The 54,986-nt window shown below is 69.4% G+C and carries 56 protein-coding genes (1 of these 56 only partly in view); 36 read left to right on the top strand and 20 right to left on the bottom strand.

Annotated features, from left to right (window positions below):
• Positions 1-1,469, top strand: partial view of a response regulator gene (locus tag WG903_RS01645; RefSeq protein ID WP_340072449.1) — the 3' portion only. 259 nt of this gene lie to the left of the window's left edge; 1,469 of the gene's 1,728 nt are visible here — the last part of the coding sequence; its start codon lies off the left edge, out of view; the stop codon is at positions 1,467-1,469.
• Here WG903_RS01645 and WG903_RS01640 read toward each other — a convergent pair.
• The 3 genes from WG903_RS01640 to WG903_RS01630 all read right to left on the bottom strand — a co-directional run bounded on the left by WG903_RS01640 (position 1,466) and on the right by WG903_RS01630 (position 4,307).
• Positions 1,466-2,287 (bottom strand): class I SAM-dependent methyltransferase, encoded by an 822-nt coding sequence (locus WG903_RS01640; RefSeq protein WP_340072448.1) that lies wholly within the window; start codon positions 2,285-2,287, stop codon positions 1,466-1,468. The genes WG903_RS01645 and WG903_RS01640 overlap by 4 nt on opposite strands.
• A gap of 43 nt (positions 2,288-2,330) precedes the next feature.
• Positions 2,331-3,215, bottom strand: coding sequence for a hypothetical protein (locus WG903_RS01635; protein WP_340072447.1), 885 nt, complete (start codon positions 3,213-3,215; stop codon positions 2,331-2,333).
• Between the two features lie 75 nt (positions 3,216-3,290).
• On the bottom strand, positions 3,291-4,307 hold the full coding sequence (locus tag WG903_RS01630; RefSeq protein WP_340072446.1) for a hypothetical protein: 1,017 nt from the start codon (positions 4,305-4,307) through the stop codon (positions 3,291-3,293).
• A gap of 348 nt (positions 4,308-4,655) precedes the next feature.
• Between WG903_RS01630 and WG903_RS01625 the strand changes: the two genes are divergently transcribed.
• On the top strand, positions 4,656-4,892 hold the full coding sequence (locus WG903_RS01625) for a hypothetical protein (RefSeq protein ID WP_340072445.1): 237 nt from the start codon (positions 4,656-4,658) through the stop codon (positions 4,890-4,892).
• Here the strand turns inward: WG903_RS01625 and WG903_RS01620 are convergent.
• The 5 genes from WG903_RS01620 to WG903_RS01600 all read right to left on the bottom strand — a co-directional run bounded on the left by WG903_RS01620 (position 4,881) and on the right by WG903_RS01600 (position 7,480).
• Positions 4,881-5,150 (bottom strand): hypothetical protein, encoded by a 270-nt coding sequence (locus tag WG903_RS01620; RefSeq protein WP_340072444.1) that lies wholly within the window; start codon positions 5,148-5,150, stop codon positions 4,881-4,883. The genes WG903_RS01625 and WG903_RS01620 overlap by 12 nt on opposite strands.
• A 59-nt stretch (positions 5,151-5,209) precedes the next feature.
• On the bottom strand, positions 5,210-5,443 hold the full coding sequence (locus WG903_RS01615; RefSeq protein ID WP_340072443.1) for a hypothetical protein: 234 nt from the start codon (positions 5,441-5,443) through the stop codon (positions 5,210-5,212).
• A 63-nt stretch (positions 5,444-5,506) separates the two neighbouring features.
• Positions 5,507-5,839, bottom strand: a complete 333-nt coding sequence (locus WG903_RS01610; RefSeq protein WP_340072442.1) for a hypothetical protein — start codon at positions 5,837-5,839, stop codon at positions 5,507-5,509.
• Complete coding sequence (locus WG903_RS01605) at positions 5,836-6,639, bottom strand: hypothetical protein (protein ID WP_340072441.1); 804 nt, start codon at positions 6,637-6,639, stop codon at positions 5,836-5,838. Before WG903_RS01605 ends, WG903_RS01610 begins: the two co-directional genes overlap by 4 nt.
• Positions 6,640-6,715: 76 nt before the next feature.
• Positions 6,716-7,480, bottom strand: a complete 765-nt coding sequence (locus tag WG903_RS01600; protein WP_340072440.1) for a nuclear transport factor 2 family protein — start codon at positions 7,478-7,480, stop codon at positions 6,716-6,718.
• 104 nt (positions 7,481-7,584) lie between these two features.
• Between WG903_RS01600 and WG903_RS01595 the strand changes: the two genes are divergently transcribed.
• From WG903_RS01595 to WG903_RS01575, 5 genes are all read left to right on the top strand, one after another.
• Complete coding sequence (locus WG903_RS01595) at positions 7,585-8,421, top strand: helix-turn-helix transcriptional regulator (protein ID WP_340072439.1); 837 nt, start codon at positions 7,585-7,587, stop codon at positions 8,419-8,421.
• A gap of 127 nt (positions 8,422-8,548) precedes the next feature.
• Positions 8,549-9,040, top strand: a complete 492-nt coding sequence (locus tag WG903_RS01590) for an Lrp/AsnC family transcriptional regulator (RefSeq protein ID WP_340072438.1) — start codon at positions 8,549-8,551, stop codon at positions 9,038-9,040.
• 113 nt (positions 9,041-9,153) lie between these two features.
• Complete coding sequence (locus tag WG903_RS01585) at positions 9,154-11,859, top strand: TonB-dependent receptor (protein WP_340072437.1); 2,706 nt, start codon at positions 9,154-9,156, stop codon at positions 11,857-11,859.
• A gap of 82 nt (positions 11,860-11,941) precedes the next feature.
• Entirely contained in the window at positions 11,942-12,421 is a 480-nt protein-coding gene (locus tag WG903_RS01580; protein WP_340072436.1) for a VOC family protein, read from the top strand.
• Positions 12,422-12,692: 271 nt separating this feature from the next.
• Positions 12,693-13,142: a response regulator transcription factor gene (locus WG903_RS01575; protein WP_340072435.1), complete on the top strand. Its 450-nt coding sequence runs from the start codon at positions 12,693-12,695 to the stop codon at positions 13,140-13,142.
• Here the strand turns inward: WG903_RS01575 and WG903_RS01570 are convergent.
• Positions 13,119-13,559, bottom strand: a complete 441-nt coding sequence (locus tag WG903_RS01570; RefSeq protein WP_340072434.1) for a DUF7673 family protein — start codon at positions 13,557-13,559, stop codon at positions 13,119-13,121. The genes WG903_RS01575 and WG903_RS01570 overlap by 24 nt on opposite strands.
• A 91-nt stretch (positions 13,560-13,650) precedes the next feature.
• Between WG903_RS01570 and WG903_RS01565 the strand changes: the two genes are divergently transcribed.
• Together WG903_RS01565 and WG903_RS01560 are read left to right on the top strand one after the other, a co-directional pair.
• Positions 13,651-14,145 carry a hypothetical protein gene (locus WG903_RS01565; protein ID WP_340072432.1) on the top strand — a complete coding sequence of 165 codons (495 nt, stop codon included), beginning with the start codon at positions 13,651-13,653 and terminating at the stop codon, positions 14,143-14,145.
• Positions 14,142-15,458, top strand: coding sequence for a GAF domain-containing protein (locus WG903_RS01560; protein ID WP_340072431.1), 1,317 nt, complete (start codon positions 14,142-14,144; stop codon positions 15,456-15,458). Before WG903_RS01565 ends, WG903_RS01560 begins: the two co-directional genes overlap by 4 nt.
• Here the strand turns inward: WG903_RS01560 and WG903_RS01555 are convergent.
• Positions 15,455-16,162, bottom strand: a complete 708-nt coding sequence (locus tag WG903_RS01555; protein ID WP_340072430.1) for a hemerythrin domain-containing protein — start codon at positions 16,160-16,162, stop codon at positions 15,455-15,457. The genes WG903_RS01560 and WG903_RS01555 overlap by 4 nt on opposite strands.
• A gap of 168 nt (positions 16,163-16,330) precedes the next feature.
• Here WG903_RS01555 and WG903_RS01550 point away from each other — a divergent pair, with 168 nt between their 5' ends.
• From WG903_RS01550 to WG903_RS01535, 4 genes are read left to right on the top strand one after another with little or no spacing between them, the layout of a single operon-like run.
• A complete protein-coding gene (locus tag WG903_RS01550; protein WP_340072429.1) occupies positions 16,331-17,134 on the top strand; it encodes a hypothetical protein in 804 nt (267 codons plus the stop codon).
• A 49-nt stretch (positions 17,135-17,183) separates the two neighbouring features.
• Positions 17,184-18,524: a TldD/PmbA family protein gene (locus WG903_RS01545; protein WP_340072428.1), complete on the top strand. Its 1,341-nt coding sequence runs from the start codon at positions 17,184-17,186 to the stop codon at positions 18,522-18,524.
• Complete coding sequence (locus WG903_RS01540; RefSeq protein WP_340072427.1) at positions 18,524-19,813, top strand: metallopeptidase TldD-related protein; 1,290 nt, start codon at positions 18,524-18,526, stop codon at positions 19,811-19,813. The genes WG903_RS01545 and WG903_RS01540 overlap by 1 nt, the downstream gene beginning before the upstream one ends.
• A 3-nt stretch (positions 19,814-19,816) precedes the next feature.
• Complete coding sequence (locus WG903_RS01535) at positions 19,817-20,617, top strand: crotonase/enoyl-CoA hydratase family protein (protein WP_340072426.1); 801 nt, start codon at positions 19,817-19,819, stop codon at positions 20,615-20,617.
• A gap of 9 nt (positions 20,618-20,626) precedes the next feature.
• On the opposite strand, the gene WG903_RS01530 is transcribed toward WG903_RS01535, so the two are convergent.
• The 3 genes from WG903_RS01530 to WG903_RS01520 are packed head-to-tail and all read right to left on the bottom strand — an operon-like array spanning position 20,627 to position 23,497.
• A complete protein-coding gene (locus WG903_RS01530; protein ID WP_340072425.1) occupies positions 20,627-21,379 on the bottom strand; it encodes a spherulation-specific family 4 protein in 753 nt (250 codons plus the stop codon).
• A 49-nt stretch (positions 21,380-21,428) separates the two neighbouring features.
• Positions 21,429-22,412 carry a dihydroxyacetone kinase subunit DhaK gene (gene dhaK, locus WG903_RS01525; RefSeq protein ID WP_340072424.1) on the bottom strand — a complete coding sequence of 328 codons (984 nt, stop codon included), beginning with the start codon at positions 22,410-22,412 and terminating at the stop codon, positions 21,429-21,431.
• Positions 22,413-22,468: 56 nt separating this feature from the next.
• Entirely contained in the window at positions 22,469-23,497 is a 1,029-nt protein-coding gene (locus WG903_RS01520; RefSeq protein WP_340072423.1) for a LacI family DNA-binding transcriptional regulator, read from the bottom strand.
• A 231-nt stretch (positions 23,498-23,728) separates the two neighbouring features.
• Here WG903_RS01520 and WG903_RS01515 point away from each other — a divergent pair, with 231 nt between their 5' ends.
• The 15 genes from WG903_RS01515 (at position 23,729) to ppc (ending at position 40,976) form a co-directional block, all read left to right on the top strand.
• Entirely contained in the window at positions 23,729-24,685 is a 957-nt protein-coding gene (locus WG903_RS01515) for a porin (RefSeq protein WP_340072422.1), read from the top strand.
• Positions 24,686-24,695: 10 nt separating this feature from the next.
• The gene (locus WG903_RS01510; protein WP_340072421.1) at positions 24,696-26,324 is read left to right on the top strand and encodes an NADP-dependent glyceraldehyde-3-phosphate dehydrogenase; all 1,629 of its coding nucleotides are present in this window, start codon (positions 24,696-24,698) and stop codon (positions 26,322-26,324) included.
• Complete coding sequence (gene pyk, locus WG903_RS01505; protein WP_340072420.1) at positions 26,321-27,736, top strand: pyruvate kinase; 1,416 nt, start codon at positions 26,321-26,323, stop codon at positions 27,734-27,736. The genes WG903_RS01510 and pyk overlap by 4 nt, the downstream gene beginning before the upstream one ends.
• A 10-nt stretch (positions 27,737-27,746) precedes the next feature.
• Positions 27,747-29,042: a phosphopyruvate hydratase gene (gene eno, locus WG903_RS01500; protein ID WP_340072419.1), complete on the top strand. Its 1,296-nt coding sequence runs from the start codon at positions 27,747-27,749 to the stop codon at positions 29,040-29,042.
• 295 nt (positions 29,043-29,337) lie between these two features.
• Entirely contained in the window at positions 29,338-30,669 is a 1,332-nt protein-coding gene (locus WG903_RS01495) for an ABC transporter substrate-binding protein (RefSeq protein ID WP_340072418.1), read from the top strand.
• A 22-nt stretch (positions 30,670-30,691) separates the two neighbouring features.
• The gene (locus WG903_RS01490; protein WP_340072417.1) at positions 30,692-31,696 is read left to right on the top strand and encodes a carbohydrate ABC transporter permease; all 1,005 of its coding nucleotides are present in this window, start codon (positions 30,692-30,694) and stop codon (positions 31,694-31,696) included.
• Positions 31,693-32,640 (top strand): carbohydrate ABC transporter permease, encoded by a 948-nt coding sequence (locus WG903_RS01485; protein ID WP_340072416.1) that lies wholly within the window; start codon positions 31,693-31,695, stop codon positions 32,638-32,640. Before WG903_RS01490 ends, WG903_RS01485 begins: the two co-directional genes overlap by 4 nt.
• The gene (locus tag WG903_RS01480) at positions 32,637-32,819 is read left to right on the top strand and encodes a hypothetical protein (RefSeq protein WP_340072415.1); all 183 of its coding nucleotides are present in this window, start codon (positions 32,637-32,639) and stop codon (positions 32,817-32,819) included. The genes WG903_RS01485 and WG903_RS01480 overlap by 4 nt, the downstream gene beginning before the upstream one ends.
• Position 32,820: 1 nt before the next feature.
• Entirely contained in the window at positions 32,821-33,930 is a 1,110-nt protein-coding gene (locus WG903_RS01475; RefSeq protein WP_340072414.1) for an ABC transporter ATP-binding protein, read from the top strand.
• Positions 33,923-34,933 carry an ABC transporter ATP-binding protein gene (locus WG903_RS01470; protein WP_340072412.1) on the top strand — a complete coding sequence of 337 codons (1,011 nt, stop codon included), beginning with the start codon at positions 33,923-33,925 and terminating at the stop codon, positions 34,931-34,933. Before WG903_RS01475 ends, WG903_RS01470 begins: the two co-directional genes overlap by 8 nt.
• A gap of 22 nt (positions 34,934-34,955) precedes the next feature.
• The gene (dhaL, locus tag WG903_RS01465) at positions 34,956-35,594 is read left to right on the top strand and encodes a dihydroxyacetone kinase subunit DhaL (protein WP_340072411.1); all 639 of its coding nucleotides are present in this window, start codon (positions 34,956-34,958) and stop codon (positions 35,592-35,594) included.
• On the top strand, positions 35,591-36,574 hold the full coding sequence (gene dhaK / locus WG903_RS01460) for a dihydroxyacetone kinase subunit DhaK (RefSeq protein WP_340072409.1): 984 nt from the start codon (positions 35,591-35,593) through the stop codon (positions 36,572-36,574). The genes dhaL and dhaK (WG903_RS01460) overlap by 4 nt, the downstream gene beginning before the upstream one ends.
• Before the next feature lie 49 nt (positions 36,575-36,623).
• Complete coding sequence (locus tag WG903_RS01455) at positions 36,624-37,769, top strand: ABC transporter substrate-binding protein (protein ID WP_340072408.1); 1,146 nt, start codon at positions 36,624-36,626, stop codon at positions 37,767-37,769.
• Between the two features lie 53 nt (positions 37,770-37,822).
• Positions 37,823-38,176, top strand: coding sequence for a hypothetical protein (locus WG903_RS01450; RefSeq protein WP_340072406.1), 354 nt, complete (start codon positions 37,823-37,825; stop codon positions 38,174-38,176).
• The gene (ppc, locus tag WG903_RS01445; RefSeq protein WP_340072405.1) at positions 38,157-40,976 is read left to right on the top strand and encodes a phosphoenolpyruvate carboxylase; all 2,820 of its coding nucleotides are present in this window, start codon (positions 38,157-38,159) and stop codon (positions 40,974-40,976) included. The genes WG903_RS01450 and ppc overlap by 20 nt, the downstream gene beginning before the upstream one ends.
• A 7-nt stretch (positions 40,977-40,983) precedes the next feature.
• Here ppc and WG903_RS01440 read toward each other — a convergent pair whose 3' ends face one another.
• A complete protein-coding gene (locus WG903_RS01440; RefSeq protein ID WP_340072404.1) occupies positions 40,984-41,370 on the bottom strand; it encodes a VOC family protein in 387 nt (128 codons plus the stop codon).
• Positions 41,371-41,466: 96 nt separating this feature from the next.
• Here WG903_RS01440 and WG903_RS01435 point away from each other — a divergent pair, with 96 nt between their 5' ends.
• The 4 genes from WG903_RS01435 to WG903_RS01420 all read left to right on the top strand — a co-directional run bounded on the left by WG903_RS01435 (position 41,467) and on the right by WG903_RS01420 (position 44,556).
• Entirely contained in the window at positions 41,467-41,916 is a 450-nt protein-coding gene (locus WG903_RS01435; RefSeq protein ID WP_340072403.1) for a MarR family winged helix-turn-helix transcriptional regulator, read from the top strand.
• A 45-nt stretch (positions 41,917-41,961) separates the two neighbouring features.
• Entirely contained in the window at positions 41,962-42,381 is a 420-nt protein-coding gene (locus WG903_RS01430) for an organic hydroperoxide resistance protein (RefSeq protein ID WP_340072402.1), read from the top strand.
• A gap of 75 nt (positions 42,382-42,456) precedes the next feature.
• Positions 42,457-43,545: a DUF2855 family protein gene (locus tag WG903_RS01425; protein ID WP_340072401.1), complete on the top strand. Its 1,089-nt coding sequence runs from the start codon at positions 42,457-42,459 to the stop codon at positions 43,543-43,545.
• Between the two features lie 12 nt (positions 43,546-43,557).
• Positions 43,558-44,556 (top strand): serine/threonine protein kinase, encoded by a 999-nt coding sequence (locus tag WG903_RS01420; RefSeq protein WP_340072400.1) that lies wholly within the window; start codon positions 43,558-43,560, stop codon positions 44,554-44,556.
• A gap of 6 nt (positions 44,557-44,562) precedes the next feature.
• Here WG903_RS01420 and WG903_RS01415 read toward each other — a convergent pair whose 3' ends face one another.
• The 4 genes from WG903_RS01415 to WG903_RS01400 all read right to left on the bottom strand — a co-directional run bounded on the left by WG903_RS01415 (position 44,563) and on the right by WG903_RS01400 (position 49,642).
• A complete protein-coding gene (locus tag WG903_RS01415) occupies positions 44,563-47,169 on the bottom strand; it encodes a SwmB domain-containing protein (protein ID WP_340072399.1) in 2,607 nt (868 codons plus the stop codon).
• A gap of 133 nt (positions 47,170-47,302) precedes the next feature.
• Entirely contained in the window at positions 47,303-48,358 is a 1,056-nt protein-coding gene (locus WG903_RS01410; protein WP_340072398.1) for a cobalamin B12-binding domain-containing protein, read from the bottom strand.
• The gene (locus WG903_RS01405; protein WP_340072397.1) at positions 48,345-48,668 is read right to left on the bottom strand and encodes an antibiotic biosynthesis monooxygenase family protein; all 324 of its coding nucleotides are present in this window, start codon (positions 48,666-48,668) and stop codon (positions 48,345-48,347) included. Before WG903_RS01405 ends, WG903_RS01410 begins: the two co-directional genes overlap by 14 nt.
• Before the next feature lie 98 nt (positions 48,669-48,766).
• Complete coding sequence (locus WG903_RS01400; protein ID WP_340072396.1) at positions 48,767-49,642, bottom strand: fumarylacetoacetate hydrolase family protein; 876 nt, start codon at positions 49,640-49,642, stop codon at positions 48,767-48,769.
• 68 nt (positions 49,643-49,710) lie between these two features.
• On the opposite strand from WG903_RS01400, the gene WG903_RS01395 reads away from it, so the two are divergent.
• From WG903_RS01395 to WG903_RS01385, 3 genes are all read left to right on the top strand, one after another.
• Complete coding sequence (locus tag WG903_RS01395; protein ID WP_445263621.1) at positions 49,711-50,676, top strand: tripartite tricarboxylate transporter substrate binding protein; 966 nt, start codon at positions 49,711-49,713, stop codon at positions 50,674-50,676.
• Positions 50,677-50,769: 93 nt separating this feature from the next.
• Positions 50,770-51,708, top strand: a complete 939-nt coding sequence (locus tag WG903_RS01390; RefSeq protein WP_340072394.1) for a tripartite tricarboxylate transporter substrate binding protein — start codon at positions 50,770-50,772, stop codon at positions 51,706-51,708.
• Between the two features lies 1 nt (position 51,709).
• A complete protein-coding gene (locus WG903_RS01385; protein WP_340072393.1) occupies positions 51,710-52,387 on the top strand; it encodes a molybdate ABC transporter substrate-binding protein in 678 nt (225 codons plus the stop codon).
• Here WG903_RS01385 and htpG read toward each other — a convergent pair.
• Positions 52,384-54,231 (bottom strand): molecular chaperone HtpG, encoded by a 1,848-nt coding sequence (gene htpG / locus WG903_RS01380; RefSeq protein ID WP_340072392.1) that lies wholly within the window; start codon positions 54,229-54,231, stop codon positions 52,384-52,386. The genes WG903_RS01385 and htpG overlap by 4 nt on opposite strands.
• 107 nt (positions 54,232-54,338) lie before the next feature.
• Here htpG and WG903_RS01375 point away from each other — a divergent pair, with 107 nt between their 5' ends.
• Complete coding sequence (locus WG903_RS01375) at positions 54,339-54,560, top strand: hypothetical protein (protein WP_340072391.1); 222 nt, start codon at positions 54,339-54,341, stop codon at positions 54,558-54,560.
• A gap of 66 nt (positions 54,561-54,626) precedes the next feature.
• On the opposite strand, the gene WG903_RS01370 is transcribed toward WG903_RS01375, so the two are convergent.
• Positions 54,627-54,914: a hypothetical protein gene (locus WG903_RS01370; RefSeq protein WP_340072390.1), complete on the bottom strand. Its 288-nt coding sequence runs from the start codon at positions 54,912-54,914 to the stop codon at positions 54,627-54,629.
• Positions 54,915-54,986 lie beyond the last annotated feature (72 nt).

The raw sequence follows: 54,986 nt of genomic DNA, 5'->3' as shown, positions 1-54,986 counted from the left end.
GGCGCAAGACCGCGCGCATCCCCATCATCTTCCTCACGGCCTACTACAACGAGGACCAGCACATCCTCGAAGGCTACGTGAGCGGCGCCGTGGACTACCTGAACAAGCCCGTCAACCCGGCGGTGCTGCGCAGCAAGGTCGCGGTGTTCGCCGAGCTGCACCGCAAGGGCCGCGCGCTGGAAACCGCCAACCGCCTGCTGCTCGGCGAGATCGCCGAGCGCCGCAACGCGCAGGACATGCTGAGCGAGCTGAACCGCACGCTGGACAGGCGCGTGCGCGACCGCACGGCCGAACTGCAGCAGAGCGAGGCGCGCCTGATGGAGGCGAACCGGCGCAAGGACGAATTCCTGGCGACGCTGGCGCACGAGCTGCGCAACCCGCTGGCACCCGTGCGCAACGCGGTGGAGATCCTCAAGCGCCAGGGCGGCGACGCCGACCGCGTGGCCTGGTCCACCCAGCTGATCGACCGGCAGGTCGCGGCGCTGGCGCGCCTCATCGACGACCTGATGGACGTCAGCCGCATCAACCAGGGCCGCATCGAGCTGCAGCGCGACAAGGTGTCTCTGGGCGACGTGCTGGGCGACGCGATCGAGACCGTGAAGCCGCTGGTGGAGGCGGCGCACCAGGACCTCGTGGTGCTGCTGCCCGACCACCAGCAGCTGGCCGTGGAGGCCGACCGCACGCGCCTGGCGCAGGCCTTCGTCAACCTCCTGAACAACGCCAGCAAGTACACCGACCCGGGCGGGCGCATCGAGGTCGGCGTGCACGTCGAGCGCGGCGCGGCCATGGTGACGGTGCGCGACAGCGGCATCGGCATCCCGCCCGACAAGCTCGATTCGGTGTTCGAGATGTTCTCGCAGGTGGAGTCGGCGCTGTCGCGTTCGCGCGGCGGCCTGGGCATCGGCCTGTCGCTGACGCAGCGCCTGGTGCAGATGCACGGCGGCAGCGTCAAGGCCCACAGCGAAGGGCTGGGCAAGGGCAGCCGCTTCCACGTGGAGCTGCCGCTGGCGCAGGGCGCCGATGCGGCCGCGCCGAAGGAGCGGCGCGAACAGGCGCGCGCCGAGGCGCTGCGCATCCTGGTGGCCGACGACAACGTCGACGCGGCGGAGACCCTGGCCACGCTGCTGCAGGTCATGGGCCACACCGTGGCGCAGGTGCACGACGGCGAAGCGGCTGCGACGGCCGCGGCGGCCGCGGAGTACGACCTGGTGATCCTCGACATCGGCATGCCGCGCCTGAACGGCTACGAGGCGTGCAAGCGCATCCGCGCGCAGGCCGGCGGGTCGCGCCCGGTGCTGGTGGCGCTCACCGGCTGGGGGCAGGAACAGGACCTGCAGCAGTCCCGCACCGCGGGCTTCGACCGCCACATGGTCAAGCCGGTCGACGCCGACGAACTGGAGAAGGTGCTGGCCGAGGTGAAGCCCCTGGGCGCCGCGCACCGCGCGACCGCCAAGCGCGACAGCCGCTAGCCGCGCGCGGAGCGCACCACGTGCGCCTGGATCGCGCCTTCGATGGGCCCGCGCCCGAAGCGCTGCTCCAGCGCCGCCACCGCGGCTTCCGTGGCGCGCGCCAGCGCGTCGGGGCCGTGCGCCTCGATGTCGCTGCGCAGCGGCGAGCCGTGGCAGTAGCCGGTGACCGCGTCGCGCGCGCGTGCGGCGCGGCTGCGATGCGCCACCGTCTCGACCTGCGCCGAGGGAAAGCCGCCGCGCGCGAGGTCGGCGCGGATCGTGTCCTTGTCGTGGTAGCCGTGCGGGCCCCGATGCATGAAACGCGGCGGGTTCTCCGGGAACAATTCATCCAGCGCGCCGCAGACCACGGTGATGAATTCGTTGGCCTCGATGCGATCCCACACGTTGAACAGGAGCGTGCCGCCGGGGCGCAGCACGCGCCGCGCCTCGGCGAAGGCCCGGGCCTTGTCGGGAAAGAACATGACGCCGAACTGGCAGGCGACGACGTCGAACGTTGCGTCCTCGAAGGGCAGCTGCATCGCGTCGGCCGGGCGCCACTGCACGGGCCGCGCGGTGCCGGCGTGCGCGGCCTCCTCGAGCATGGCGGGGTTGAGGTCGGTGGCGACGATGGCCACGTCGTCCGGCAGCTCGCGCGCGAGGCGCCGCGTGACGACGCCCGTGCCCGCGGCCAGCTCGAGAACCTTCGCCGGCCGCAGCGCCGCGGCGTCGCGTGCCATGTCGGCGGCGTAGGGCTCGAAGATCATGGGGACCATGAACCGCTCGTACAGCTGCGGGATCGAGCCCGCGAACACGCGGTCGGTGTCGGTGACGGTGGCCATGGCGCGCGAGTGTGCGCCCATCCGCCGCGAGGCGCCAGTGTGTTTACCAGCCCTTGGCGACGATGAAATCGCGGATGAGCTGGGCGGCGTAGGACGAGCCTTCCTGGCGGAAATGGATCTCGTCGTAGCGCAGCGACGAGGGCACGACGTCGTTGTTGTGGTCGATCACGTCCTGCGCGATGGCGGGGTTGTAGCGCGCGACGAGCGCGCTGCGCGCATCGAGGTAGAAGTTCGGGTAGGCCGCCTGCAGTTGCGCGTTGATCGACATCACGGTGTTGTATTCCGAGCCGCCGCGCAGGCCCGCGGGCCGGTCGGCGTTGAGCATCGAGACGATCACGATGCGGTTGCCGTTGGCCGGGGCCAGCTGGCTCACGATGGATGAGATGTCGCTCACGACATGGTCGATGCCGCCCAGCAGGAAGTTGTTGTGCCCGCACCAGATCACGTGGATCCACGAGCGCGTGCCGGCGTTCGATGTCGCACGGGCGGCCACCTGCTGCGAGGTCTGCGCGATCCCGCTGCCGTCGAACACCGTGCGGCCCGACACGATGGCCTGCAGGTTGGGCGAGACCGGAACCGTGATCGAGTCGCCCCACAGCGCGATGTTGGCCGACAGGCCCGCGGCGGGAGCCGGCGCCGGCGTCGGGGCGGGGGCCGGTGTGGGGGCGGGTGCGGGCGCCGGGGTCGGCGCCGGTGCAGGCGCGGGAGTTGGCGCGGGCGCCGGAGCAGGTGTGGGCGCGGGCGCAGGCGCAGGTGTCGGAGCGGGCGCAGGCGCAGGTGTCGGAGCGGGCGCGGGTGCGGGCGTGGGAGCCGGCGCGGGTGCTGGCGGGGCCGCGCCGATCGCGGGCGATTCGCCACCACCACCGCCGCCGCCGCAGCCGCTCAACGCCACAACCACCCACGCTGTCGCCGCTCGCCTGTCCATCATGCTCGATGCTCCGTGAAGGCGTCGAGACTACGGGCCGCATCGGCCGCGATCAATGGCTCTTTGGAGTGGGAACGCTCAATGCGCGAGCGGCAACGCGCCGGGCGCGGTGAAGTCGGGCACGCCGGGCACGCTCTCGGGCTGCTGCGACATCCACCACGGCCAGACGCTGGCTGCGCTTTCACGGTGGGCGGCGTCGGCCCGCTTCGACGAGCTCGTCACGGAGCCCACCAGGTAGAACGCGGCGAGCGCACGAGCGATCTCCTGCGCTGAGAAGGTCGCCGAGGCGCACAGCTCGGCGAGCGTGCGCGGCGCCTGCGCGAGTTCGCGCAGCACGAACAGCTGCGCGTCGTTGAACAGGCGGTAGCCCAGCAGCGGCGCGCGCTTGAGGTGGATGGGGGACTCGCGGTAGCGCGCGGGCAGCAGGTCGCGCTGCGTGCGGCCCGCGTACTCCCACAGCAAGCCCGCGATCGACTTGCGCGCGAAGTTGTCGGGCACGTAGCCCGCGGCGTCCGGGCGCGGCAGCCACGAGGCGCGCGCGAGGTCGCCGAGCGTCGCATCGGGCAGCACGCCGATGTCACCCTGCAGGTCGACCACGCCCACCAGCCGGTTGTCGCAGGTCAGGTGCCACACGCGGCTGCGGCGGCGGATGTTGGCCGCGTGCAGGGTCAACAGGTCGGCCAGCGCCAGCAGCATCGCGCGCGGGCGCAGCCATTGCGAGAACTTCGCCAGCAGGATGACCAGCGACGACACCGAGCTGAGCTCGAAGGTGCACGCGGGCTCGAAGTCCGCGTCGGCCAGCGGGCGCGAGAAGGCGACCGGCCGGTCGACCTCGGCCAGGCGCAGGCGCACGGAATCTTCGGCCGGCGAGGCAGCGGCGACGCACACTTCATCGGGGGCGAGCACATGCGTGCGCGCGCCGTTGATCATCCACGCGTCGGCGCCGGCGAACGGCGCCAGGACCCAGTGCACGCCGCCTACGGGCGCGAGTTCGAGTTGCGATTCGATCAGGCGGGTTTCGGCCGGCGTGAAGCCGACGAGTCCCAGGTAGAGGACCGGCCGGGCGGGCGGGGCGAAGAAAGGTAGGCGGCGCACGCGTGTTTCCCTGAGCAGGCGCGCCTATTGGCGCATGGGTGGCTCAGCGGTGGTGTAGGGACGCGGCTGACACATCTGTAGGACGCCGCATTGAAAGCAGAGTGCGACGGCCAAGGATCGGCTGTCGCCTACGACGGGGCCGCAGCCTGCTTGCTTCAATGCCTTCACCCCTCGGCAACATGATGGTGGACCCCATGTCGGACGGCGAAGTGCGTGGACGCGCGGCGGTGGGACATGGATCCCGCAGCGCGCTGGCGGAGATGAACCGCCGCGAGCGCAAGCCACAGCCCGCGCAGGTGCGCGTGGTCCACAAACGCAATGGGGGGCCATCGGGACAGAAACAACGCGATGAAGGAACGGGAACCCCAGGATCGGGCCGAAGCGGCCCCGCATGAGCGCGACGACGCGCGCGCCGCCGGCTTGCCGCGGCGCGAGCGGCGCTCGGCACACCGCGTCGCCGACGACCAGGGGAGCGGCCATGGCGCGCAGACGGCACTGGCCAAGCTCAAGATGATCGAGCGGCGGCGGCGGCTGGTGGGAGGTTCGCCGGGCGGCGAGGCGGATGCGAATCCCTCAGCGGGATGACGGGCGCTCGGTGCGCGGACCGGGCTTGCTGCTGCGATTGTCGTGCGCCTCGGTGCCGATGACGGCAATGGCGGCGGTCAGCCTTTCGTGCGCCACCTTGCGCAGCTGTGCGACTTCCTGGATGAGCTCGTTGGGCGGCGGCGCGGCCAACCCCTGCGCGTAGTTGGACCACGCCTCCTGGAGTCGTTGTTCGGCGCTGCGGGCGGCGCTGTCCGCGGAGCGCCAGGCCTCGAAGGCTTGGCCGGGCTTGGAATTCACCATCCAATGTTAATCAGATGTGTGAAGCTCAGCTGTAGGACGGAGCGCCGTCCGTGTAACTAGCGCGGGTGGTCCGCCTTGAGTTGCGCGCCCATGCGGGCGATGGCCTGGGCGAGCTTCGCGTTGGCTTGCGTGCGTGCGCGCGACACCTCGAGGAACAGTTTCTCGGGAGGGGCCGGGGACTCGTGGGCGAAGAAACCCTGCCACGCTTGCGCGAGCCGGGCTTCCTTGGCGCGCGCCTCGTTGTCTGCGGCGCGCCAAGCCTCGAATGCTTGTTGCGAGCGTTCCAACATGCGGTGGATGTTAAGGAGCGCTACATCGCGGCACTCGTAGGACGCGATGCCGCCGGGCCGTAGTCACGACCGGTAGCCCGCGCGCAGCCGGGTCTTCTTCACGTTGCCGTTCGCATCGAACAACACGACGAACTCCGTCGCGCCCCGCGTGCTGCGGTCGGCGCCCGGCCAGCGGTAGACCCACACTTCCCAGCCGCTGTCGAAGCGGATGACGTTGGCACGGCCGAGCGCCGCGGAAACCTGCTCGCGCGATTGGCCCGGGGACACGGACGCTTGCGCAGACGCCGGTGCCACCGCGCCGCGCATCACGCCGGGACCGGACTCGTCGATCGAACCCGGGCCGAGCAGCGCGCAGCCGCCGAGCAGGAGCGGCAGTGCGGCAAGCGCGGCCTTCACGGCGCGTCCTCCATGAACTCGAAGACCACGCGCGTGTCGTCGGGCCAGCTCGCGTCCCCCAGCGGCAGGAAGTAGGTGCGGTCCAGCATCACCTCGCAGTCGCAGAACGGCAGGTCGGCCTTGAGGCCCGGGTCGTCGCTTGCCTTCGCATACAGCTGGTCGATGGCGAGCACCTCGCGCCGCGTGCCGCTTTCGAGCGTTACCGAGAAGAGGGCGCGCTCGGCGAAGAACAGGTACTTGGAATTCTTCTGGCTGCAGTAGCGCGTGGGGCTGGTGAGCAGGTCCGAGATCGCCTGCGTCAGCGGGTTGGTGTTGGACACGAGGCTGGCCTGGATGCCCACGCGGCACTCCAGCCGCAGGTCGCCCAGGCGCCGCGTGTTCGCGGGCAGGCCCGGCGTGCGGACCTCAGTGCGCCACGTCATGGTGAGGCGCTTGCGGTTGGGCGATACCACCGCATCCTCGGCGATCGCCTTCGCATCGCGCGCCAGCGTGAAGGTGCGGTCGGGCGCGACCGCAACCGGATAGGCGAAGGTGTTGCCGACGACCTCCAGCTGGACGTCGTCCATGTTCGTGCCCGGCTTGCGCGGCAGGAGCTTGTAGCGCAGTTGCGCTTGGGGCGCGAACTCGGGCTTCAGGCGCTCGAAGAGGTCCATGCCCTCGACCATCTTGCGGTACGACTTCTCCACCGGCATCGAGCCGGAGACCGTGACCGACCCGAGCGAGGTGCCCGCGGGCTTGGGTTGCTGGGCCCCTGCCAGCAGGCTCACGCAGGCGAGCACCGAAACGGCGATGCGCTTCATGCCGCAAGCCTAGGCGGCGCGCGCCGCCGGCGCATCAGTGCGCGGCGGCGTTGCGTGTAGGAGTGCGGCGTACGCGTCAGAACTTGCCGTTGGCGTTCTTCCACCCGGCCCGCGGCGGGATCGCCTCGATGGTGTCCCAGTGCTCCGCGACCTTGCCGTCCTGCACGCGGAAGAGGTCGTAGAAGGACGAATGGCGGCCGGCGAAACTTCCTTCGCTCACGACCAGCACGAAGTCGCCTTCGCCCAGCACGCGGTGGATGCGCTCGTACGTCATGCTCACGCCGGCCTTGGCCATGGCCTCGAGCGCGGCGCCCAGCCCCGAGAGCCCGTCGGCGACCTGCGGGTTGTGCTGCAGGTAGCGGTCGCCGTCGAAGTAGCCCGCGAGCCGGTCCATGCGGCCGTGGACCAGGATGTCGTCGACGAATGCGCGCACCAGGCGCTTGTTGGCCTCGGTCTGCGCCAGGTCGCGCGCCTGCGCCGGGCCGTCGGTCATCGTGCGGCCGCTGGGGTTGGGCGCGGCGGGCTTGTCCTGCAGGTTGTCCCAGTGCTCGACGACCTTCCCGTCCTCGAAACGGAAGATGTCGAAGCCGATCTTCGGGCCGAAGAAGTCGTAGTCGGTGTGCGTGAAGACGAAGTCGCCGTCCTGGAACGCACGCACGGTGTTCACGCGCGCGGAACCGGGGGGCAGCTGCGCCATCAGGGCGCCGAAGCCCGCGAGGCCGTCCGCCGCCGCGAGGTTGTGCTGGATGTATCTGGACGGGTTGATCGCCGCGGCCGGCGCGGTTTCGCCGGTCTCGATGCCCTTGAGCAGGGCCAGCACTTGCTGTTTCGGTGAGGTCATGGTCATTTCCTTGGGTTGGTGTCCGGAATTGTCCCGACCGCCATTTACACGGCCAAGGTGAAGCTGCGCCAATCGATGGTCAAAACAAGGCGTAGACTGCCGGCATGCCCCGCCCGGCGCTGCAGGACGTCCGCTTCCACAACCCGCGCCTCGCACGCATCGGCGTCGAGGTGATGACGCTCGCCGAATTGCGCCGGCGCACCGGCGCGGCGCTCGGGGCGCCCGAACGCGTCGACTTCCTGATGCTGCTGCTGGTGCAGGCCGGGCGCGGGCAGCACAGCGTCGATTTCGCGCGCGTGCCGCTCGCGGCCGGGACGCTGCTCGTCGTGAAGCCGGGCCAGGTGCACCGCTGGCAACCCGAGCCCGCGCTCCAGGGCCGGTTGGTGCTGGTCGCGGGTGACGCCCTCGACGCCAAGTTGCTGGCGCTGCCGGACTGGCCGGCCACGGCCCGCCCGTCGCGCGCGCTCTTCCGCCACGCCCTGGCCACGGCCGCGCGCCTGCAGGCGGACCTCGACGCCTTTGCGGGCACCGACCTCGAAGCCGCTTTCATCCGCCACGAACTCATGGCCTTGCTCCTGCGCCTGGCGCGCGAGTGCCGGCCCGTTGCGCCCGCACCCGAAGGCAGCATCCACCGGCTGTTCCTGCGCGAACTCGAGGCCCACTTCCACCGCCGCCTGTCGGTCCTCGACTACGCCCGGCGGCTGGGCTATTCGGAAAGCACCGTGTCGCGCGCGTGCGTCGCCGCCACGGGGATCACCGCCAAGGAGGCGATCGACCGGCGCGTCGCCCTGGAAGCGCGGCGCCTGCTGGCGCACGGCGACGACAGCGTGGTGCAGGTGGCGCACCGCCTGGGGTTCTCCGAGCCGACCAACTTCGTCAAGTTCTTCCGGCGCACCTGCGGGTGCACGCCGCTGGCGTTCCGCAGCCGCGCGCGCGGCTGAAAACCGGCCTTTCCGGCGTTTCGTCGGCGCCGGCCGTCACTCGTCGGGATGGCCTTGCCGCCACCCGGGCCTCTGCCAACACTGCATCCTGAGGAAATCCCCCTCGCTACCTGCGAAGGATCCGCCCATGGACGCCAAGGATCGCCTGCTGCTGGCCTACCTGCAGCGCAACGCGCGCAGCACCGCGGTGGAACTGGCCGGCCGGCTGGGCCTGTCGCGCAGCTCGGTGCAGGCGCGCATCGCACGGCTCGAGCGCACCGGCGTGATCAGCGGCTACACGGTGATCCTGCGCCAGAAGCCCTCGCACGAGACGCTGCGTTCCTGGCTGCTGGTGACCATGGAGAAGGACGGCGATTCGGCGCAGCTGCTGGCGCGCATGCGCGAAATCCCCGGCATCGGCGCCATCTACCTGCTCACCGGCGAGCTCGACTTCATGGTCGAGGCCGTGGCGGCGACGCCACTGGCAATCGACGACGTGCGCAAGGAAGTGGCCCACCTGCCCGGCATCGCCGACATCCGCACCCACCTGGTGCTGCGCGCGTCGCTGCCCGACCCGGCCGTTTCCCTCTCGATGGTGGCGCGCTTCGACGAAGAGGAGGCCGACGAAATCGGCACCTGAGCGCATTCGCGCTTTCGCGCAATGCACATTTGGAGCCAAGGTGTAGTCCGCATTTTCCGGGGGTGGCGCGGGGCCTGTAATCCATCCGCCCAACTCAATACCCAGGAGAGCGGATGGAAACGAATCACACCCGGTTCAGGCGATCGGCCGTGGCGCGTGCGGCGCTGGCGGCCTTGTGCGGAGCAGGCAGCCTGCTGGCCGCGCACGCGCAATCGACGCTGGAGCGCGTCGAAATCACCGGCTCGGCCGTGCGCCGTGTCGACGCGGAGACGGCGCTGCCCGTCACCGTCATGAAGGTCGAGGAGCTGCGGCAGCAGGGCTTCACGACCGTCGAGGACATCATGCAGACCCTGCCGGGCAACCAGACCTCGCAGGGCACGGCCGGCTCGGTCGGCGCCTCGACCGGCGGCGGCGTGTTCGCCAACCTGCGCGGGCTCGGCGCCAACAAGACGCTGGTGCTGCTCAACGGCCGGCGCATCGTCAACCAGGCGGTGGGCGGCGTGGGCGGCGGCGGCGACAGCTCGGCGCCCGACCTCAACACCATCCCGCTCGCGGCGATCGAACGCATCGAGGTGCTGCGCGACGGCGCCTCGTCGCTGTACGGCACCGACGCCATCGGCGGCGTGATCAACTTCATCACGAAGAAGGACTTCCAGGGCGGCGAGGTGAGCGCGCAGTACTCGCACCCGCAACACCCGGGCGGCAAGGTCATGCAGGGCAACGCGGGCTTCGGCCGCGGCGACCTGGACAAGGACGGCTGGAACGTCTTCGGCTTCGTGGACATGCAGCACCAGGACGTGGTGACGACGCCGCAGCGCTCGTTCGCCTCGGCCGCCAAGACATCGCCCACCGGCTTCCCGGGCGCGTGGTCGCAGGGCGGCGCGTCGATCAGCCCGTTCGCGCCCGCCTGCGCCGAGAAGTGGCAGGCGCCCTCGGGCACGACCTGCGCGTACTACTACTGGAACTGGGTCGACCTCGTGCCGAAGACCGACCGCATCACCGCCATGCTCAAGGGCACGCTCAACCTCGGCGCGCACCAGGCCAGCCTGGAGTACACCGGGTCGCAAACCAAGGTGTGGACGAACTTCGCGCCCGTGCCCGAGGGCGCGCTCACCATGAACCCGAGCTCGCCGTTCTTCCCGGGCAACGGCGTCACGCCCTTGCCGCCGGCCGGCACGGTGTGGGACCCGACACAACCGATCCGCGTGCGCTGGCGCGCGGTGCCGGCGGGCCCGCGTTCGGAGCGCAACGATTCCGAGCAGCAGCGGCTGGTCGGCGCGCTCGAAGGCACGGTGTTCGGCTGGGATTACGCCACGGGCATCACATGGAACCAGGTGACGACGACGCGCAACCTGATCGGCGGCTACGTCGACGACAACCTGATCCGCGACGCGGTGGCCAACGGCACGCTCAACCCGTTCACGCCCACGCTGCCCGCCGACCAGCAGGCGATCGTGGCCAACGCGGTGCTGACCGGGCGCCTGTTCACGGCCAAGGGCGAAACCACGACGTGGGACGGCCGCGTGTCGCGCGAACTGGGCGACTGGTTCGGTGCGGGCCGCAAGGCGGCGCTCGGCCTGGGCGCGGAGCTGCGGCACGAGAAGTACACGCAATTCGCGAACACGGCCTATGCGTCGTCCGTGGTGTCCAGCACGGGCTTCGACCCGTTCACGGTCAACCAGGGCGCGCGCAGCGTCTGGGGCGTGTACGGCGAGTTGAACCTGCCGGTCACCAAGTCGCTGGAGGTCACGGGCTCGGTGCGTTACGACCACTACCCGGACTTCGGCAGCAGCACCAACCCGAAGGTCTCCTTCAAGTTCGCGCCCAGCGACAAGTGGGCGGTGCGCGGGTCGGCGAGCACGGGCTTCCGCGCGCCCTCGCTCTTCGAGCTGCATTCGTCGCAGGTGTTCACCAACACGGCGAACAACTGGAACGACCCGGCGCGCTGCCCGGGCGGCAACCCGATCCCCGGCGTCTCGCGCGCGGACAACTGCGCCGTGCAGTTCATGTCGCTCGTCGGCGGCAACACCGCGCTGCAGCCCGAGAAGTCGCGCGGCGCCACGCTCGGCTTCGTCCTGCAGCCCGTGCCCGCATTCGACGCGACGGTCGACTTCTGGTGGGTCCACCTGAAGAACTCCATCGGCGCACTGTCGGACGCCACGGTGTTCGGCGACCCGGCCACCTACGCCGCGCACATCGTGCGCGCGCCCGACGGCTCGCTCGCCACCGACGGCAGCCAGTGCAACACGGCGGCCAACCCCGGCCCGCAGTGCGGCTACGTGCTGCTGCTCAACGACAACCTCGGCGACATCAAGACGAGCGGCGTCGACCTGGCCGCCAACTTCCGCCTGCGCACGGGCCTGGGCAACTGGCTCTTCCGCCTGCACGAGACCTACGTCGCCAAGTTCCGCTACCAGACCGAGCGCGGCGGGCCGTGGTTCGACGGCGTCGGCCTGTACAGCGGCAACCCGTCCATCGCGGGCGGCGGGCCGGTGTTCCGCAACCAGTTCAGCGTCTCGGCGATGTGGAACATGGGCCAGTGGGGCGCGGGCGTGGTCACGCACTACAAGTCGGCCTACCTCGACCAGGACGTGGGGCAAACGGTGATCGACAAGGTCGGCGCCTACCAGACCTGGGACCTGTACGGTTCGTGGTCGTCGCCCGACAAGAAGCTGTCGGTCACGCTCGGGGTGAAGAACGTGTTCGACAAGAAGCCGCCGCACAGCGAGCAGGCCGCGACCTTCCAGGTCGGCTACGACCCGCGCTTCGCCGACCCGCTGCTGCGCACGTTCTACGTGCGGGGGACCTACCGCTTCTGAGCGCAGGCCCAGCTCATCCGGGGGCTCCGCAGGGAGCCCCTTCTTTTTTGAGAAGATGCGCGTCCCACCGATCGGAGGACACATGCCCGCCAAGAACACGGTCTGCATCTGGTACGACGGCGCGGCCCAGGAGGCCGCCGAGTTCTACGCGAAGACCTTTCCGGACAGCGCGGTGCAGCGCGTGACGCGTGCGCCAGGCGACTACCCGTCCGGCAAGGAAGGCGCGGTGCTCACGGTCGAATTCACCGTGATGGGCATCCCGTGCCTGGGCCTGAACGGCGGGCCGGAGTTCAAGCAGACAGAGGCCTTTTCATTCCAGGTGTCGACCGAGGACCAGGCCGAGACCGACCGCTTGTGGAACGCGATCGTGGGCAACGGCGGCCAGGAGAGCGCGTGCGGCTGGTGCAAGGACAAGTGGGGCGTGTCGTGGCAGATCACGCCGCGCATGCTGATGGACGCGATCTCCGGCCCCGACCGCGCGGCCGCCAAGCGCGTCTTCGAAGCGATGATGCCCATGGGCAAGATCGACATCGCCACGCTTGAGAAGGCGCGGCGCGGCTAGCCAAAAAAATGGCCGCCGTCGCCGGTGGCCATCGAAGTCCTCTCTCGGCGAGGACGTCTGGAGTGCCCATTGTTGGTTGCCGTGCACGCGTGCGCATGGCCACTTCGGGCCAACGCCCTGCGCCGTATTGGGGCATCGCGCGGCGGCGTGCGCGGATGCGCCGGCATTGCGACGGGGTGCGCCTGCGAAATGCCGGACTTGCAGCCCCGCGATCAATCGCGCGGGTGCATTTCATTGGACCGCGCGCGGCGCGCTCCCAACACTGGCTTGCATGGAGGAAACGGCAAGCGAGCGTTGGCACTCGCGCCTGTCGCGGCGCGAAGCGGAGGTGCTGCGCCTCGTGGCGAGCGGCGCGCGCAACAAGCACATCGCGAACGCGCTGGGCCTGAGCGTGCACACGGTCAAGCGCCACGTGGCGCGCACGATGACCAAGCTGCAGGTGCACTCGCGCGGCGAGGCGGCCTGCGTCTGGCATCGCGCCATGCGCGCCGAAGCGCAGCCCTGCTCACTGCGGGAGCTGACCGCGCGCGAACTGGACGTGCTGGCGCGCGTGGCCAACGGGGCGCGCAACGACGAGATCGCCGCGCAGCTGCAACTGAGCCCGAACACGGTCAAGCGCCACACGGCCAACATCCGCGAGAAGCTGGGCGTGCACAGCCGCGTGCACGCGGCGGCGTTGATGCAGGGATTGCTGCCGCTACTGGGCGCGGCAGGCGCGTAGCGCCGTCGCGATCCGGCGCGGGCCGCCCTTCACGTTCTCGGCGAGGTTGACACGCGCCCAGCGCCAGGCGTCGAGCACGTCCAGCATGGCGTCGGCGGTGCGCTGGTCCACCGTGCGCAGCACGCCCAGGGCGAGCGGCTTGTTGTTCCACACCGCCCCGATGAACTCGCCGATCTCGCGGCGGTGCGGCGTGTCGCCGTCCTCGACGGCGCGCAGCAGCCCGTCCAGCGCTTCGAGGCCGCGTTCGGTCGCGGCATGGGAGCCGTACTCCTCGGCCATCATGCGCGCGCGTTCGATCAGCGTGCGTTCGTGGTTGACGCGGGCACGGTCACCGCTGCCGGCCACGACCAGCACGGCTTCGATCTGCGCAAGGCGTGCGCGGTGCTGGCGTTCGCGGTCGTTGTGCGTCATCGGCATGGCGTCCCTCCGCACCGCCGTTGTACGCCCGCGCGCGCCCCGCCGCAAGGCGGGCGTCGTTCGCACGCGACGCGCGGTACGATCCGGCGACATGCCCGGCGCGCTCGCCCAGCTCCCGCCCCACCTGCTCGCCATGATGGCCGGCGGGGTGTCGGTGCTGGTGGCGTCGCGCGACGACCGCCTGCGGCCCAGCGTGATGCGCGCCATGGGCAGCCGCATCGACGCCGCGGCGGGCGAGGTGACGGTGTACTTGGCGCGGCGGCAGGCGCAGGACCTGCTGCGCGACATCGCGCGCTGCGGGCAGGTGGCCGCGATGTTCAGCCAGCCTTCGACGCACCTGAGCGTGCAACTGAAGGCCGCCCGTGCGCAGGTGCGGCCGGCCACCGAGGCCGACCGGCCGGCGCTCGACGCCTACCTGGCGGCCATGGACCGCGAGATCACGACCGTCGGCTACGCCGTGCTGCTGGCGCGCGCGATGCTGTCGTACCGGCTGGACGACCTGGTCGCGGTCACTTTCGTTCCCGAGCAGGTGTTCGAACAGACGCCGGGCCCGCGCGCGGGCGCGGTGCTGGCGGGCGGCGCATGACGCTGCCGCTGTCGCACATCCGCGCCTGCCTGGAAGGCGCGATCCCGGCCGCGATGGCGACCTGCGCGCCCGACGGCACGCCCAACGTCGTCTACATCTCGCAGGTGTTCTTCGTGGACGACCGCCACGTAGCGCTGTCGTTCCAGTTCTTCAACAAGACGCGCCGCAACGTGCTGGCGCATCCCTACGCGACCGTGCTGGTGCTGGACCCGCGCACGGCCGCGCACTGGCGCCTGCACCTGCACTACCTGCGCACCGAAACCAGCGGCCCGCTGTTCGAAGGCATGAAGGCGCAGCTGGCGGGCATCGCCTCGCACACGGGCATGGAGGATGTGTTCAAGCTGCTCGGCTCCGACGTGTACGAGGTCGAGCGGGTCGAGCGCGTCGAAGGCGAGGCGCTGCCGCCCCCGCCGCCGCGCGGCGGCGTTCTCGCAGCGGTGCGCCGCTGCTGCACGCAGCTCGCCCGCAGCGCCTCGATGGACGATGCGCTCAACACCGTGATGGGCGCCTTGCGCGACGGCCTCGCCATCGAACATGCGATGGTGCTGATGCTCGATGCGGCGTCGCGCCGCCTGTACACCGTGGCGAGCATGGGCTACGCGCACTCGGGCGTGGGTTCCGAGATCGAACTGGGCCAGGGCGTGATCGGCGTGGCGGCGCGCGAAGCGACGCCGGTGCGCATCGTGCACGTCACGCACGCCTCGCTGTACACGCAGGCCATGCGCGGCGGCGCGGGGCTGGAGGCGGCCACCGAGATCCCGTACCCGGGCCTGGCGCAGCCGCGCAGCCAGCTCGCCGTGCCCATCGTGTCGGCGGCGGGCGTCCTGGGCGTGCTGTTCGCCGAGAGCGGCGAGGACCTGCGCTTCGACCACGAGGACGAGGACGCGCTGGCCACGATCGCCGCGCAGTTCGGCGCCGTGATCGCGCAGGTGCAGGACGACACCGACGCCGACACGCCCGCGCGGGAAGCGCCGCCGGCCACCGCGCCGGCTGCCCCGCCGCTGGTCGTGCGCCACTTCGCGAGCAACGCCAGCGTGTTCTTCGGCGACGACTACCTGATCAAGGGCGTGGCCGGCGCCATCCTGTGGAAGCTGCTCAACGAGCACGCGCGCGGCCGCAGCGAGTTCAGCAACCGCGAACTGCGCCTGGACCCGGCCATCGGCCTGCCCGACGTCTGCGACAACCTCGAGGCGCGCCTGGTGCTGCTGCGCCGGCGGCTCGAGGAATACGGCGACGCCGTGCGCATCGAGAAGACGGGGCGCGGGCGCTTCCGCCTGGCCGTCACGCGCCCGGTGACGCTGCACCAGGCCTAGAGGCCCAGCGCCGCTTCCAGCTTGTCCCACTCGCGCGCGGTGAGGTGCGGCCGCACGGTGTCCAGCGCCGCCTGGAACGCGGGCGCCGGCGCATGCTCGCGCATGCCGGCCAGCATGCCCGCGCGCTCGGCCGGGTTCATGAACGGCACCATCCAGCGCAGCACCACCAGCATCTCGGGCGGCGGCACCGATGCGACCAGCTCGTCGTGGATGCGCTGGAGTTCGGCGTCGGTGTAGTGCGACCACAGCACCGCGTTGTGCTCGGTCTCCTCGACGTTCATGTGCACGAAGTTTTCGGCGACGAACGCCGCGAGGTCGCGGTACAGCTGCATCGCCGCAGCGGGGCGGGCGGCCACGGCCTGCGCGCGCAGCGCGGCCACGCCGGCGGCGATGAGTGCGATGTGGCGCTCGTGGTCCTCGTGCTCGCGCGCGATGCGACCCGCCGAGCCGGGCTTGCGCTCGTCCATCGCCGTGTGGACGAAGCGGTTCTCGTGCGCCAGGTGCGAGCGGCAGAAGTCCATCAGCTCCAGCACGCGCTGCGTGACCTGCACGAACTCCAGTTCGTCGGCCGTGTCCATGCGGCCCAGCGCCAGCAGCGTGTCGGCCATGAAGGCGCGCAGCGCCTTGTGGATGGGCCCGTACATGTCCAGGCGCGGTGCCGCCGCGGCGGCCACTTCATGCATTTCCTTCGTGTCGATCTTCAAGAGGTTCTCCTTGGGGGTGGCCGGGAGTCTAGGAAGCAGGCGCAAACGCCGCGCTTAAGAATTGCTTAAGCGAATCCTCAAATTTCCGTAAAGGGTGCCCGCGTGTGAACGACTTCACATGCATTCACCATGGCGCCGGGCGCGGGCGACTAGTACCATTGGTTGCAAGTGACGGAGTCCGCCCTGCCCGCCGAGAGCCCCGCATCCGGCGCCGTGAAAGGCGCCGGCGGCGCGTCTTTGCCGACGCTGCTCTGGGCCGCCGCGTCCGTCGTGTTCGCCACCGGCTGGATCGTCGAGCGCCGCCGGCGCCGCCTGCTCGAGACCGAGAAGGACTCCATCCTGTGGGCCGACCGGCAGCCCCCCGGCGCCTCCATCATCACCACGGCGGGCGGCATCGACGACATCCTGCCGGACAGCCCCAATGCCGCCGAATCCGCGCGCGCCATCTACGTCACGGCGATCGGCGAAACCACTTCGCGGCGCGAGGCGACGCTGATCGACCTGCACGAGCTCGAGGGCAAACTGAAACGCCGCCGCAACCGCGGCGACGTGATCGCCTCCACGCTCCTGCTGCAGCAGCACCTGGCCGACTTCCGCTACACCAGCCCCTGGGTCTTCCTCGAACTGCGCGAGCTGTACCGGCAGCTGGCGCGCGAGAAGGAATGGGAAGTGGCGCGCGCGGCGTTCCGCAAGCGCTTCGGGCAGAACGCGCCGGCCTGGGACGCGCCGTCCACCGGTGACGCGTCGCTGCTCGATGACGCGCAACTGTGCGACGGGCTGGCCAACGAATGGCCGTACCGCGAGGCGCGCATGTACATCGTCCGCTGGATGCTGGGCGACCCCAACATGCGCCAGCAGTGCTCCGGCCCGCCCTTGCTGGCGCTGGGCGTGTACCGCGACATGCTCATGGTGGACGGCGTGCTGGATGAGGTGATGGACACCCGGACAGTCCCCGTGGACTCGCTGCTGTGAAGTGATCTAATGGCGCTCCGGCCCACGAAGCCGACGTACGGAGCGAAGCATGACCTACCTGGAAACGCGCCGCCACGAGCTGCGCAAGCGCCGCCTGCTGATGGTGGACGGCAACCTCACCCTCAACTCGCAGACGCTCGACAGCGGCGCCAGCGCGCGAGCCTGGGACGCCGGCTACTGGGGCTTCGCGTCGACCAACGACGCCAGCGCCGCCGGCGTCGAGCGCATGACGCAGCAGGCGCGCGGCAACGCGCGCGCCATGGGCCGCTTCGGCCGCAAGGACGCGCTCACGCTGCCCGAAGGCACCTACCGCGGCGAGCACGCCTTCAAGGGCAAGGCCGCCATCGGCCAGGACGAATGCGTCGCGCGCATGGCCGAACTGTCGGCGTGGTGCAAGCAGCGCTACCCGGACCTGAAATCCACGCGCGTGCTGTTCGGCGACGAGCACCATTCCAAGTGGCTCACCACCAGCACCGGCAGCGAGGTGCTGAACAGCATCCAGCGCGCGCTGTGCTACGTGACGTTCACGGCGATCGGCGCCGACGGCGCGCCCGTGGAGATCATGCACGTGGTCAGCGGCAAGGGCAGCCTCGCCGACCTCGACCTGTCGCCCGCGGCGCTGGAGCGCGAGCTCGATGACGTCCATCGCCACGTGCGCGCCAAGTGCGAGGCGGTGGCGGCGCGCGGCGGCCAGCACACCGTGGTGCTCGCACCGGAACTCGCGGGCATGCTGGCGCACGAGGCCATGGGCCACCCGTGCGAGGCCGACCTGGTGCTCGGCGGCGCCGTCACGCGCGACCTCGTCGGCCAGCGCGTGGGCAGCGACCTCGTCACGATGATCGACGTCGCCCACACCTTCGGCGGCGAGGAAGTGATGATCCCCGTCTATGCCGACGACGAAGGCATGCCGGCGCGCGATGCGATGCTGATCGACAAGGGCATCCTCACCGAGTTCATGAACAGCCGCGAGACCGCGGCGAAGCTGGGCATCCGCCCCACCGGCAGCGCGCGCGCCTACGCGCCCTCGGATGAGCCGCTCGTGCGCATGCGCAACACGGTCATCGTGCCCGGGCAGTCGAAGCTCGAGGACATGATCGCCGGCGTCGACGAAGGCTACTTCCTGATGAAGACCGGCAACGGCCAGGCCGACTCGACCACCGAGTTCATGTTCGGCGTGTCGCTGGCCTACGAGATCAAGGACGGCAAGCTCGGGCGCGCCATCCGCGACACCACCATCTCCGGCTCGGCGATCAAGGTGCTGCAGTCGGTCGACGCGGTGTCCGACGACATCTACTGGAACTGCAGCGGCTACTGCGGCAAGAAGCAGCCCATGGTGGTGTCCATGGGCGGGCCGGCCTTGCGCGCGCAGGCGCACATCGGGGGCGAATGATGGGCGCACTCGAACTGAACCTCCAGGACCTCGCGGCGCAGACGCTCGAGGGCATGAAGCGCGCGGGCTTCGAGCACGCGCAGGTCACGGCCGTGCACGGCAAGCTGGACGAGCTGGGCATCGCCCACAACGAGCCGAGCCTGCTGCGCAGCACCGAGTCGCACAAGCTGATGCTGCTGGGCATCGCCGGCGGCCGCATGGCCAGCACCGAGCTGTCGCAGGTCGACCGCGAAGCGGTGCAGGCGCGCATCGCGTCGCTGTACAAGGACGCGCAGTCGGCGCCGCAGGACGAAGCCAACGCCGTGTCGAGCGGCCAGCACGCGCGCATCGTGCAGGGCCCGCAGCAGGGCGACCGCGAGCTGCTCGCGGCGAAGGTGAAGGAGCTGCTGGCGTTCCGCGCGGGCGAAACGCCGCGCATGATGCTCGAAGAGGGAAGCTGCTCGCACCAGTGGCAGCGCTGGCACACGCTCACCACCGGCGGCAGCGACCTGGCCGCGAGCATCGGCTGCTATTCGCTCAGCGCCATCGGCGCGGCGCGCGAGGGCAGCAAGTCGAGCTCGTACAACTTCACGGGCGGCTCCGCGGACGAACTCGCGTCGCAGCCGGCGCAGGCTTACTTCGGCCTCGCCGACATGATGCGCGAGTCGGAACGGCAGATCGACACGCAACCCATCGGCGGCAAGTTCCTCGGCGACGTGGTGTTCACGCCCGGCGCGGTGTCCGACCTGCTCGGGTGGTTCCTGGGGCAACTGGGCGACACGCAACTGATCTCGGGCAGCTCGCTGTACCAGGGCAGCGTGGGTGAGGTGATCGCCTCGCCGCTGCTCACCATCCGCAGCCGGTTCGATGCGCCCGGCGTCGCCGCAATTTCCGGCGACGCTTTCGCCGCGCCGCCCGTGACGCTGCTGGAGCAAGGCACGCTGCGCGCGCTGACGCCGACGCTGTACGGCAGCCGCAAGACGGGGCTGAAGCACGTGCCGGTGGCGGGTGGCTGGGATGTGGTCGCGGGCCGGACGCCGCTGTCGGAAGTGATCGGCGGCGTGCAGCGCGGCGCCATCGTCGGGCGCCTGTCCATGGGCAACCCCGCCGCCAACGGCAACTTCTCGGGCGTGATCAAGAACAGCTTCCGCATCGACGGCGGGGCCATCGGCCCGGCGCTGTCGGAGACCATGATCGCGGGCAACATGGCGCAGATGCTCAAGGATGTGGTCGCCATCTCGCGCGAGCAGATCGACGGCGGCGCGCAGCGCCTGCCCTGGATCCGCATCGCCAACCTGCACTTCTCGTAAGCGATGGACGCGCCGGCCGAAGGCTGCATCACTTGCGAAGCGCGCGGGCCGCTGCTGCTGGTGGGCATCAACCGGCCCGCCAAGTACAACGGCTTCACGCCGCGCATGTTCCGCGAGCTGGGCGAGGCGTACACGCGCCTGGACGACGACCCGCAATTGCGCGTCGGCGTGCTGCACGCCTTCGGCCAGCACTTCACCGCGGGCCTGGACCTGCCGACCATCGCGCCCTTCATGCAGCGCGGCGAAAAGCTGCTCCGGCCCGGCGACGTGGAGCCGATGGACCTGGGCACGCCGGGTTACCGCCGCCGCACCAAGCCGATGGTGGTCGCGGTCAAGGGCATCACCTTCACGCTGGGCATCGAGCTGATGCTCGCCGCCGACGTGGTGGTCGCGGCCAACGATTGCCGCTTCTCGCAGCTCGAGGTCAAGCGCGGGATCATGGCCACCGGCGGCGCGACGCTGCGCATGTCGCAGCGCGCGGGCCTGGGCAACGCGATGCTGCACCTGCTGACCGGCGACGAGTTCGATGCAACCGAGGCTCTGCGCCTGAACTTCGTGCAGAAGGTCGTCCCGGCGGGCCGCGAGCTGGACGAGGCGATCCGCATCGCCGAAGCGATCGCCGCGCAGGCGCCCCAGGCCGTGGTCGCCACGCGCCTGAACGCGGTGAAGGCGGTGGAGCAGGGCCCGCTCACCGCGATGGCCGAGTTCATCGACGTGCAGACGCGCCTGGCGAACACCGAGGACGCGAAGGAAGGCGTGCGCTCCTTCGTCGAGCGGCGGCCGGCGAAGTTCACCGGCCGATGACGCGGCGCGTCAGGGCGCTGCGCCCACTTCCGTGACTTCGTCCTTCCAGTAGGAGGGCAGCACGTCGTACGGGTTGGGCAGCTTGTCGCTCGTCACGAACAGCCCGCCGGCGCCGCGCGCCACGGCATTCGCGACGTCCTTCGCCATCTGCTTCTTGTCGGACTTGTAGACGATGTGCACGAAGCGGCTGCGCGCGTAGCCGGCCTGCCACGCCGCGGGCACATAGGCTGAATACGACGTGGCGTTGCCCTCGAACACGACGAAGCTGTCGGCCACCGGCAGGCTGGCATACGCTTCCTGCGTGTTCGTGCCCGGGTTGCCCATCACGTGGTACGCGGGGTTGAGCGCCTTGATGTAGTTGTACGCCGACTGGTAGAAAGCCAGGTGCCCCGCGTCGGCGTCGTTCGTCATCTCGTCCAGGAAGAAGCCGTCCACCGCGTACATGCCGAGGTAGGCGTTGATGTCGGCGGTGACTTCGATCAGCGGCCGCGTGGCATAGCGCGTGGACACATACGCGATCACGCGGCCACCCGCGCTGCGCACACCGGCGATCGCAGCCGTGTAGTTCGGGTCGGTGAACGTGCCGGGCCCGCTCGCCGGGTTGAGGATCGCGACCAGCGGCGCGCGCGCCGCGGCCACTGCGAGCTGCGGCCACGGGTTCTTCTTGCCCGCCGGGTAGAAGTAGGCGGGCACGACGAGGTCGAGGGCGAAGCATGGCGCCGCGAGCAGTGCGGCGAAGGCGAGGGCGGCGACACGTTTCATGCGCGGCAGTGTCGCGGCGCCGACTGACGCGGAGATTACATCGAAGGTGCTACCAGCGCAGCGCCGGCGTGTGCACCGGCGCGTCCCACAGCGCCTTCATCTCCTCGTCGAGCACGGTAACCGTGATCGACGCGCCCGCCATTTCGAGCGAGGTCGTGTAGTTGCCCACCAGCGAACGCGCGGGCATGAAGCCGGCGCGCGACAGGTGCTCGCTGGCGTCGCGATACAGCAGGTACAGCTCCATCAGCGGCGTGCCGCCCAGGCCGTTGACGAACAGCAGCACCTCGTCGCCGCGCTTGGGCGTGATGTCCTTGAGGATGGCCGCGAGCAGCTCGTCGACGATCACCGCGGCGGGCTGCACGGTGGCGCGGCGGCGGCCGGGCTCGCCATGGATGCCCACGCCGACTTCCATCTCGTCCGCGCCGATCTCGAAAGTGGCGACGCCCGCCTCCGGCACGGTGCAGCTGGTGAACGCGACACCCATCGACGCGGTGTGCGCGTTGACCCGGTCCGCGAGCCGCTTGCACGCCGCGAGGTTGGCGCCGCGCTCGGCGGCCGCCCCGACGATCTTCTCGACCACCACCGTCCCCGCGACGCCGCGCCGCTGGGCGTTGTGGCCGGCGGTGTCGACCGAGACGTCGTCGTTGACCAGCACCGAGGCGTACTCCCGGTCCATCATGTCCATCGCCATCTGGAAGTTCATGACGTCGCCGGCGTAGTTCTTGACGATGTAGAGGACGCCGGCGTCGCCCGCCACGGCCTTGCACGCCGCGAGCATCTGGTCGGGGGTCGGCGAGGTGAACACCTCGCCGGGGCAGGCCGCATCGAGCATGCCGGCGCCGACGTAGCCGATGTGCAGCGGCTCATGCCCCGAGCCGCCGCCCGAGACCAGGGCCACCTTGTTGCGGTTGGGATGCTTGCGGGCGACGAAGAGCGGGTCGACGTTGAGCGTGACGATGTCCGCATGGGCCGCGGCAAAGCCCAGTGCGCTTTCGTAGACGACGTCGCTCGGAAGATTGGTGAACTTCTTCATGCCGGCCCCTCGGTGCACCATTATGGTCACCGACCAGCCTGACTGTCACCTTTCGTTTATGCGAGGTTTTCGGCGGTGATGATTTCGATGCTGGGGTTGCTCACCGCCAGCGCGCCGCGCACGTCCTCGCACAGCAGGCGCAGCACCTTGGCGGCCGTCATGACGGCGTAGTGCACGTCCTGCTGCAGGACGTACGTCACCGTGTTGGCGACCAGGAGCGTGCGGTGCATCTCCAGCAGGTCGTGCACGACGAAGCCCAGCGAGCTGTCGTAGCCCAGCTCCTGGATGGCGCGGCCCACGCCGTGCGATCCCGGGCCGATGTTGTAGAGGGCGTGAACCCGCCCGCCGGTGCGCTTCGGGTCGAGGAACTCGCGCGCGAAGGCGTAGGCCTGGTCCTCGGCTTCCGGCATGTCGGGCAATTCGAGCAGCGACGCGCCGGGGAAGCGCTCTTCCAGCACCTGCGCGAAGCCGATGCGGCGGTCGATCTCGGCGGCGAAGCGCGTGGGCGGCGACAGCAGCACGCAGCGCCCCGGCTCGCCGCGCGGCAGCTCACGCCCGAGCAGCAGGCCCGCCGTGCGGCCGGCAGCGCGGTTGTCCGCGCCGACAAAGGTTTCGCGCAGCGACCCGGGAACGTCCGAGAACAGCGTGACGACGTGAACGCCGGCGCGCACCAGCTCGTTGATCGCGAGCTTGACCTGCGGCACGTCGGGCGCCAGCAGCGCGATGCCGTCCAGGTCCGTCATCTTGGCGAGTTCCAGCGCGAAGTCGGCGCCGTCCGCGTTCGGCAGGCGGTGCGTGATCTCGGTGATGTGCTGGTGGCGGAAGTCGCCGGCGGCCTGGGCGACCATGCGGTCGATCATGTCGAAGAAGCCGCGCCGCGCCGCCGGCAGCACGAAGCCGAAGCGGTAGTTGGGCGTGGTGCGCGGGCGCCCGCGCACCGGCGCGCCTGCGCCCAGGGAGGCCATCACCGCGCGGACGCGCTCGACGGTGGCCGGGTTGACACCCGGCCGGTTGTTGAGCACCCGGTCGACCGTTGCGGTACTGACCCCGGCGGCTTCGGCAATCTGATTGATCGTCGCTGCCATTCCCCTCAATTAAATCAATCGCCTGGAGCGGCACGCGGACTGTACTGCATTTCCTTCCAGTTGGCGCTGTCAAGACACTGACGCAGATTTCACTTGTTTGATTGATTAAGATTGATTTATTATCACAACGTCGTCAAAAAGGCGTTGAGGGGACTCGACTTTCGAACTTCGTCCTGAGCGGCGGCAAGGCAGTAATCCCATCTTTTTAATCAATCCTGGAGGCATTTCTCAATGAAGAGCTACGCAATGGTGATCGCTGCCGCCCTGGCAGGCGGCGCAACCGCAAGCTGGGCCCAGTCGTCGGTCACGATCTTCGGTTTCATGGAAGCCCAAGTGGGCCGCCAGACGCAGCAGGCACCCGGCACGCAGATGTTCGATATGGGCGGCAGCCGCATCGGCTTCAAAGGCGACGAAGACCTCGGTGGCGGCCTGAAGGCCCAGTTCTACCTGGAGCACCGCTTCGACCCCGACACCGGCCTGACCAACAGCGGCACGTTCTGGAAGGGCGGCTCGTGGGTGGGCCTGTCCAGCAAGGACTGGGGCTCGGTGAAGCTGGGCCGCTGGTGGTCGCAGGCTTTCCTGAAGTCGCAGTACGCGGCCGACCCCTTCGGCATGGGCACCCTCGGTGAAGGCACCTACGGCTCCGTCGGCTGCGGCCCCGCCTTCCGCGGCGGCTGCCTCGGCGCGTTCTGGGTGAACAACTCCATCACGTACGAGCACTCCGTCGGCGGCTTCAGCTTCGGCACCCAGGTGTCGGCCGAGCGCGTGGGCGGCGGCAAGCGCCCGTGGAACGTGGGCGTGAGCTACGGCGACGGTCCCTTCTACGTCGGCGCGGGCCACGAGCGCTCCAACGACGGCAGCTCCGAGCGCTGGAGCACGCTGGCCGCCACCTACGATTTCGGCGCTGCCAAGCTGCACGCCGGCTACGGCACGGGCCGCGACGCCGTGGGCACCAGCCGCAAGAACATCCTCGCCGGCGTGAACGTCCCGGTCGGCGCGGGCGCGCTGATCGCGTCGATCGACCTGCAGGACCAGGGTGGCACCCGCGTCGAGCAGCTCGTCTCGGTGGGCTACAAGCACTTCCTGTCGAAGCAGACGAACGTCTTCGCCGTCATCGCCAACGACAACAAGGCGCCCGCCGGCACGAACAAGACCGGCTACGCGCTGGGCGTGTTCCACGCGTTCTGACGGACGCAGCATGACAGCCGATCCTGCGCGCCTCGAGCAGCTCTTCCCCGCCGGGGACGAGCTGCCGGCGCAGCATCGGCTGCCCGAAGTCCACCAGCGCGGCTACCTCCTCGGGGGCGAGCTGCGCGAGTGGACCGGCCCCACCAAGCCGGTGCTGTCGCCCGTGTGCGTCCGCTCCGCAACCGGCTCGGTGCGGCAAGTTTCCATCGGCAGCCATCCGCAGATGGGTGCCGAAGAGGCGGACGTGATGGTCGCCGCCGCGGCGCGCGCCTACGACCGCGGCCGCGGCGCCTGGCCCACCATGCCGGTGGCGCGCCGCATCGATTGCATGCAGCGCTTCCTGCAGGCGATGGTGCAGCGGCGCGAGCGCATCGTGCGGCTGATCGTCTGGGAGATCGGCAAGAGCCTGGCCGACGCGGCCAAGGAGTTCGACCGCACCGTCGAGTACGTGCAGGCCACGATCGAGGCGCTCAAGGACATCGACAACGCCGACTCGCGCTTCCAGATCGTCGAAGGAACCATCGGCCAGGTGCGCCGCACGCCGCTGGGTGTGGTGCTGTGCATGGGCCCGTACAACTACCCGCTCAACGAGACGTTCTGCACGCTGGTGCCGGCGCTGCTCATGGGCAACACGGTGGTGCTCAAGCCGCCGCAGTACGGCACGCTGGTGTTCGAGCCGCTGCTGGAGCCGTTTCGCGATTCGTTTCCGCCCGGCGTGGTCAACACCATCTACGCGCCCGGCGAAGTCGTCGTGCCGCGCATGCTCGCATCCGGCGGCATCGACGTGCTGGCGCTGATCGGCTCGAGCCGCGTGGCCGACCACCTGAAGAAGCAGCACCCGAAGTCGCACCGCCTGCGCGCCGTGCTCGGGCTGGACGCGAAGAACGCCGCCATCGTGCTGCCGGACGCCGACCTCGACCTCGCGGTGCGCGAGTGCGTCGCGGGCGCGCTGTCGTTCAACGGCCAGCGCTGCACCGCGCTGAAGATGCTGCTGGTGCACGAGGTCATCGTGCGGCCCTTCCTCGACCGGCTGGTCACCGCCGTGTCGCAGCTGAAAGTGGGCATGCCGTGGGAGCCGGGCGTGCAGATCACGCCGCTGCCCGCGCCGCACCGCACCGCCTACATGAACGAGGCGATCGCCGACGCCGCGGCGAAAGGCGCGCGCGTCGTCAACCCGGGCGGCGGCGCGTCGTGCGCCACCCTGTTCTACCCGGCCATCGTCTACCCGGTGCGCGAGGGCATGAAGCTGCACCGCGAGGAACAGTTCGGCCCCATCGTGCCGGTGATGCCCTACCGCGACGTGCAGGAGGCGCTCGACTACGTGACGACCTCCGAGCACGGCCAGCAGGTGAGCATCTTCGGGCGCGACGCGACGCAGGTCGGCGCGCTGGTGGACCCGCTGGTCAACCAGGTGTGCCGCGTCAACATCAACTCGCAGTGCCAGCGCGGCCCCGACGCGTTCCCGTTCGCGGGGCGCAAGGACTCGGCCGAGGGCACGCTGTCCGTGCGCGACGCGCTGCGCGCCTTTTCCATCCGCTCCATGGTCGCCGCGCGCCAGACCGACGCCAACAAGCAGCTGCTCAACGCCATCGTGCGCGGCCACTGCTCGAGCTTCATCAACACCGGATTCATCCTATGAGACGCATGCGCCAGGCCAAGATCGTCGCGACGCTGGGGCCGGCCAGCTCCGACCTGGCGACGATCCGCTCGCTGTTCGCCGCGGGTGCGGACGTGTTCCGGCTGAACTTCAGCCACGGCACGCACGCCCAGCACCGCGAGCGCTTCGACCACATCCGCGCCGTCGAGCGCGAAGCGGGGCGGCCCGTGGCCGTGCTCGCCGACCTGCAGGGGCCCAAGCTGCGCATCGGCGCGCTCGCGCGCGGTCCCGTCATGCTGGAAGCGGGCGCGAGCTTCCGGCTCGACCTGGATCCCACGCCCGGCGACGACAGCCGCGCGCCGCTGCCGCACCCGGAGATCTTCGCGGCGCTGGCGCCCGGCGCGCAGCTGCTGCTCGACGACGGCAAGCTGCGGCTGGAGGTGATCGTGTGCGGGCCCGAGTTCGCGCGCACGCGCGTCGTCGTGGGCGGGCAGCTGTCCGAACGCAAGGGCGTCAACGTGCCGTCGGTGGTGCTGCCGCTGTCGGCGCTGACGGACAAGGACCGCACCGACCTGAAGTTCGCGCTGGAACTCGGCGTCGACTGGGTCGCGCTGTCCTTCGTGCAGCGCGCCGCCGACGTCGAGGAGGTGCAGCGCATCGTGCAGGGCCGCGCGCGTGTGCTGGCCAAGATCGAGAAGCCCGCGGCCATCGATGCGCTGGAGCCGATCGTCGCCGCATCCGACGCCGTGATGGTTGCGCGCGGCGACCTCGGCGTGGAGTTGCCCGCCGAGCAGGTGCCCACGGTGCAGAAGCGCATCGTGCGGGCGTGCCGCGCCGCCGGCAAGCCGGTGGTGGTCGCCACGCAGATGCTCGAGTCGATGGTCACCGCGCCCGTGCCCACGCGCGCCGAGGCGTCCGACGTCGCCAACGCCGTGTACGAAGGCGCCGACGCGGTCATGCTGTCGGCGGAGTCGGCCTCGGGCCGCTACCCGCGCGAGGCGGTGGCGATGATGGACCGCGTGATCCGCCAGGTGGAGTCGGACCCGGAGTTCCGCCGCGCCATCGACGCCTCGGGCTGCCCGCCGCCGGCGGCGATCCCCGATGCGATCTGCCTCGCGCTGCGCGACACGGCGGGCTTGCTGCCGGTCGCGGGCATCGTCACCTACACGCGCTCGGGCGCGACGAGCTTCCGCGCCGCGCGCGAGCGGCCTGGCGTGCCCGTGCTGTCGCTCACGCCCGACCTCGGCACCGCGCGCCAGCTGGCGCTGGTGTGGGGCGTGCACTCCATCCACGACGACGAGCACGTGCCCGATGTGCCGCAGATCGCGGCGCGCGCCTGCGCGGTGGCGCAGCGCGAAGCCTTCGCGGCCGCGGGCGACATCGTCGTCATCGCATCGGGCATGCCCTTCGGCGTGCCCGGCACCACCAACTTCCTGCACATCGCGAAGGTCTGAAGGCAAACCCATGCCACGCATCACCGACATCCGCGCCGCCGAGATCCTCGACTCGCGCGGACATCCCACGGTCCTGGCGACCGTCACGCTCGAAAGCGGCGAACGCGGCCACGCCGCGGTGCCCTCGGGCGCTTCCACCGGCTCGCGCGAGGCGCTGGAGCTGCGCGACTACGACACCCGCCGCTACGGCGGCAAGGGCGTCACGCGCGCGGTGGCCAACATCAACGGCGAGCTGCGCGATGCGCTGCTCGGCTTCGACGCGGCGGAACAGGGCGGCCTCGACCGGCTGCTGATCACGCTCGACGGCACGCCGGACAAGTCGCGCCTGGGCGCCAACGCGATCCTCGCGGTGTCGCTCGCCGCCGCGAAGGCCGCCGCCGAAGCGCTCGCGCTGCCGCTGTACCGCTACTTCGCGGCGCGCACCGGCGCCGCGCTGCAGCTGCCCGTGCCCATGATGAACATCGTCAACGGCGGCGCGCACGCGGACAACAACGTCGACGTCCAGGAGTTCATGGTGATCCCCGTGGGCGCGTCGAACTTCGCCGAAGCGCTGCGCCACGGCGCCGAGGTGTTCCATGCGCTCAAGTCCGTACTCAAGCGCAAGGGGCTGTCCACCGCCGTGGGCGACGAAGGCGGCTTCGCGCCGGACCTGCCGTCCAACGAAGCGGCGATGAACCTGATCCTCGAAGCGGCGGAAGTCGCGGGCCTGCGCCCGGGCCGCGACGTGTACCTCGGGCTCGACGTCGCCAGCAGCGAGTTCCACCGCGACGGCCGCTACCACCTGGACGGCGAAGGCAAGAAGCTCGATGCCGGCGAGTTCGTCGACCTGCTCGCCGCGTGGTCGCGCGCCTACCCGATCCTCTCGATCGAGGACGGCCTGGCCGAAGACGACCGCGAAGGCTGGCGCCTCATCACCGAGAAGCTGGGACGCGACGTGCAGCTGGTGGGCGACGACCTCTTCGTCACGAACCCGACCATCCTGCAGCAGGGCATCGACGACGGCCTGGCCAACGCCCTGCTCGTGAAGCCGAACCAGGTCGGCACGCTGAGCGAAACGCTCGCGGCGATCTCGCGCGCCTCGCGCGCGAACTACGCCTCCATCGTGTCGCACCGCTCGGGCGAAACGGAAGACACGACCATCGCCGACCTCGCCGTCGGCACCGCCGCCACGCAGATCAAGACGGGCTCGCTGTGCCGTTCGGAGCGCGTCGCGAAATACAACCGCCTGCTGGCCATCGAATCGGAGCTCGGCCCGGCCGCCGTCTACGCCGGACGCGCCGCGTTCCCGCACCTGACCCGACGTTAGTTCTCCAAGAGGGTCCTTCCTTCCCCGGTTCGCTCGTGCTGCTTTGCAGCAAGACGGCCGGGGTCTTTTTTGCCTGATTTATCTGCGGTATTAGGGTTTCCATTGATTGATTGATTAAATGATGGAAATAACATCAAAGCCATCAGAACAAGGCTGGCCGGTGCGAGGTAGGGGGCACGGGACGGGTCCACGGACTGATGGGCGCCTGGCGCTCGGGGGAAGGCAAGGCGGATGGGCCGCCGGGCCTGCACTTGAAACCTATGCGTGGGATGCCACGCGCGGAATGGAGACGCAGATGAGCAAACTGAAATCAACCCTGTGGCGGACGCTCGCCGGGGCAGCGCTGGCCGCCACGGCCTTGGGCGCGCAAGCCCAGGAGAAGAGCCTCACGCTGTGCTGGGCCGCCTGGGACCCGGCCAACGCGCTGGTCGAGCTGTCCAAGGACTTCACGGCCAAGACCGGCATCCAGATGAAGTACGAGTTCGTGCCGTGGCCGAACTTCGCGCAGCGCATGCTCAACGAGCTCAACTCGAAGGGCAAGCTGTGCGACCTGCTGATCGGCGACAGCCAGTGGATCGGCGGCGCGGCGCAGGAAGGCCACTACGTCAAGCTGAACGACTTCTTCGACAAGAACGGCATCAAGATGTCGGACTTCATGCCCGCCACCGTGACGGGCTATTCGGAGTGGCCGAAGAAGACGCCCAACTACTGGGCCCTGCCCGCGATGGGCGACGCCGTGGCCTTCACGTACCGCAAGGACTGGTTCGCCCGCCCCGAGCTGCGCGCCGAGTTCAAGCAGAAGTACGGCCGCGACCTGGAAGCGCCGAAGACCTGGGACGAGTTCAAGCAGGTCGGCCAGTTCTTCCAGAACCGCACCATCGACGGCAAGAAGGTCTACGGCGCGGCGCTCTACACCGAGCGTGGCTCCGAAGGCATCACGATGGGCGTGACCAACGCGCTGTACGCCTACGGCTTCGAGTACTCGAACCCGGCCAAGCCGTACGACATGAAGGGCTTCGTCAACAGCGCCGGCGCCGCCAAGGGCCTGAAGCTCTACAAGGAGCTGTACGACACCGTGACCCCCCCGGGCCACAGCAACGCGTACATGACCGAGAACCTCGACGCCTACAAGTCGGGCCAGGTCGCGATGCAGATGAACTTCATCGCCTTCTTCCCGGGCATCTCCAAGGACCCGCAGGTCGGCGGCGAGAAGACGGGCTTCTTCGCCATCCCCAAGGGTGACAAGCAGTTCGCGCAGCTGGGCGGCCAGGGCATCTCGGTGGTCAAGTACTCCGACAAGCAGCCGATGGCGCTCGAGTACCTGAAGTGGTTCGCGCAGCAGAGCGTGCAGAAGAAGTGGTGGGATGCCGGTGGCTTCACCTGCAACCAGGCCATCCTGAACGCGCCCGGCTTCGACAAGAGCACGTCGTACGCCAAGGTGTTCCTCGACTCCATGAAGATGGTCAAGGACTTCTGGGCCGAGCCGACCTACGCGCAGCTGCTGCTCGCCATGCAGAACCGCGTCCACGACTACGTCGTCGCCGGCAAGGGCACGCCCCAGGCCGCGCTCGACGGGATGGTCAAGGACTGGACCGAAGTCTTCAAGGAAGACGGGAAGCTGAAGTAACAGGGCAGATAGAGGAGCTCACGTGAAACCTCGGTTCTTCATGCAGTGGCGCCAACCAGCCGTGGCAGCGGCGGTGTCACAGGAAGCGGCGGGCTCCGCCCCGCCGGCTTCCGCCCTCGCACCGGCAAAGGGACACAAGCCGGTGCACCAGGGTCTCTCCGACCGGGCGCTCGCGTGGCTCTTCGTCGGCCCGACCATCGTCCTGCTGCTGGCATTCAACATCTTCCCGCTGCTCTGGACGATCTATCTCTCATTCACGAATTTCCGCGCGAACAAGCCGAACGCGGAAATCTCGTGGGTGGGGATTTCCAACTACCAGCGCGTCCTCGGCGACGAGGCGATCTGGCTGAACATGCGCACGACCGCGCACTTCCTGTGCTGGTCGATCGTGCTGGAACTGCTCCTGGGCTTCGCCCTGGCGCTGCTCCTGAACCGGCGCTTCCGCACGCACAGCTTCTGGAGCACCGCGATCCTGCTGCCCATGATGCTGGCGCCGGCGGTGGTCGGCACCTTCTGGAAGTACTTCTTCGAGCCGCAATACGGCATCTTCAACTACATCGTGTCGTTCTTCGGCGGGCCCGAGAAGTTCACGATGCTCGGCGACGTGAACCTGTCGCCCTGGGCGATCGTGCTGGTGGACACCTGGATGTGGACGCCGTACGTGATGCTCATCCTGCTGGCGGGCCTGCGCTCGATCCCGCCCTATCTGTATGAGGCCGCGGAAATCGACCGCGCCTCCGAATGGACCAAGTTCTGGCGCATCACGGTGCCGATGGTGATGCCGTTCATCATCCTCGCGCTGCTGTTCCGCTCCATCGAGAACTTCAAGATGTTCGACCTGGTCGACCAGCTCACCAACGGCGGCCCCGGCTCCGTGACCGAACTGGCGTCCATCCACCTCAAGCGCGAGGCCTTCGAGAAGTGGCGCACCGGCTACGCCTCGGCACTCGCAATCATCCTCTTCGTGGCGATCTACGGCATGTCGCTCGTCACGGTCCGGTTCCTCGACAAGGTGAAACAGCGATGAGAGCCGCCCCCCACAGCCCGCTCGAGGCGACGAGCGCATCCAAATGGTTCGCCGGTTCCGTGGTCATCGCGTATGCGGTGCTGTCGTTGATCCCGCTGGTGTGGATCTTCATGACCAGCTTCCGCACGCCCAACGATGCGATCGCGTACCCGCCCAAGGTGATCACGCAGCCGTCGCTGATCGGCTACGTCAACCTGTTCACGACGCGCTCGCGCGTCGGCGCCGACGAGCTCGCGGCATTGCCGCCGGCCACGACCTGGTACGAAAGCCTGGTGCGCGACCAGCAGATGATCCTGGCCGGCCCGTCGCGCTTCAAGGACCGCTACATCAACTCGCTGGCGATCGGCTTCGGCTCGACGCTGCTGTCGGTGGTCCTGGGCACGCTCGCGGCCTATGCGTTCTCGCGGTTCCGCGTGCCCGCCAAGTCGGACTTGCTGTTCTTCATCCTGTCGACGCGGATGATGCCGCCCATCGCGATCGCGATCCCGGTGTACCTGATGTACCGGCAGCTCGGGCTGAACGACACGTACACCGGCCTGATCCTGCTCTACACGGTGGTGAACCTGTCGCTCGCGGTGTGGCTGCTGCAAGGCTTCATGGACGAGATCCCGCGCGAGTACGAGGAGGCCGCCATGGTCGACGGGTACACGCGTTGGCAAGCCTTCCTGAAGGTGGTGCTGCCCCAGGCCGCCACCGGCATCGCGACCACGGCCATCTTCTGCCTGATCTTCGCGTGGAACGAGTACGCCTTCGCCCTGCTGCTCACGAGCGGCACCGCGCAGACGTCCCCGCCCTTCATTCCCACCATCATCGGCGAGGGCGGCCTCGACTGGCCCGCCATGGCGGCTGGCACGACGCTGTTCCTGCTGCCGGTGCTGGTGTTCACCGTGCTGCTGCGCAAGCACCTGCTGCGTGGCGTCACCTTCGGAGCGATCCGCAAATGAACATCGCCAAACTCTTCCGCCGCGGGCCGTGGGAGCACGGCACCACCGCCCTCATCGGCCTGGGCCTGGCCATGCTGATGCAGCCCTGGTCGCAGGACGTCTTCAGCTACGGCTTCACCGTGCTGCTCGCCGGCGTGGTCGGCTTCTCCATCGCCGGCAAGCTGCCGCAGGGGAACTGACATGGCCGAGATCCGCATCCGCAACCTGCAGAAGCGCTTCGCCGACTTCACGGCGGTGAAGGACTCCTCGCTGGTCCTCGAAGACGGCAAGTTCGTCGTGCTGCTCGGCCCGTCGGGCTGCGGCAAGACGACCACGCTGCGCATGATCGCCGGCCTGGAATACCCGACCGCCGGCGAGATCACGCTGGACGGCGACGACGTCACCTACCTGCGCCCCCGCGAGCGCGACATCGCGATGTGCTTCCAGCTCTTCGCGCTGTACCCGCACCTGGGCGTGCGGGGCAACCTTGAATTCCCGCTGCGCAACGAAGGCGTGGCCCGTGCAGAGATCGACCGCCGCGTCAACGAGGTGGCTTCGATCCTGCGTATCGAGCACTTGCTCGGCTCCAGCGTCACCGGGCTTGCCGGTGGGGACAGGCAACGCGTGGCGCTGGGCCGTGCAATCGTGCGTCAACCCAAGGCTTTCCTGATGGACGAGCCCCTGGGGACGCTCGACGCGGAGTTCCGCGAACTGATGTGCGTGGAGCTGCGCAAGCTGCACGACAAGCTGAAGACCACCACCGTGTTCGTCACGCACGACCAGAACGAGGCGATGGCGCTGGCCGACCACATCGTGGTGATGAACCAGGGCGAGGTACTGCAGGCCGACGACCCGAACGGCATCTACAACTTCCCGTCCTGCCTGTTCGTCGCGAAGTTCATCGGCCGCCCGCCGATGAACCTGGTGCAGGCGCAGGCCGCCGTCGCCAAGGGCGACACCCAGGTGCGCATCGCCGGCCGCAACATAGCCGTGCCGCGCATCGAGGCGCCGTCGCCGCGCGTGATCTTCGGCATCCGCCCCGAGTACGTGCGCCTGCGCGGCGCCGACGAAGGCTGCCTGGGCGGCAAGGTGCAGCACGTCGAGTACTTCGGCTCGCACTGGGTCGTCGAGGTGCAGACCGAAGCCGGCGCCATCAAGGTGCTCGCCGACAAGTCGGCGCGGCCCGAGGAGGGCGTGCAGGTCGGGCTGGACTTCGACACGCAGCACGTCGTGCTGTTCGACGCCGCCACCGAGCTCCTGCTGCAAAGCGCCACCACCATCGCCCACCAACCGAGCATGCGCCATGGCTAGCATCACCCTCAACGGCATCCGCAAGACCTTCGGCGCCACCGTCGCCCTCGACGGCATCGCGCTGGACGTGAAGGACGGCGAATTCTTCGTGCTGCTGGGCCCCAGCGGCGCCGGCAAGACCACCACGCTGCGCGTCATCGCCGGCCTGGAGCAGCCCGAACTGGGCACGGTCGCGATGGACGGCGAGGACGCCACCGCCCTGCCGCCGGCGCTGCGCGACTGCTCCTTCGTCTTCCAGCAGTACTCGCTGTACCCGCACCTGAGCGTGTACGACAACATGGCCTTCCCGCTGCGCGCGCCGATGCGCCGCGTGGCCGAGGATGAAATCGCCCGCCGCATCGCGCGCGTGGCCGCCACGCTGCACATCGAGAGCAAGCTCGAGCGCAAGCCGACGCAGCTGTCGGGCGGCGAGATGCAGCGCGTGGCCATCGGCCGTGCGCTGGTGCGCAAGCCCCGCGTGTTCCTGATGGACGAGCCGCTGTCGTCGCTGGACGCCAAGCTGCGCGAGGAGCTGCGCGTGGAACTCAAGCGCGTGCAGAAGGAAAACGGCGCCACCGTGATCTACGTGACGCACGACCAGGTGGAAGCCACCACGCTGGCCGACCGCATCGCCATCCTGGAAGAAGGCCGCATCCTGCAGGTGGGCACGCCGCAGGAGATCTATGCCGCGCCCGGCTCGCTGCACGTCGCGCAGCGCCTGGGCTCGCCGCAGGTCAACGTGCTGCCGGCGGGCTGGTTCAAGGGCCAGTACCCGACGGCGGTCGCGAACGTCGCCATCCGCCCCGAGGACGTCGAGGTCGAGCCCCAGGGCGAGGCCTTCGAATGCACGGTGGTCGAGTCGTCGCTGCTCAAGCACCACGTCATCTGCGAATACGCGGGCGTGGAAGTGCGGGCGCGTTTCAACCGCGACACGGCGCCCGCTCCCCAATCGCGCATCCGGCTGCGCTTTCCGCCGCAGCACCGGCTGCTTTTCGACGGCGCGGGCCGGCGCGTCGCCGCTTGATCACCCACAGGGACTCCCCATCATGAATACACAGGACATTGTCAGCGCGGTGGAAGCCGTGAAAGCCGCGATCCTCGCCAACGAGGAGCACATCGAGTCGCTCGACCGGGCGATCGGCGACGGCGACCACTTCATCAACGTGCGCCGCGGCAGCGAAGCCATCGTCGCGATGAAGAACGAGCTGCTGCAACACCCGCCGGCCGAGGCCTTCAAGCGGATCGGCATGAAGCTGCTCTCGACCATCGGCGGCGCCTCCGGCCCGCTGATCGGCAGCTTCTTCATCTCCATGGGCCGCGAGCTCGAGGGCTTCCCGGAACCCAACGCCAAGCAGTTCGCCGCCGCGCTCGCCGCAGGCGTCGATGCGATCAAGTCGCGCGGCAAGGCCGACGTGGGCGAGAAGACGATGCTCGACGTGCTGATCCCGACATCGCGCCTGCTGGTGCGCATGGCCGGCGAGGGCAGCGACCGCGAGACGCTGTGCGCCAAGCTGAAGCAGGAAGCCGAGTTCAACATGCTCGCCACGCGCGACATGATCGCCACGAAGGGCCGCGCGCACTTCCTCGGCGAGCGCGCCCTCGGCCACATCGATCCGGGCGCGAAGACGAGCCAAGTCGCCGTCTTCGCCGTGTGCGACATGCTCACCGAAGGGGCCGTGCGATGAAGAAGTTCGTCAACGACGTCGACTCGCTGCTGCAGGAGGCGCTGCAGGGCCTGGCCGCCGCGCACGCGGACGTGCTGCAGCTGCACCTGGAGCCCACCTTCGTCAGCCGCAAGGTCCATGCGAAGAAGAAGGTCGCGCTGATTTCCGGCGGCGGCGCGGGCCACGAGCCGCTGCATTGCGGTTTCATCGGCAAGGGCATGCTCGATGCGGCTTGCCCCGGCCAGGTCTTCACCTCGCCCACGCCCGACCAGATGCTGGCCGCGGCGGAGAGCGTGGGCTCGGGCCAGGGCGTCCTCTTCATCGTGAAGAACTACGCCGGCGACGTCATGAACTTCCAGATGGCCGCCGAGATGATGGGCCAGCCCTGCGCCACGGTGCTGGTCAACGACGACGTCGCGGTGGAGCGATCCACGCACACCACGGGCCGTCGCGGCGTGGCCGGCACGCTGATGGTCGAAAAGCTCGTCGGCGCCGCCGCCGAGATGGGCGCGAGCCTGGACCAGTGCAAGGCGCTGGGCGACCGCGTCAATTCGCGCACCGCCTCGATGGGCGTCGCCTTCACGAGCTGCACGGTGCCGGCCGCGGGCCGCCCGACGTTCGACATCGCCGAGGACGAGATGGAGTTCGGCGTGGGCATCCATGGCGAGCCCGGCCGCCGCCGCGGCAAGGTGCGCCCGGCGCAGGAGCTGGTCGACGAGCTGATGGCCGCGATCCTGGGCGACCTGAAGCCCGCGGCAGGCACCGAAGTGCTGCTGCACGTGAACGGCTTCGGCGGCACGCCGCTGATTGAGCAGTACCTGCTGTACCACTGCGCGCAGCAGGTGCTGGAGAAGCAGGGCTTGAAGATCGCGCGGTCGCTGGTGGGCAACTACACGACCGCACTGGAAATGGCCGGCGCGTCGCTGACCGTGACGCTGCTGGACGAGGAAATGAAATCGCTGTGGGATGCGCCTGTGCACACAGCATCGCTTCGCTGGTAGGCCCGCAGGCGCATCGACGGGCCGCCGAACCATCCGAGAGGAGACAAGCATGTTGAACCGAAGAAAGGCCCTCGCACTGGCCTGTGCGTCCGGCCTGTCGTTCCCCACCCTGGCTTTGGCGGCCGCGAAGAAAGCGGCCGGCGACGGCGTCCTGCGCCTGGGCCAATCCACGTCGCTCAGCGGCGCGAACGGCGCCGTCGGCCGCCAGTTCCGCGACGCGGCGCTGGGCTGGTTCGAGGGCGTCAACGCCGAGGGCGGCGTCAACGGCATGAAGATGGAGCTGGTCACGCTGGACGACGGCGGCGTCGTCGAACGCGCGATGACCAACACCAAGCTGCTCACGGCGAGCCACGGCGCCATCGGCTTCTTCGGCTTCGCGGGGCCGGGCGCCAACCGCGAAGGCATGCAGGCCGCGCTGGCCGAAGGCGTGCCGTTCATCGCGCCCGTGAGCGGCATGGACGTGCTGCGCCAGAAGACCAACGCCAACGTGTACCTGCTGCGCGCCGGGCACAGGGACGAGATCCGGCAGATCATCCGCCACACCAGCTCGATCGGCATCGACCGCGTCGCGCTGCTGTTCGAGTACGAATCGGCCGGCTGGGAGATCCGGGATTCGTTCGCGCAGGCCGCCGAGGCGAACAAGCTCGCGAGCGCCCAGTTCTCCAGCGTGTCGCGCGGCAGCGCCGACGTGAGCGCGGCCGTGCCGGTGCTGGTGGCCTCCAAGCCGCAGGCCATCGTGCTGGCCGCCAACACCGCCGCGAGCGCCGCGTTCGTGAAGGCCGCGCGCAAAGCGGGATACGGCGGCAGCTTCTACACGGTGTCCACCGTCGGCGGCCAGTCGCTGGTCGACCAGCTCGGCTCGCAGGCCGTCGGCATCTCGGTGGCGCAGGTCGTGCCCTTCCCGTGGAGCGGCGGCACGGCGATCTCGCGGGAGTTCATCGCGTTCGCCGCCGCGCGGAACATCACGCCCGACTTCGCGAGCATGGAAGGCTACGTGGCGGCGCGCTGGCTCACCGAGTCGCTCAAGCGCGCGAAGACGAAGGAGGCGACGCCCGCAGCGCTGGCCACCGCCATCGAGCAGATGCCGCCGATGAACCTGGGCGGCTTCCCGCTCGCATTCAGCGCCGAGACGCGCAGCGCCTCGTCGTTCGTGGAGTTGACGGTCGTCTCGAGCTCGCTGAAATTCCTGAAGTGAGTCGAGCCATTCCCACCGCGTCCAGGGAGCAATGAATCGCCGGGGAAGTCGCCATGGCCACACAGCAACACAACGCAGGGTCCCACCGGGACAACTCGACCCTGTACCGCATCACCCCCAACGGCAAGGCGGTTGCCGCCTGGGAGCAGCACGACAGCCGCACGCGGCACCTCACGGACCTGCTGCACCTGCTGCAGTCGTGCGCGCACGGCATGGCGGAGGCGCAGATGCGCCAGTTCATGCCCGCGGAGTCGCTCATGCGCGCCATCGCCAGCCTGGTCGCGCTGGGCCTGATCGAGCCGCATGAGGCCCAACAGGCGCGCCAGGCGCAAGCCGGGTGGGGGACGGAAAAAGTGATCGCGCCGGGCGCGGGGATGGTCATGCGCAATGGCGTTCGACGACTCTGAGCGCACGGCCGGCCAGGCCGTGCGCGTGCCGCGGACGCGGTCGGCCGACGAGCGCCCGCTGGTGGAAGACATCCGCCTGCTGGGCCGCATCCTGGGCGACGTGATCCGCGAGCAGGAGGGCGTGGAGGCGTACGAGCTGATCGAACGGGTGCGCAAGCTCTCGGTCGCCTTTCGCCGCGATGCGGACCACGAGGCCGACCGGGCACTGAAGGCGCTGCTCAAGTCGCTGTCGAGCGAGCAGACGGTCAGCGTGATCCGTGCGTTCACCTACTTCTCGCACCTGGCCAACCTGGCGGAGGACCGCCACCACATCCGCCGCCGCTCGATCCACGAGCGCGCGGGCGACCAGCAGGAAGGCAGCATCGAGGTGGCGCTGGCGCGCCTGCGCTGGGCCGGCATCGGCGCGAAACCCGTGTCGCAGTTGCTCGCCAGGAGCTACCTTTCGCCGGTGCTCACGGCCCACCCGACCGAGGTGCAGCGCAAGAGCATCCTCGATGCGGAGCGCGACATTGCGCACCTGCTCACGATGCGCGACGAGATCAAGGCGCGGGCCATTCCCAAGGATGCGCTGGCGCCGCGCGAGCTCGCGGCCAACGAAGCGCACATGCGCGCGCGGGTGCTGCAGCTGTGGCAGACGCGCTTGCTGCGCTTCACCAAGCTCACGGTGGCCGACGAAATCGAGAACGCGCTGTCGTATTACGAGGCGACGTTCCTGCGCGAAATCCCGAAGCTCTACGCGCATCTCGAACGAGAACTCGGCTCGCAGCCCGTGGCTTCCTTCCTGCGCATGGGCCAGTGGATCGGGGGCGACCGCGACGGCAACCCGAACGTGACGGCGCAGACGCTGGAGTACGCCTTGCGCCGCCAAGCGGAGGTGGCGCTTCGGCATTTCCTCACCGAAGTGCACTTCCTCGGGCAGGAGCTGTCGCAATCGGCGCTGCTGGTGGCCGTGTCGCCGGACATGCGGGCGCTGGCCGACCGCTCGCCCGACCTGAACGAACACCGGCTGGACGAGCCCTACCGGCGGGCGCTCACGGGCATGTACTCGCGCCTGGCCGCGACGCTCAAGGACCTGACGGGCGGCGATGCGGCGCGCCACGCCGTGCCGCCGCAGGATCCGTACACGGGCCCGGCCGAATTCCTGGCGGACCTGCGCACCATCGAGGCCTCGCTCCTCGCGAACCATGGGGGGCCGTTGGTGCAGCAGCGCTTGCATCCGCTCATTCGCGCCGTCGAGGTCTTCGGCTTCCACTTGGCGACCGTCGACCTGCGCCAGAGCTCCGACCAGCATGAGTTGGTGGTTGCTGAATTGCTGTCGGTGGCCCGCATCGAGGCGAACTACGCCAAGCTCGATGAAACCGCCCGGCGCGAGCTGCTGGTGCGCCTGCTGTGCGACGCGCGCCCCTTGCGCGTGATGGGCGCAGCCTACAGCGAGCTGGCCAAGAAGGAGCTGGCCATCTTCGAGATGGCCCTGGCGATGCGCTCGCGCCTGGGCGCGCAGGCGATCCGCCACTACATCATCAGCCACACCGAGGACGTCTCGGACCTGCTCGAAGTCCTCTTGCTGCAAAAGGAAGCGGGCCTGATGCGCGGCACGCTCGATGACGACGCGCAGGCGCAGCTGATCGTCGTGCCCCTGTTCGAAACCATCGAGGACCTGCGAAACGCCGCGCGCATCATGCGCGAGTTCTACCGGCTGCCGGGCGTGGCTCGCCTGGTGCAGCGCTCGGGCGCCGAGCAGGACATCATGCTGGGCTACAGCGACTCCAACAAGGACGGGGGCATCTTCACCAGCAACTGGGAGCTGTACCGCGCGGGCACCGCCTTGGTCAACCTGTTCGAGCAACTGGCCAACAGCCACAACATCCAGCTGCGCATGTTCCACGGCCGCGGTGGCACCGTGGGCCGAGGCGGCGGCCCCAGCTACCAGGCCATCCTCGCGCAGCCGCCCGGCACCGTGCGCGGGCAGATCCGCCTCACGGAGCAGGGCGAGGTGATCGGCTCCAAGTACGCCAATCCGGAGATCGGCCGCCGAAACCTGGAGACGCTGGTCGCCGCCACGCTCGAAGCGAGTCTCTTGCAACCGAGCAAGCCGGCACCGAAGGAATTCATCGCCGCGGCCGAAGCGCTCTCGCAAGCGAGCATGAAGGCCTACCGGGCCCTGGTGTACGAAACCCCCGGCTTCACGGATTACTTCTTCGGCTCGACTCCCATCCGCGAGATCGCCGAGCTGAACATCGGCTCGCGCCCGGCCTCGCGCAAGTCCAGCCACAGGATCGAGGACCTGCGCGCCATCCCCTGGAGCTTCAGCTGGGGCCAGTGCCGCCTGACGCTGCCGGGCTGGTACGGGTTCGGTTCGGCCGTGGAGTCCTTCCTCGCCCAGGACAAGCGCAACCAACTGGCCTTGCTGCAGCGCATGTACCGCAACTGGCCGTTCCTCAAGGCGCTGCTGTCCAACATCGACATGGTGCTGGCCAAGAGCGACCTCGCCCTGGCCTCGCGCTACGCCGAGCTCGTGGGCGATGCGAAGCTGAGAAAGCGCATCTTCGCCACCATCGAGGCGGAGTGGCACCGCACGGTGGAAGCGCTCAACGCCATCACCGGCGAGAGGCAACGCCTGGCGGGCAACGCCGCGCTGGCGCGCTCCATCCGCCACCGTTTCCCCTACATCGACCCGCTACACCACCTGCAGGTGGAATTGGTGCGCCGCCACAGGGAAGGCGAATTGGACGAGCGGGCGCGGCGAGGGATGCACATCTCCATCAACGGCATCGCGGCGGGCTTGCGCAACACCGGCTGAGGGCGCGCTACGCCCCCGGCAGGTCCTCGTGCAGGCAGAGGTAGTTGCCCTCGGTGTCCTTGAACCACGCGGCTTTCTCGGCGCCGAGCACGCAGACGTGGTTCACCGTCTTCAGCCCCGGGAAGTCGTAGTCCTCGAACGTCACGCCCGCGCGCTTGAGCTGCTCGATGCTGGCGGCGATGTCCGCGACCTGGAAGCTGATGGCCGTGTGGTCGGCCTTGGTGCCTTCCGGCTTGGGGAACAGCGCCAGCGTGGTGCCGCCCACCTTGTAGACGAACTTGCCGTCGGGCTTGAGCCCGGCCGGCTTCAGGCCGAGGCGCCCCTCGTAGAAGGCGCGCGCACGGTCGAGGTCCCTGACCGGCAGCATGGTGGTGACGGAGGCTTCGGACAACATGGGGTGGTCCTTTCTCGGACGGGCCAGTTTATGCCCCTGCGCGCCATCGGGCCAATTCAAGTTGCACGCAATTTAATTTTGTGCCATAATTCAGCCATGCCAGCGAAACACCCCACCGCCGACGAGATGCTGCACCTGGACAACCAGGTCTGCTTCGCGCTCTATTCCGCCTCGCTGGCGATGACCAAGCTCTACAAGCCGCTGCTGGAAGAGGTGGGCCTGACCTACCCCCAGTACCTCGCCATGCTCGTGCTGTGGGAAAAGGACGGCCTCATGGTGTCCGAGATCGGCGAGCGCCTGTCGCTGGATTCGGGCACGCTCACGCCGCTGCTCAAGCGCCTCGAGGCCGCCGGCCTGGTGGCGCGCGTGCGCGACGTGCAGGACGAGCGCCGTGTGCACATCACGCTCACCGCAGCGGGCCGCCGCCTGAAGCAACGCGCCCAGAAGATCCCGGGCTGCATCCTCGAAGCCTCCCAGTGTTCCCTGCCGGAAGTCGTCCGCCTCACGCGCGAGCTGCGCGGGTTGCGCGAGAGACTCGCGGCCTGACCCTCTTTCTCCCCCAACCTCCCTCCCTCCAAAAGGAAAAGCACCATGAACAAGCTCGACAAAGTCCTGTACACCGGCCGCGCCCACACCACCGGCGGCCGCGACGGCCAGTCGCGTTCCGACGACGGCAAGCTCGAAGTGAAGCTGTCGCCCCCCGGCCAGGGCACGGGCACCAACCCCGAGCAGATGTTCGCCGCCGGCTATTCCGCCTGCTACATCGGCGCGATGAAGGCCGTCGCCGGCAAGATGAAGCTGCAGCTGCCGCAGGACCTCGCGGTGGACGCCGAAGTGGACCTGGGCCCGATCAAGGAAGGCGCCGCCTACGGCATCGCCGCCCGCCTGAACGTGTCGCTGCCCGGCATGGACCGCGCGCAAGCGCAACAGCTCGTGGACGCCGCGCACCAGGTGTGCCCGTACTCCAACGCCACGCGCGGCAACATCGACGTGCAGATCAACCTGGTCTAAGGCGTCAAGCGATCCCTGTCGCCAAGGCGGCCCGCCGGTGTTGAGCCGGCGGGCCGTTTCGTTTAGCGTCGCGCCATGCCCCAGACCTTGTTGCTCGTGAAGCAGGACCGGCTCGCCGAATCGAAACTCATCACGCGCGAAGACCCGCGGCTGGGGCCGAACGAGGTGCGCGTGCGCATCGACTCCTTCGCGCTCACCGCCAACAACATCACCTACGCGGCCTACGGCGACTCGATGAGCTACTGGCGCTTCTTTCCCTCGGGCGAGGAGGGCTGGGGCGTGGTCCCGGTGTGGGGCTTCGGCACGGTCGTGCAGTCCACCCATCCCGGCGTCGCGGCAGGCGAACGCCTGTACGGCTACTGGCCGATGGCCGACTCGGCGGTGCTGCAGCCGGTCGGCCTCACGCCTTCGCGCTTCAACGATGGCGCGGCGCACCGCGCCGAACTGCCGGGCGTCTACAACCAGTACGTGCGAACGGCGGGCGACAGCTCCTTCACGCCGGGAAGCGAGGACATCCAGTCGCTGCTGCGGCCGCTTTTCACCACGTCCTTTTTGATCGACGACTTCCTGGCCGACAGCGCCTTCTTTGGCGCGGACACGGTGATGCTCTCCAGTGCGTCGAGCAAGACGGCGTACGGCACGGCCTTCCTGCTCGCGCAGCGCGAGGGCGTGCAGGTCGTGGGCCTGACATCGGCATCGAACAAGGCCTTCTGCGAAAGCCTGGGGTGTTACTCGCGCGTCGTCACGTATGACGACTTCGCTGCCATCGCCGCGGACACGGCGGGCGTGTACGTCGACTTCGCCGGCGACGCGCCGTTCCGCCGCAAGCTGCACGCACACCTGCCGCAGCTCAAGTACAGCTGCGCCGTCGGCGGCACGCACATCGATTCGCTCGGCGGCGCGAAGGACCTCACCGGGCCCAAGCCCGTCTTCTTCTTCGCGCCGGCGCACGGCAAGAAGCGCTTCGCCGACTGGGGACCGCAGGAATACCAGCGGCGCTTCGGCCGGGCGTGGACGAGCTTCCTCGCGCGCGTGCAGGACAGCCGCGCACCGTGGCTCAGCGTGCACCGCCACCGCGGGCCGCACGCCGCCCAGTCGGCGTACGAACAGATGTTCGCGGGCCGTGCGGACCCGCGCGAAGGCCAGATCCTCTCGCTCGCCTAGGCACAATGCGGCATGGCCGCAGCCGACAACAGGCATCCCTACGAAGCACTCACGCCCGACGTGGTGCAGGACGCGCTCGCCGGCATCGGCCTGTACGGCGACGGCCGCCTGCTCGCGCTGAGCTCGTACGAGAACCGCGTGTACCAGGTGTGGCTCGAGGAGCCGCACGAGGGCGCGGACGTGGTGGTCGCCAAGTTCTACCGCCCCGGCCGCTGGAGCGACGCGCAGATCCTGGAAGAGCACGCGTTCGCGGCCGAGCTCGCCGAGGGCGAGGTTCCGATGGTCGCGCCGCTCGTCATCGAAGGCCGCACGCTGCACCACTTCGGCGGCTTCGCCTTCAGCGTGAGCCCGAGGCGCGGCGGGCGCCCACCCGAGCTCGACGATGGCGAGGTGCTGGAATGGATAGGCCGCTTCCTCGCGCGCATCCACATTGTCGGCGCGCGAAGCGCCTTCGCGACGCGCCCGGCGCTCGACCTGCAGTCCTTCGGCGCCGAATCGCGCGACTGGCTCATCGAGCACCACGCGATCCCGCTCGACGTGCAAGGCCCCTGGCTCGCACGTTGCAACGAGGCGCTGGCGATCATCGCGGATTCGCCCTTGGCCGCTGCGCGCGCGATCCGCGCCCACGGCGACTGCCATCCCGGCAACATCCTGTGGGTGCCCGGGAAGGGCCCGCACTTCGTTGACCTCGACGATGCGCGCATGGCGCCGGCGGTGCAGGACGTGTGGATGCTGCTGTCGGGCGAACGCGCGCAGAAGCAGAAGCAGCTGGGCGCGCTCGTCGACGGCTACGAGCAGCTGCGCGAGTTCGACCGCGAGGAGCTGGCGCTGGTGGAGCCCCTGCGCACGCTGCGGCTCATCCATTACAGCGCGTGGCTGGCGCGCCGCTGGCAGGACCCGATCTTCCCGATCAACTTCCCGTGGTTCGGCACGCGCGACTACTGGCAGGGCCAGGTCGAGATGCTCGAGGAGCAGGTCGAGCAGCTGCGCGAGCGGCCGCTCGTGGCCTGACGTCGGCTAGAACCCGTCGAAGAAGAAACCCGGCGCGACACCGATCAGCCCGCCGAAATCCGGCGCGAACGCCGTGACGTTGGTGACCGCGGTGGCGGTCAGGTCGGCGGCGTCGTTGCCGCTCGCGTCCTGGATCGCGTTCACGTCGTTGCCCGCCGTCGGGTCGGTGTAGGCCACCGTCACAGTCTGGCCATTGGTCACCGCGGTGGCCAGCGTCAGCGTCACGGTCTTGGCGTTGGCATCGACGGCGACGGTGTTCACCGTGTCGGACACGGCATTGACCAGCACGGCGAACGCGCCGGCAGCCGGGATGTTGGTCGCATCCAGCAGGTTGAGCTCGGTGTACGTCAGCACCAAGCTGTTGCCGTTGACCTGGGCGCTGGCGAACACCGGCGCCGTGGTGTCCGGCACCGGCGTGTTGTTGGTGACCGCCGTGGCGGCGAGCGTGGCCGCGTCGTTGCCCGCCGCGTCCTGGATGGCGTTGACGTCGTTGCCGCCCGTCGGGTCGGTGTAGGCGACGGTGACCGCCTGGCCATTGGTCACGGCGCTCGCGAGCGTCAGCGTCACCGTCTTCGCGCCGGCGTTGACGGAGACCGTGTCCACCGTGCGCGCGACGCCGCCCACCTTCACCGCGAACGCACCGGCGGCCGGCGCGTGGCCCGCGTCGAGCGTGGTCAGCTCGGTGTACGTCATGACCAGCGTCGCGCCGTTCACCGTGGCGCTGGCGAACACCGGCGCGGTCGTGTCGGGCGTGTTGTTGGTGACGGCGGTGGCGCCCAGCGTCGCCGCGTCGTTGCCGCTGTCGTCCTGGATGGCGCTGGCGTCGTTGCCGCCCGTCGGGTCGGTGTAGGCGACCGTCACCGCCTGGCCGTTGGTGACGGCGCTGGCGAGCGTGAGCGTGACGGTCTTGGAGGTGGCGTTCACGGCGACGGCGTTCACCGTCCGCGCGACCCCTGCGACCTTGACCGCGAACGCGGTGGTCGCCGGCTTGTTCACCGCATCGAGTTCGTGCAGCTCGGTGTAGGTCATCACCAGGGTCGAGCCGTTCACGGTGGCACTGGCGAAGACCGGGGCGGTCGTGTCCGGCGTGGCGTTGGTGACCGAAGTGGTGGCCAGCGTCGCGGCGTCGTTGCCGAAGGCGTCCTGGATTGCGTTGGCGTCGTCGGCGGTGGTCGGATCGGTGTAGGCCACGGTCACGGCCTGGTTGTTCGCCACCGGCGACGCCAGCGTGAGCGTCACGGTGCCCTCGGCGGAATCGACGGTGACGGTGCTCACGCCGCGCGTGACACCGGCGACCTTCACGACGAACGCGCCCGGCGCCGGCGGATTGAAGGGGTCGACCGAGAACGGGTCGGTGTAGGTCATCACCAGCGACGAGCCGTTCACCGTCGCGCCGGCGAAGATCGGCCCCGTGGTGTCGACCCCCCCGTTCAGCACCGCCGTGGTCGTGAGGCTGGCGGCATCGTTGCCCGCGGCGTCCTGGATGGCGTTGGCATCGTTGCTGGTCGTCGGGTCCGCGTAGGCGACGGTCACTGCCTGCCCGCTGGTGACTGCGGTTTCGAGCGTCAGCGTCACGGTCTTCGCGGCGGCGTCGACGGCAACGGCCGAGACGGTGCGCGTCGTGCCGGCGACCTTCACCGTGAAAGCGCCGACGGCGGGCACGTGGGTGGCGTCGAGAGCGTTCGCGTCGCTGTAGGTCAGCACGAGGCTCGCGCCGGTGACGCTCGCGCTCGAGAACACCGGCGCCGTGAAGTCGGCGTCGACCGGGGTGTTGTTGGTCACGGCGGTGGCGGCGAGCGAGGCCGCATCGGTGCCGCCGGCGTCCTGGATGGCGCTGGCGTCGTTGCCGCTCGTCGGGTCCGTGTACGCGACCGTGACGGTCTGGCCGTTCGTCACCGGGCTGGCCAGCGTGAGCGTCACGGTCTTCGCGGCGGCGTCGACGGCGACGGACGACACCGCGCGCGCCGTCCCGTTGACGACGACGGCGAAGGCGCCCACCGCGGGCACGTGCGTGGCGTCGAGCGCGCTGCCGTCGGCATACGCCATGACGAGCGTGCCGCCGTTGACCGTGGCGCCGCTGAAGACCGGCGCGTTCACGCCGGCGGTGTCGATCGCGTGGATCACCGCGGTGGCCGTCGCGGGGTCGGACGTCACGGGCAGCAGGATCGCAGTGGCGCCGTCGACACCGCCGCCGGCTTCGGCGTAATGCTGCGCGACCGACACGCGGTTGTTGAACAGGAGCTGGCTGGTCAGGCCCGCTGGGTCCGAACCGTCGTAGGTCGCGACGTTCGCGATCATTCGCACGATGACGGAACCGGGCGTGGCGCCGGCCTCGTTCATGGCGGCCGTCCAGAAGGCGAGGCCCTCGGCATCGGCGGTGCGCCCGAGCACATTGAGGTAGAACGCCGCGACCACTTGCTGGTTGGTCGCGCCCGCCGGGTAGTACGCGCGAGCCGGGGCCGTCGCGTACATCATGTCCGCCACGTGGGTCAGCGTGTCGCCGTTGCCGACCAGCTGCGTCCAGAAGCCAAGGCCGTCGGCGTCGGGCGCGCGGCCGAAGAGGGCCGTATAGAGCTGGGAAACCTGCGTGCGTGTTTCGACGGTGATGGCCATCGCCCCTCCTGCGTTTGTAAAGACTGACTTCGGCTCTCCGAGCCCCTGCTCAGCAGTATAGGGAAATCTGCCTATTCATCTCCGGTTGTTACATTGGCCGCGGTTCGTAAATTCACCGCGCGGTAGCGGGCGTTCAAGCCCTGGCGAGCAGCTGGTGCGCGCACTGGGCGGCCTGCGCCGCGTCTTCGGCGTAGCCGTCCGCGCCGACGTCGCGCCACAGGCCCTCGCACCACGCGAACGCGTGGCCGCCCACCATCACCTTCACATCGCGCGTCGCCGGCTGCGCGCGCAAGGCGGCGATCAACTTCGCGACGTCGTGGAGGTATGGCGCGTAGCTGCACGAGATCGCCAGCAGGTCCGCGTCCAGTTCTTCCGCCATGTGCAGCAAGTCTCGCGTGGGGGTGCTGGCGCCCAGCCACAGCGTGCGCCAGCCGGTCAGGTCCAGGAAGTCGGCCACCATGCGCGAGCCGAGCGAGTGCTGTTCGCCCGACACGCAGGCGACGATCGCGGTGCGGCCCGCGCGCACCGCATGCACGGAGGCGCTGAGCTCGCCGGCCACCGTGAGCGTGACGCCGGTGCAGTAGTGCTCCTGCGCGACGCTGATGCGCGCGGCCTGCCACAGGAGGCCAACTTCATGCATGGCCGGCGCGAGCACCTGCAGGTACAGCTCGCCGATGCCCACGCCGCGGCGCAGCTCGTCGACCACGAGGCGCCGCGCGCCCTCGGCATCGAGCGCCAGCATGAGCGCCAGGTAGTCGCGCGCGCGCTGCGGGATGCGGCCGAGCGCGGCGTCCACCGACGCGGGATGGCGCGGCAGGCGAGCGATGGCTTCGCCCACGCAGTCCACCGCCAGTGCGGCGGCACCGGCGGGCAAGGACGCGATCAGCGCTTCCACCATGCGTTCGAGGTGGTGCTTCAGGTCCTCGGGCGTCACGCGCCGGTGCGCGAGCAAGGCCTTCACCCACCCGATGTAGCCGTCGAAGAGCGCCGGCCGCGCAAGCTCCAGGGCCTGCGCGAGGAAGGCGAAGTGGTAGCTCGCGTCTTCGAGCGACTTCGCGCGGCCATGCGGGCCGAAGCGTGCGGCGAGATCCGGGCGCGCCGCGAACTCGCGCTGCACCAGCGCTTCGGCCAGCGGCGCGGCGTGGTCGCGGATCGCCCGCGCGGCCAGTGCGCCCTCAGGAGCAGACATGTTCGAAGCGCAGCAACTCGGTGCGGCCCGGCACGAGCTTGAGCCCGCGCGGGATGCCGCGGTGCGAGTCGCGGTACAGGTGCGAGTGGTGCCAGTTCTCGAAGCTGGCGCGGTCGGTCCAGAACGTGAGCAGCCAGATTTCCTCGGGCTGCTCCAGGGGGCTCAGCACCTCCATGCGCACAAAGCCCGGAGCGCCGTCGACGAGGTGCGGGCGTTGGCGGAACGCCTCCTTCACCTCGCGCTGCATGCCATTGGCGATGGTGAAGCGGCTCAGGGCCGAAAAGCCCGCTGCGTCCTCGTTGCTCCTCATCCGCCGATCTTGCCAGAGGGCATGCGAACCACCCACACCGTGCCGTTGGCCGCAACGCCCGTGCGGTTAAAGCGAAAGGCCACCCGCGGTTGCGCGGCTCAACGCACGGGGTTCTCGATCGCGCCGATGCCGTCGATCTCGACGCGCACGGTGTCGCCGGCCTTCAGGTACTTGGGCGGCTTGAAGCCGATGCCCACGCCCACCGGCGTTCCCGTCGCGATGATGTCCCCGGGGTACAGCGTGATGCCTGCCGACAGCGTCTCGATGAGCGTCGGGATGTCGAAGATCAGGTCGCGCGTGTTCGCGTCCTGGCGCAGCTCGCCGCTCACCCAGCAGCGCACGCGCGTGTTCGCCGCGTCGAACTCGTCGGCGCTGACGAGCCACGGGCCCATGGGGCAGAAGGTGTCGAAGGACTTGCCCATGTCCCACTGCTGGTGGCGCGACTGCCAGTCGCGCGACGTGACGTCGTTGACGATGGTGTAGCCCCACACGTGCTTCATCGCGTCGGCCTTCGCGATGCCCTTGCCGCCGCGGCCGATCACCACGGCCAGCTCGGCCTCGTAGTCGATCGCGGTCGACACGGCCTGCGGGATCACGATGTCGTCGTTCGGCCCGACCACGCACTCGGGGACCTTGGTAAAGATGATGGGGTGCTGCGGGATGTCGCCGCCCGACTTGGCGCTGGAGTCGAAGCCGCTGCCCGCGAACTCCTTCGCGTGCGCGTGGTAGTTCTTGCCGACGCAGAAGAGGTTGCGGCGCGGCCGCGGCAGCGGCGCGACGAGCTTGACCGCGCCCAGCGCGACGGGTGCACCCGTCGCGGGCACCTTGTCCGACTGCGCGAGTTGCTCGACCACACGCAGCGCGCCGAAGGCATGGTCCTCGTCGGGCATCTGCAGCGGCAGGATGCTCTGCAGGTCGGGCGAGACGATGCCTGCGCGGACACGTCCGGCGTCGAGGTAGGCGGCGATCTTCATGGGGAAAACTCTCTGGGCGTGAGCCCTTCAATGTAGCATGCTAACGACACATGAGGACCTCATCCATGATGCTTCGCCGCACCCTTTTGGCCGCCGCGCTGGCGGCGCTCGCCGCCCCCGTTTTTGCGCAGGGCACCTACCCCACCAAGCCGATCACCATGATCGTGCCCTTCCCGCCCGGCGGCGTGGCCGACACGGTTGCGCGGCCGGTCGCCGAGGCGATGTCGCGCGAGCTCGGGCAGACGGTGGTCATCGAAAACCGCGCGGGCGCGGGCGGCGGCATCGGCATGGCGTTCGTGTCGAAGGCGCCGGCCGACGGGTACACCGTGCTGCTCGCGCTGTCGTCGTTCACGGTGATCCCGGAGGCCGACGTGGTGCTCGGCCGCCAGCAGATGTACGCGCTCAATTCGCTGCGCCCCATCGCGCGCTTCACCGCCGACCCGACGGTGCTGGCCGTGCGCGCCGACGCGCCGTGGAAGACCGCGAAGGAGTTCGTCGACGACGCGCGCGCCCATCCCGGCACGATCAACTACGGCTCCTCCGGCAACTACGGCACCATGCACGTGCCCATGGAAATGCTCGCGCAGGTCACCGGCGTCAAGCTCACGCACGTGCCGTACCAGGGCGCGGCCCCGGCGGTGGTCGCGCTGCTCGGCGGCCAGATCCAGGCGCTGTCCACCGGCCCGGCATCGGTGCTGCAGCACGTGAAGGCCGGCAAGGTGCGTGTGCTGGCGCACTGGGGCACGACGAAGCTCGAGACGCTGCCCGACGTGCCGTCGCTCAAGTCGGCGGGCTACAACGCCGAGTACGCGCAGTGGTCGGGCCTGTTCGTGCCCGCCGCCACGCCCGAGCCCGTCGCGCAGCGCCTGCGCGCGGCGGCGCGCGCCGCGGCCAACGACCCGAAGGTGAAGGAAACCATCCTCACCGCCGGCAGCCCCATCCTCTACATGGATTCGCCGGACTTCGAGAAGTACGTGCAGCAGGATGCGGCGAAGATGGCGGACGTGGTGAAGAAGATCGGCAAGGTGGAGTGACGAGCGGAGCGTGTGACTCCATCCCGGCGCAGGCCGGGATCCAGTGAAGGAGAGCGGGCGATGAAGCGTGTTCGGACACTTCTCTTGTTGGCCATGGCGGCATTCGCGTGCCACGCCACGACCGCGTGGGCCCAGGCCTACCCCAACCGCCCCGTCAAGATCATCGTCCCCTTCGCCGCCGGCGGCCCCGCCGACAACTACGCGCGCTTCCTCGCGCTGCGCCTGCAGGATGCGCTGGGCCAGGCCTTCGTCGTCGACGACAAGCCGGGCGGCGGCTCGGTCATCGGCACCGACCTCGTGGCGAAGGCGCCGGCCGACGGCTACACGCTGCTGCTGATGTCGAACACGCACACCGTGAACGAGACGCTGCTGGCGACGAAACCCTTTGTCCTCACGCGCGACTTCGTCGGCATCGCGCCCATCAACTACTCGGACCTCGTGCTGGTCGCGCACCCGTCGGTGAAGGCGAACAACGTGCGCGAACTGCTGGCCGTCGCCAAGGCTGCGCCGGGCAGGATCAACTACGCATCGTCGGGCCCGGGCACGCCGTACCACATGGCCGGCGAGCTGTTCAAGAGCATGGCCGGCGTGTACCTGGTGCACATCCCTTACCGTGGCAGCTCGGGCGCGCGCACCGACGTCATGGGCGGGCAGGTCGACCTGATGTTCGATGCGGTGACGACGATGGCCGAGGTCGTGAAATCCGGCAAGGTGAAGGCGCTGGCCACCACCGGCCTGCAGCGCTCCAGCGTGCTGCCCGACGTGCCGACGGTGCACGAGGCGGGCGTGCCCAATTACGAAGCGACGATCTGGCTCGGCCTGATGGCGCCCAAGGGCACGCCGCGCGAGGTCGTGGAGAAACTGAACCAGGCCGTCTCGAAGATCACCGCGCAGGCCGACGTGAAGCAGCAGTGGGGCCGCCAGGGTGCCACGCCGATGGTGATGACGCCCGCGCAGTTCGAGAAGTACATCGACGACGACATCGCGAAGTGGGCGCGCGTGATCAAGTCCGCCAACATCAAGGCCGACTGACGTGGCCTTGAAGTTGCTGAGCGGCGGCGCCGCGCAGGCCCTGGTGGGCCGCATGAAGGGCACGCGCGACGTGCAGGGCACGTTCGGCGCCGTGGGCACGATGCGCGACAAGCTGCTGGCCGGCGAGCCCTGCGACGTCGTCATCCTCACGCAGGCGCTCATAGCCACGCTCACGCAGCAAGGCCATGTCGTCGCCGGCAGCGCCGCGCCGCTCGGCGTGGTGAAGACGGGCATCGCCGTCAGGAAAGGCGAGCGCCATCCCGACGTGTCCACCGCGCAGGCGCTGAAGGCGGCGCTGCAGCGCGCGCCGGGCATCTACTTCCCCGACCCGGAGAAGGCCACGGCGGGCATCCACTTCATGAAGGTCCTCACGCAGCTGGGCCTGGCCGTCCCGATGAAGGACCACCTGCGCACCTTCCCCAACGGCGCCACGGCGATGGGCGAGATGGCGCGCGCGCCGGTGCCCGGCGTGATCGGCTGCACGCAGGTCACCGAGATCCTTCACGTCGCGGGCGTGGAACTGGTGGGCCTGCTGCCGAAGGAATTCGAGCTGGCCACCGTCTACACGGCGGCCGTCTGCACGAAGGCGCAGTCGCCCGGCGAGGCGCGCGAATTCGTGCAGCTGCTGGCCGGCGCCGAGGCGGCGGCCGCGCGCGCGGCCTGCGGCTTCGAAGCCTAGGCGAGCAGCGCGTTCACGCGCTTGACGTAGGCCGCCGGGTCTTCCGGCAGGCCGCCCTCGGCCAGCAGCGCCTGGTCGAACAGGATGTGCGCCAGGTCGTCGAAGTGCGCGGTGTCGCTCTCGAGCTTTTTCACCAGGGCATGGCTCGCATTCACTTCCAGGATCGGCTTGACCTCGGGCGCCTTCTGCCCGGCCTGCTTCAGGATGCGCGCGAGCTGCAGGCTCATGGCGTCCTCGCCCACCACCAGGCAGGCCGGCGAATCGACCAGGCGCGTCGTCACGCGCACGTCCTGCGCCTTGTCCTTGAGCGCCGCCTTCAGCTTCTCGAGCAGCGGCTTGAAGGTTTCGGCGGCTTCCTCGGCGGCTTTCTTCTCCGCCTCGTCCTGCAGCTGGCCCAGGTCCACCTGGCCGCGCGCCACCGACTGCAGCGGCGTGCCGTCGAATTCGTTCAGGTGCGACAGCGCCCATTCGTCCACACGGTCGGTCATGAACAGCACCTCGATGCCCTTCTTGCGGAAGATCTCCAGCTGCGGGCTGTTGCGCGCGGCGGCTGCCGTGTCGCCGGTGATGTAGTAGATGGCCGCCTGGCCCTCCTTCATGCGCGCCTTGTAGTCGGCCAGCGACACGTTCACCGCGTCCGACTGCGTCGAGGCGAACCGCAGCAGCTTCGCGATGCGCTCCTGGTTGCCGAAGTCCTCGCCCAGGCCTTCCTTCAGCACCGCGCCGAACTCGGCGTAGAAGGCGTCGTACTTCGACTGGTCCTCGTCCTTCGCCAGGTCCTCGAGCATCGCCAGTACGCGCTTGGCCGAGCCTTCGCGGATCGCCTTCACGTCGCGGCTTTCCTGCAGCAGCTCGCGGCTGACGTTGAGCGGCAGGTCGGCCGAGTCGATCACGCCGCGCACGAAGCGCAGGTAGGTGGGCAGCAGCGCCTGCGCGTCGTCCATGATGAACACGCGCTTGACGTACAGCTTCACGCCCGCGGCCTTGTCGCGGTTCCAGATGTCCAGCGGGGCCTTCGCGGGCAGGAACAGCAGCTGCGTGTAGTCGGTCGCGCCTTCCACGCGGTTGTGCGACCAGGCGAGCGGCGCTTCCCAGTCGTGGCTAATCGCCTTGTAGAACTCGCGGTACTGCTCGTCGGTGATGTCCTTCTTGGGGCGCGTCCACAGCGCGCTGGCCTGGTTGACGCGCTCCCACTCGTCGCCGTCTTCCTTCTTCATCAGGATCGGCAGCGAGATGTGGTCCGAGTACTTGGCCACGATGGCCTTCAGGCGCCAGGCCGAGAGGAATTCCGCGGCGTCCTCGCGCAGGTGCAAGGTGACGCTGGTGCCGCGCTCGGCGCGCGTGATCGCCTCGACCTCGAAATCGCCCGTGCCGGTGCTCACCCACCGCACGCCCTCCTCGGCGGGAAGGCCGGCGCGGCGCGATTCGACGGTGACCTTGTCCGCGACGATGAAGGCCGAGTAGAAGCCCACGCCGAACTGGCCGATCAGTTGCGCGTCCTGCTTCTGGTCACCCGAAAGCTTCTGCATGAACTCGCGCGTGCCGCTCTTGGCGATGGTGCCCAGGTTGGCGATGGCTTCGGCCTGCGACAGCCCGATGCCGGTGTCGGTGATGGTGATCGTCTTCGCCTCGGCATCGAAGCCCACGCGGATCTCGAGGTTGGGCTGGTCGCCGTACAAGGCGTTGTCGTTCAACGCCTCGAAGCGCAGCTTGTCGCAGGCGTCGGAGGCGTTGGAAACCAGCTCGCGCAGGAAGATCTCCTTGTTGGAATAGAGCGAGTGCGTCACGAGGTGCAGCAGCTGCGCGACCTCGGCCTGGAAGGAAAGCGTCTGTTTTTGCGTCATCCCGAAATTGTGCCGCGCGTGACAAATTGACGGAGTGCCGCGGTTTCGATGGGCCGGCCGGCTGGACGGCGCTGGACAGCGGGTGACGGGTTGTTACATTAGGCGCCATGAGCATGGACCTGCTGCCCCTCAAGGCCTTCTCGCTCGAGTCGCGACCGGCGCCCGCCGCCGCGCCCGCGGAAGGCCATACGCTCACGCTGCAGCTGCGCACCGCGCCCGGTGCGATGGCGGGCCGACTCGCGCTGCGCGAGCCGGCGGCGGCCGCGCCCGACACGGTGCGCGTGCGCGTCGCGCCGGCGCCGCAGGAGCCGCTCTACTTCACCCGCTGATTCGCGGCCGCCCAAAAGAAAAGCGCCCCGAGGGGCGCTTCGTTGCTTTCCGGAGGTGCGCGGCGATCAGAAGCCGGCTTCGCCGTAGGCGATGTCGCCGTGGCGCACGGCTTGCGCCAGTTCGGCGCGGTTGTCCACGCGGGGCGTGACGACCACTTGCTTCGCGACGAACGCGGTGCCGATTTCGCCGGTGGCGACCTGGCCCTGGCGGATGGCGGCGAGCGTTTCGGCCTTGACGGCGTCGCGCGAGACGGCGGCTTGCACCGGCGCGTCGTTCACGGTGGCGTAGTCGATTTCGCCGGCGAAGGCGGAAACGGCGGCGAAGGCGGCGAGGGCAACGAGGGACTTCTTCATGATGGGACCTTTCTTCAACAGTGACTGAGGGACTCAGGGAGTTTCTTGACAGCGTTCGGTGCTGTTGATTCG

It is taken from the genome of Ramlibacter sp. PS4R-6, from assembly GCF_037572775.1.
Classification (GTDB): Bacteria; Pseudomonadota; Gammaproteobacteria; order Burkholderiales; family Burkholderiaceae_C; genus Ramlibacter.
This window is presented reverse-complemented; position numbering and strand designations above follow the sequence as displayed.

Bases quoted from the DNA above. Each gene is read 5' to 3' on its own strand.
- WG903_RS01640 (WP_340072448.1), bottom strand. From the start codon at position 2,287: ATGGCCACCGTCACCGACACCGACCGCGTGTTCGCGGGCTCGATCCCG.
- WG903_RS01635 (WP_340072447.1), bottom strand. From the start codon at position 3,215: ATGATGGACAGGCGAGCGGCGACAGCGTGGGTGGTTGTGGCGTTGAGC.
- WG903_RS01625 (WP_340072445.1), top strand. From the start codon at position 4,656: ATGAAGGAACGGGAACCCCAGGATCGGGCCGAAGCGGCCCCGCATGAG.
- WG903_RS01615 (WP_340072443.1), bottom strand. From the start codon at position 5,443: ATGTTGGAACGCTCGCAACAAGCATTCGAGGCTTGGCGCGCCGCAGAC.
- WG903_RS01605 (WP_340072441.1), bottom strand. From the start codon at position 6,639: ATGAAGCGCATCGCCGTTTCGGTGCTCGCCTGCGTGAGCCTGCTGGCA.
- WG903_RS01600 (WP_340072440.1), bottom strand. From the start codon at position 7,480: ATGACCTCACCGAAACAGCAAGTGCTGGCCCTGCTCAAGGGCATCGAG.
- WG903_RS01595 (WP_340072439.1), top strand. From the start codon at position 7,585: ATGCCCCGCCCGGCGCTGCAGGACGTCCGCTTCCACAACCCGCGCCTC.
- WG903_RS01590 (WP_340072438.1), top strand. From the start codon at position 8,549: ATGGACGCCAAGGATCGCCTGCTGCTGGCCTACCTGCAGCGCAACGCG.
- WG903_RS01585 (WP_340072437.1), top strand. From the start codon at position 9,154: ATGGAAACGAATCACACCCGGTTCAGGCGATCGGCCGTGGCGCGTGCG.
- WG903_RS01580 (WP_340072436.1), top strand. From the start codon at position 11,942: ATGCCCGCCAAGAACACGGTCTGCATCTGGTACGACGGCGCGGCCCAG.
- WG903_RS01575 (WP_340072435.1), top strand. From the start codon at position 12,693: ATGGAGGAAACGGCAAGCGAGCGTTGGCACTCGCGCCTGTCGCGGCGC.
- WG903_RS01570 (WP_340072434.1), bottom strand. From the start codon at position 13,559: ATGCCGATGACGCACAACGACCGCGAACGCCAGCACCGCGCACGCCTT.
- WG903_RS01565 (WP_340072432.1), top strand. From the start codon at position 13,651: ATGCCCGGCGCGCTCGCCCAGCTCCCGCCCCACCTGCTCGCCATGATG.
- WG903_RS01560 (WP_340072431.1), top strand. From the start codon at position 14,142: ATGACGCTGCCGCTGTCGCACATCCGCGCCTGCCTGGAAGGCGCGATC.
- WG903_RS01545 (WP_340072428.1), top strand. From the start codon at position 17,184: ATGACCTACCTGGAAACGCGCCGCCACGAGCTGCGCAAGCGCCGCCTG.
- WG903_RS01540 (WP_340072427.1), top strand. From the start codon at position 18,524: ATGGGCGCACTCGAACTGAACCTCCAGGACCTCGCGGCGCAGACGCTC.
- WG903_RS01535 (WP_340072426.1), top strand. From the start codon at position 19,817: ATGGACGCGCCGGCCGAAGGCTGCATCACTTGCGAAGCGCGCGGGCCG.
- WG903_RS01530 (WP_340072425.1), bottom strand. From the start codon at position 21,379: ATGAAACGTGTCGCCGCCCTCGCCTTCGCCGCACTGCTCGCGGCGCCA.
- dhaK (WP_340072424.1), bottom strand. From the start codon at position 22,412: ATGAAGAAGTTCACCAATCTTCCGAGCGACGTCGTCTACGAAAGCGCA.
- WG903_RS01520 (WP_340072423.1), bottom strand. From the start codon at position 23,497: ATGGCAGCGACGATCAATCAGATTGCCGAAGCCGCCGGGGTCAGTACC.
- WG903_RS01515 (WP_340072422.1), top strand. From the start codon at position 23,729: ATGAAGAGCTACGCAATGGTGATCGCTGCCGCCCTGGCAGGCGGCGCA.
- WG903_RS01510 (WP_340072421.1), top strand. From the start codon at position 24,696: ATGACAGCCGATCCTGCGCGCCTCGAGCAGCTCTTCCCCGCCGGGGAC.
- pyk (WP_340072420.1), top strand. From the start codon at position 26,321: ATGAGACGCATGCGCCAGGCCAAGATCGTCGCGACGCTGGGGCCGGCC.
- eno (WP_340072419.1), top strand. From the start codon at position 27,747: ATGCCACGCATCACCGACATCCGCGCCGCCGAGATCCTCGACTCGCGC.
- WG903_RS01495 (WP_340072418.1), top strand. From the start codon at position 29,338: ATGAGCAAACTGAAATCAACCCTGTGGCGGACGCTCGCCGGGGCAGCG.
- WG903_RS01485 (WP_340072416.1), top strand. From the start codon at position 31,693: ATGAGAGCCGCCCCCCACAGCCCGCTCGAGGCGACGAGCGCATCCAAA.
- WG903_RS01480 (WP_340072415.1), top strand. From the start codon at position 32,637: ATGAACATCGCCAAACTCTTCCGCCGCGGGCCGTGGGAGCACGGCACC.
- WG903_RS01475 (WP_340072414.1), top strand. From the start codon at position 32,821: ATGGCCGAGATCCGCATCCGCAACCTGCAGAAGCGCTTCGCCGACTTC.
- WG903_RS01470 (WP_340072412.1), top strand. From the start codon at position 33,923: ATGGCTAGCATCACCCTCAACGGCATCCGCAAGACCTTCGGCGCCACC.
- dhaL (WP_340072411.1), top strand. From the start codon at position 34,956: ATGAATACACAGGACATTGTCAGCGCGGTGGAAGCCGTGAAAGCCGCG.
- dhaK (WP_340072409.1), top strand. From the start codon at position 35,591: ATGAAGAAGTTCGTCAACGACGTCGACTCGCTGCTGCAGGAGGCGCTG.
- WG903_RS01455 (WP_340072408.1), top strand. From the start codon at position 36,624: ATGTTGAACCGAAGAAAGGCCCTCGCACTGGCCTGTGCGTCCGGCCTG.
- WG903_RS01450 (WP_340072406.1), top strand. From the start codon at position 37,823: ATGGCCACACAGCAACACAACGCAGGGTCCCACCGGGACAACTCGACC.
- ppc (WP_340072405.1), top strand. From the start codon at position 38,157: ATGGCGTTCGACGACTCTGAGCGCACGGCCGGCCAGGCCGTGCGCGTG.
- WG903_RS01440 (WP_340072404.1), bottom strand. From the start codon at position 41,370: ATGTTGTCCGAAGCCTCCGTCACCACCATGCTGCCGGTCAGGGACCTC.
- WG903_RS01435 (WP_340072403.1), top strand. From the start codon at position 41,467: ATGCCAGCGAAACACCCCACCGCCGACGAGATGCTGCACCTGGACAAC.
- WG903_RS01430 (WP_340072402.1), top strand. From the start codon at position 41,962: ATGAACAAGCTCGACAAAGTCCTGTACACCGGCCGCGCCCACACCACC.
- WG903_RS01425 (WP_340072401.1), top strand. From the start codon at position 42,457: ATGCCCCAGACCTTGTTGCTCGTGAAGCAGGACCGGCTCGCCGAATCG.
- WG903_RS01420 (WP_340072400.1), top strand. From the start codon at position 43,558: ATGGCCGCAGCCGACAACAGGCATCCCTACGAAGCACTCACGCCCGAC.
- WG903_RS01415 (WP_340072399.1), bottom strand. From the start codon at position 47,169: ATGGCCATCACCGTCGAAACACGCACGCAGGTTTCCCAGCTCTATACG.
- WG903_RS01410 (WP_340072398.1), bottom strand. From the start codon at position 48,358: ATGTCTGCTCCTGAGGGCGCACTGGCCGCGCGGGCGATCCGCGACCAC.
- WG903_RS01405 (WP_340072397.1), bottom strand. From the start codon at position 48,668: ATGAGGAGCAACGAGGACGCAGCGGGCTTTTCGGCCCTGAGCCGCTTC.
- WG903_RS01400 (WP_340072396.1), bottom strand. From the start codon at position 49,642: ATGAAGATCGCCGCCTACCTCGACGCCGGACGTGTCCGCGCAGGCATC.
- WG903_RS01395 (WP_445263621.1), top strand. From the start codon at position 49,711: ATGCTTCGCCGCACCCTTTTGGCCGCCGCGCTGGCGGCGCTCGCCGCC.
- WG903_RS01390 (WP_340072394.1), top strand. From the start codon at position 50,770: ATGGCGGCATTCGCGTGCCACGCCACGACCGCGTGGGCCCAGGCCTAC.
- htpG (WP_340072392.1), bottom strand. From the start codon at position 54,231: ATGACGCAAAAACAGACGCTTTCCTTCCAGGCCGAGGTCGCGCAGCTG.
- WG903_RS01375 (WP_340072391.1), top strand. From the start codon at position 54,339: ATGAGCATGGACCTGCTGCCCCTCAAGGCCTTCTCGCTCGAGTCGCGA.
- WG903_RS01370 (WP_340072390.1), bottom strand. From the start codon at position 54,914: ATGAAGAAGTCCCTCGTTGCCCTCGCCGCCTTCGCCGCCGTTTCCGCC.